Source organism: Kitasatospora sp. NPDC088783 (assembly GCF_044750705.1).
Classification (GTDB): domain Bacteria; phylum Actinomycetota; class Actinomycetes; order Streptomycetales; family Streptomycetaceae; genus Kitasatospora; species Kitasatospora fiedleri.
In genome coordinates this window covers 78315-135985 of sequence record NZ_JBIVKJ010000016.1, presented here as the reverse complement: position 1 = coordinate 135985, position 57671 = coordinate 78315, and the positions used below count along the sequence as shown (strand labels likewise).

Here is a 57671-nt window from a genome sequence, read left to right as displayed (position 1 = left end):
GTCGTCATCCAACAACGACGCAACGGCGAACGCCCCATCGGACTCCCCGCCTGACCCCAGCCCGTCCTCGACGGCCCGGCCCTCCTGCCACGGAGGGGCCGGGCCGTCGGCGTCTCCGGGCGGAGTGCGAGGCGCGCCACCCCACGATTCGGCAAACTTCCGCCGACAGCCTTTCGATATCACATGAAACATGCCAGCATGCTCGACATCGAAAGCCGCCGGATGCGGCTCAAGTGATGTCGTTTGGTTCCACGGGCTCCGGAGGAGCGGCATGGTCGGACTTCGCAAGGCATCGGCTCCCCTGCTCGTGGCCGCACTGCTGGTGCCCGCCTTGGCGGCCCAAGCCCAGGCCCAAGCCCAGGCCCGGACCCCCGCCCGCCCGGCCGGCGCCACCCCGGCGACCGGCTGCGCGGGGCTCGGGACCCAGCCGGGCCCGGCCCTGCTGGACGTGGACTACGAGAGCGGGACGCTCGACTCCGGCGTCCCGGGCCTGACCACCACCCACGCGAGCGCGCCGGACGCCTCCGCCGTCGTGCGGCCGGGCGACCGGAGTCCGTACGCGGTGGAGCACCGGGTGACCCTGGACGACCCGGCCTACGTCTCCGACGGCGCCCCGCGCAGCGAGAGCGCCACGGACCTGCTGCCGAACGGGACCTTCCGCCCCGGCGACAGCGAGCGCTACGAGTTCAGCGCCCAGCTGCGGGACTGGCAGCCGTACCGGCCGGGCGGCAGCACGACCGGCGACATCTTCTTCCAGGGCAAGTACGGCGGCGGCCAGCCGCCGGCCTTCTACCTGATGGCCAAGCGCAACGCGGTGGCGTTCCGCTCGCCGCAGCTGGACTTCCAGGAGACGGTCGTGGCCGACTTCCAGCCGTACGTCGACCGGTGGATGGACTTCCGGGTGGACGTGCGCTGGGCCGCCGACGACACCGGCTGCTTCCGGGTCTCGGTGCGGCTCCCGGGGCAGTGCGACTACCGGCAGGTGATCGCGCTCGACGGGGTGGCCACCTGGAAGCCGAGCTCGCCGGCCGACCACGGCTACCTCAAGTGGGGCCTGTACCGGCCCTCGGAGTCGACCGCGGCCGGGGACGTCCCGACCCGCACCGTCCGGCACGACGGCATCCGCATCCTCCGGCTTCCCGACGCCGACCCCCAGTAGCAGCACCACCCCCACGAGGAGCAGCAGTGACCGACAGTCCCTTCCTGAGCAGACGCCGCCTCCTGCGGGCCGGCGGAGCGTTCGGCGCGGTCCTCGCCGCCGGATCGCTGCCCGCCGCCCGGGCCGCCGCCGCGACCCCCGCGGCGGGCGTCGGGGCGCCGGGCGCCCCGACGGTGACCGACCTGGGGCCGGGTCTGGTCCAGTTCTCGCTGATGAGCGGCGTCCTGGTGGGCGACACCGTCTACATCGGCTCGCGCAACCTGAACCCGTCCCGGGTGATCGGCTTCCACCTGCCGACCCGGAAGGTGGTCTCCCGCACCGATCTCGACGCCGGTCCGGAGCCGTCCGTCCAGGCGCTCGCCGCGGACCCCACCGGCCGGTACCTGTACATCGGCGTGATCCTCAAGGCCGACCAGGGCAAGCCCAACCTGTACCGCTGGGACCTCTCCACCCCCGACCGGCCCGCCGTCCCGGTCGGCCGGACCGGGGACCGCGACATCCGCGACCTCGCGGTCGCCCCCGACGGCAAGGTCTACGCGGTCGGCGGCATGCCGAACGTCGCGCCGGTGCTGTGGGAGTACGACCCGGCCACCGGCGAGGTGTCCGACCTGGGCACGCCCGACCCGAACGCGACGCTGGCCCGGGCGGTGGCCGCCACCGACACGACCGTCTTCTTCGGGGCGGGCAGCATCCTGGCCGGCGGGGGCGGCGCGAGCAAGGCCTCGCTGTACGCCTACGACCGGGCCGCACGCACCTTCTCCTCGGTGGTGCCCAAGGAGATGGAGCAGGACCCGAGCCTGCGCGAACTCGCCGTCTTCGGCGACCGCCTGCTGGTCGGCACCTCGGGCGGGACGGACCCGGCGAAGTTCGCCGTGATGAACCTGGCGGACCTGTCCGACTACACGCTGGTGCCCACCCGGGGCAAGACGGTCAAGACCTTCGCGGCCGACGCGGAGCGGTTCTACTTCGCCTCCGAGACCGGCGTGCAGGTCTACTCGAAGGCCGACCGGACGATCACCCCGCTGGCCTTCGACGGGCCGGACCTCGGCGAGATCTGGGGCCTGGACCGGACCGGCGGGAAGCTGGCGGTGGTCTCCGGCTACGGCCTCCTGGTCGAGATCGACCCGGCCGCCGGCACCTCGGTGACCACCGACCTCGGCGAGGCGGGCGCGCCCGCCGACGCCCAGGCGGCCATGGGCGTGGCGGCCGGCGGCGGCTACCTCTACCTGGGCGGCAACGGCACCATCGCCCGGCACGGCCTGCGCAACGGCGAGGTGCTCAACCTGCGGGCGCCCGGCGAGGCCAAGGACGCCGAGGTGATCGACGGCGTCCTCCACACCGGCCAGTACGACGCCCAGGGCATCTGGTGCTACGACCCGCGCGACGGCGGGCAGCCCCGGCAGGTCGCGTCCTTCGCCTCCGAGCTGAACCGGCCGCTGGACACCTGCTGGGACCGGGACCACCGGCTGCTGCTGGTCGCCGTGCAGAACGACACCGCGGGCGGCGGCGCCCTGTGGACGTACGACCCGCGGACCCGGAAGTCGGCCTGCTTCGTCAACCCGATCGACGGCGTCCAGCACGTCCGGGCGGTGGCCGCCCACGGCGGGACCGCCTACCTGGGCGGCGACAACGCCGCCAAGACCGGGCCGCGCGGCACCGTGGTCGCCGTCGACCCGCGCACCGGCAAGGAGCAGTGGCGGACCGAGACGCAGCAGACCGGCTCGTCCGGCGGCGTGGCGGCGATGGCGGCGCAGGGCCGCCACCTGTACGTGCTGACCCGGAACGGCAGGTCGTTCGTCATCGACCTGCGCACCCGCGAGCAGCTGTTCACCGCGGACGTGAGCGCCGTCTGCCAGGGCTTCGCCGCCCTGGTGGTCAACCGGGGGGCGGTCTACGGCGTCTCGACCACCACGCTGTTCCGCTTCGACCCGAAGACGTTCGCGGTCGGCACGGTGGTCGCCGGGGTCAACGGCGCCTGGTACAGCGGGCCGCACCTGAACGCCCACGGCGGCAAGCTGTACACGCTGCGCGACCACAACCTGATCGAGGTGGACGACCACCGCTAGACCGGGCCCCGCCGGGCTCATCGGCCCCCGCCGGGTTCCGGCGGGGGCCGATTCGGTGATCCGCGCCAGGTGTAGACCTTTGATTGATATCTTTCGTCTGTCGAGTGAAGGGGAAACCGTTCGCTCGCTACCGAGGGAGGACCAGAGGTGTTGGCTGACGAACGGCGGCAGGCGATCCTGCGCGCGGTGGAGCACCGGGGCGCGATCACCGTCAAGGAACTGGCCACGGAGATGGGCGTCTCCGCCGTCACCCTGCGCCAGGACGTGCGGGAGCTGGCCGACCGGGGGCTGCTGGCCCGGGTGCACGGCGGCGCACGGGCGCTGGCCGCGCCCGAACCGGCCCCCGCCGCGGCCCGGTCCTCCGCCGCGGCCCGGTCCTCCGCCGCGGGCCGGGCCCCGACCGCGACCACGGCCCCGGCCGGGGCCGCCGCCGGGCCGGAGGGGGCGGAGCAGCGCACGGTCGGGCTGGTGGTGCCGCCGGGCGGCTACTACTACGCGGAGGTGATCCGGGGCGTCCAGGACGCGGCCCGGGCGCGCGGCGTGCGGGTGGTGCTGGCCGTCTCCGGGGAGTCGCTGGCGGACAACCAGGAGCAGGTGCGCCGGCTGCTGGCCGGCGGTGTCGACGGGCTGCTGCTGATGCTGCACCCGGGCCTGCGCCCGCTGGAGGAGACCGAGCGCTGGCTGGGCGGCATCGAGGTGCCCGCCGTCCTGGTGGAGCGCCGGGCCGGGCCGGCGGCGGGCCGGCTGGAGCAGGTGGCCTCCGACCACGCGTACGGCGCGGCGCTGGCGGTGCGCCACCTGGCCGGGCTCGGGCACGACCGGGTGGCCCTGGTGGCCCGGGCCGAGAGCCCCAACACCGCGCTGCTGAGCGCCGGTTACACCGACGCGGTGAAGTCCGCGGGGCTGGCCCCGGGGCCGGAGTACCGGATCACCACCACCGGTGACGCGGCGGCGGCCGACGCCCGCTTCGAGGAGGTGGTCCGGGCCGTGGCGGCGGGCGGGTTCCGGGCCGCGCTGGTGCACAACGACATCGACGCGATCACCCTGCTCGGCCTGCTGCGGGCCCGGGGCCTGCGGGTGCCGGAGGACCTGGCCATGATCACCTACGACGACGAGGTGGCCGAGCTGAGCGAGATCCCGCTCACCGCGGTGGCTCCCCCCAAGCAGGCGGTGGGCTCGTGGGCGCTGGAGCTGGTGCTGCGCCGGCTGGCCGACCCGGCCGCGCCGCTGGCCGAGGTGCTGCTCCGCCCGGAACTGCGGGTGCGGGCCTCCTGCGGGGCCGCCGGGCCGTCCTGAGCCCGTGCGGCCCTGGCGGGGACTTCCGATGTCGTAATGCTTTCGTTTCTAACATTCGAAAGCATATGTGTTGACGGGCTGTCGTACGTACCGAATGATGACGGTGACACCCCAGCAAACGATCGGTGGCACCCCATGTTCCGTAGACGCCTGACATTGCTGTCCTGTTCCGTGGCGATCATCGGCGCCCTCGTCACGGGCTGCGGAAGCGCGGAGAGCGGGTCGTCCGCGCCCGGGCCCGCCGCCGGACCGGCGACCGGCGCGGTCACCTTCTGGTCCTTCGTCAAGGGCTCCGACAAGGTCGCCGAGGCGTTCAACCAGTCCCACCCGGGCATCAAGGTGACCTTCGAGTCGGTGCCGTCCGGCCAGGAGTACTACTCCAAGCTCACCAACGCGGTGAAGGCCGGCACCGTCCCGGACGTCGCGGTGGTCGAGTACCCGCAGCTGCCGGAGTTCGCCGCCCAGGGCGCCCTGGAGAGCCTGGACGCCGGCCTCACCGCCACGGTCAGGGACGAGTTCCCGGAGCCGGTGCGGCAGTTGGTCGAGCTCGGCGGCAGGACCTGGGGCGTCCCCCGGGACGCGGCCCCGCTGATGATGTACTACCGCAACGACTTCTTCTCCGCCCACCGGATCGCCGTCCCCACGACCTGGGACGAGTACCGGACGATGGCGCAGCAGGTGAAGCAGGCCGACCCGGACGCCCGCGGCGGGGTGCTGTTCACCGACAACCCGGGGCTGCTGACCGCCCTCGCCTGGCAGGCCGGGGCGCACTGGTTCGGCATCCGGGGCGACTCCTGGAAGGTGTCGCTGACCGACCCGGCCTCCCGCAAGGTCGCCGACTACTGGAGCGACCTCGCCCAGCAGGACCTGGTCGGCTCGCTGAGCACGCTCGACCCGTTCTGGACCAGCGTCCAGCAGGGCCGGACCGTCGCCTACGTCTGCGCCAGCTGGTGCGCCGGCTCCCTCCAGGCGACCGTCGCCGACCAGGCCGGCAAGTGGTCGGTGGCCCCCGTCCCGACCTGGGACGGCCGACCGGCCTCCGCGATGTACGGCGGCTCGTCCTTCGTGATCCCCAAGGGCGCCAAGAACAGCCCGGCCGCCGCCGAGTTCATCAAGTGGATCACCACCGACCCCGAGGGCATGAGGGCCTGGGTCTCCTCCGGGACCAGCAGCATGTTCCCCGCCGACCCGAAGCTGGTGCCGGTCGCCAAGGCCGCCTACCCCACCACCTACTTCGGCGGCCAGGACGTGTACGCCGTCGGCGGCGCCTCCTACGACGCGGTCCTGCCCGGCTGGACCTGGGGCCCGGTGATGGGCACCACGAACACCGCGATCGTCGACCAGCTGCCCAAGGTCGCCGGCGGCGCGCGCCTGGCCGACGTCCTGAACGGCGCGCAGCAGGCCACCGTCGAGGACGTCCGGCACCGCGGCATGCAGCTCGCCCCGTAGTCCGCGCCACCCCTGGTGGGCCCGCGCCCGCCCCGCCGCCCGCCCGGCGGGCCACCGCCGGGCCCTCCCCCGCACCCCCCGAGGAAGCCGGTATGGCAAGCCCGTCAGCCCGTGCCCAGCGCCGAACCGCCGCGCTGCTCCTGGCACCGTTTCTCGTCCTGTTCAGCGCCGTCACCCTCGCCCCGCTGCTCTACGCGGGCTGGATGAGCCTGTTCACCACCCGCACCTCCGGCCTCGGCTTCGGCGGCGCCCACCGGGTCTTCGCCGGCCTGGACAACTTCACCCACGCGCTGGCGGACCCGGCGTTCCGCCACGGGTTCCTCACCATCGTCCTGTACGTCGTGGTCTACATCCCGGTGATGATCGGCGGCGCGCTCGCCCTGGCGCTGCTGCTGGACTCGGGGCTGGCCCGGGCCCGGGCCTTCTTCCAGCTGGCCCTGTTCCTGCCGCACGCGGTGCCCGGCCTGATCGCGGCGCTGATCTGGGTCTACCTGTACACCCCCGGCCTCAGCCCGGTGATCGGCCTGCTCGGGAACGTCGACTTCCTGTCGGCGGACAACGCGGTCCTCTCCACCGCCAACATCGCGGTCTGGGAGTGGACCGGCTACAACACGGTGATCTTCTACGCCGCGCTCAAGGCGGTGCCCGGCGAGGTGCTGGACGCGGCCCGGATCGACGGCGCGGGCGGCCTCCGCACCGCCCTGTCGATCAAGCTGCCGATGATCCGCCCCTCGGTCGCGCTCGCCGTCCTGTTCACGGTGATCGGGTCGATCCAGCTGTTCACCGAGCCGAAGGTCATCTACAGCGCCTCCAGCGCGATCGGCAGCAGCTGGACGCCCAACATGTACGTCCAGACCGCCGCCTTCACCCGCAACGACTTCGGCCTGGCGGCGGCCGCCTCGCTGCTCATCGCGCTGTTCGCCGCCGCCCTGTCGTTCCTCGTCACCCGTCTGTCGCGCCACAGGAGCCAGCCGTGACCAAGCCCCCGACCCTCCGGGCCCCGGCCCCCGCCGCGGCCCCGGCCCGGCCCGGCCCGAGCACCCCGGCCCGGCGTCGCCCCCGCCCGCGCCACCCGGCGCTGCTGTCCCGGGCCGGCGTGACCGCGGTGCTGGGCCTGGCCGCCCTCTACACCCTGCTGCCGATGCTCTGGCTGGTGCTGTCCTCCACCAAGAGCCGCCAGGACCTGTTCGGCACCAACGGCTTCGCCCCCGGCAGGCGGTTCGCGCTCCTCGAGAACCTCGGCCACCTGTTCAGCACCGACCACGGCATCTACCTGCGCTGGATCGGCAACACGGTGCTGTACGCCGGCGTCGGCTCGCTGCTGGCCACGGTGTTCGCGGTGGCCGCCGGGTACGCCTTCGACAAGCTGGCCTTCCCCGGCAAGGAGAAGCTCTTCGCCTTCGCCCTGCTCGGCGTGATGGTGCCGGGCACGGCGCTGGCGGTCCCGCTGTACCTGCTCGCCGCCCGGGTCGGCCTGGTGAACACCTTCTGGGGCGTCTTCCTGCCCGGCCTGGTCTTCCCGTTCGGGGTCTACCTGGCCCGGGTGTTCAGCGCCGCCTACGTGCCCGACGAGGTGCTGGAGGCCGCCCGGATGGACGGGGCGGGCGAGTTCCGGGCGTTCTGCCGGATCGCCTTCCCGATGCTGGCCCCGGCCTTCGTGACCATCTTCCTGTTCCAGTTCACCCAGATCTGGAACTCGTTCTTCCTGCCCCTGGTGATGCTGTCCGACAAGGACCTCTTCCCGGTCAACCTCGGCCTGTACGTCTGGTACTCGTCCGCGCTCTCCCAGGGGCACCCGCAGGACTACCTGCTGGCCGTGGTCGGATCGCTGGTGTCCGTGGCCCCGCTGGTGGTGCTGTTCCTGATGCTCCAGCGGTTCTGGAAGTCCGGCATGACGGCCGGCGCCGTCAAGTAGGCCATCGACATGAGGATCCCCGTGCCCACGACCCCGCCCGCCCGGCCCGTTCCGGACCGCCCGCCCGCCCAACCCGCCGCGCACCGCCCGCGCGCCCTGTTCGCCATGGGCCGCCGGCACCGCGACGCGCTCTTCCCCCCGGCCGCGGTCGAGCGGCTCGCCCGCCACGTCGACCTCGACCCGGGACTCGTCGTCGAGGCCGCCGGGGACTTCGACCGGATCGCGGACCCGGCCTCCGTCGAGCTGCTGGTCACCTCCTGGGGCTGCCCCCCGCTGGACGCCGCCGCGCTGGACCGGCTGCCCGCGCTGGCGGCCGTCGTGCACGCCGCCGGAAGCGTCAAGCACCACGTGACGGAGGCGTGCTGGGAGCGCGGGCTGCGGGTCAGCTCGGCCGCCGCGGCCAACGCCGTCCCGGTCGCCGAGTACACCCTCGCCGCCATGCTGTTCGCCAACAAGCGCGTCCTGGAGATCGGCGGCCTCTACCGCGAGCACCGGGCCGCCCTGGACTGGTCGGCGCACTTCCCCGGCTTCGGCAACTACCGGCGCACCATCGGCGTCGTCGGCGCCTCCCTGGTCGGGCGCCGGGTGCTGGAGCTGCTGCGGCCCTTCGACTTCGACGTCCTGGTGGCCGACCCCCACCTCGACCCGGCCGGGGCCCGCGCCCTCGGGGCCCGGCCCGCCGAGCTGGACGAGCTGCTCCCGCTCTGCGACGTCGTCTCGCTGCACGCCCCCGCGCTGCCCGAGACCCACCACCTGCTGGACACCCGGCGGCTGGCGCTGATGCGGGACGGGGCGACGCTCATCAACACCGGGCGCGGCTCGCTGGTCGACACCGCGGCGCTGACCGCCGAACTGCGCTCGGGCCGCCTGCACGCCGTCCTCGACGTCACCGAGCCCGAGGTGCTGCCGGCCGACTCGCCGCTGTACACGCTGCCCAACGTGCTGCTCACCCCGCACATCGCCGGCTCGCTGGGCGGCGAGCTGCTGCGGATCACCGCCGGTGCCCTGGACGAGGTCGAACGGTACTGTGCCGGACGGGAGTTCGCCCACCCGGTGAGCCGCGCGGCGCTGTCCGTCTCGGCCTGAGCGAACCGCCGAACCCGCCACCGCAACCACCACCCGGAGCACCCGCGATGCCCGCCACCGGCCGACTGACCGACGTCCTGCTGTACACCCGCACCACCGGCTACCGCCACGCCTCCCTCCCGGCCGCGACGGCGGCGCTGCGCGAACTGGGCCGGGACCACGGCTTCGCCGTCGACGCCACCGAGGACCCGGCGGTGTTCACCGACGCCTCGCTGGCCGGGCGCGGCGCGGTGGTGTTCCTGTCCACCAGCGGCGAGGTGCTCACCCCGGACGGGCGGGCGGCGCTGCGGCGCTGGGTGGAGGGCGGCGGCGGCTTCGCGGGCGTGCACTCGGCCGCCTGCACCGAGTACGACTGGCCGTACTACGGCGAGCTGCTCGGCGCCCGCTTCGCCGGGCACCCCGAGGTGCAGCCCGCCACCGTGCTGGTGGAGGACCGGGACCACCCGGCGACCGCCCACCTGCCGGCGCGCTGGCCGTGGTGCGACGAGTGGTACGACTTCCGGGACGGCCCGCGGCCGGGGGTGCGGGTGCTGGCGACCGTCGACGAGTCGGGCTACCGGGGCGGCGGCATGGGCGGCGACCACCCCCTGGTGTGGTGCCGGGAGTCCGGGGCGGGCCGCTCCTTCTTCACCGCCCTGGGCCACCGGGAGGAGGCGTACGCGGACCCGCTCTTCCGCCGCCACCTGCTGGGCGGCCTGCGCTGGGCGGCCGGCGCGGCGGACTGACGGCCGCGACCGGAGGCGCGGGCGCGCGGCGGACCCGGCCGGGCGCCCCGGCCTGGAAGCTGTGCTGCCAGGCCGGGGGCGGTGCTATGGTCGTGCTCGCCCAGGACCAGGAAGGGGAGCTCGCGCATGCTCGGTGGAGTGTTCCCGGTGGCGCAGGCCCCGCGGGGCGGCGGGCGACGGTCCGCCGTCGCGGACGGGTGCCCGGGAGCCGTCGGGGGGCTGGTCGGATGACGGTCGGACGCGGGACGCTGAGCGACCAGATCGTCCGGGAGATCATCGCGGAGATCAAGGAGCGCGACCTGCGGGCCGGTGACGAGATCCCGGCCGAGGGCGAGCTGGCCGAGCGGCACGGGGTGAACCGCCTGGTGGTCCGCGAGGCTGTCCGGACCCTGGTGGCCCGGGGCGTGCTGGTCTCCAGCCAGGGCCGGCGGGCCCGGGTCGCGGTGCCCTCCCCCACGGTGCTGGAGCAGATCCTGGAGTTCCGCCTCAGCCAGAACTCGATGGAGCTGCGCGACCTGATAGAGACCCGCCGGGTGATCGAGGGCGAGCTCGCCCGCCGCGCGGCCTCCCGGGTCGCCGCCGGACAGGGTTCGGTGGACGGGGCCGAACTCGCGCTGGCCGCCATGCGCGAGCGCACCGGCGACCGCGACGCCTTCATCGCCGCCGACCTGGCCTTCCACCAGGCGCTGGCCGACCTGGCCGACTCCAACGTGCTCTCCTTCATCCTGTCGGCCATGAACGGCGTCCTGCTGGACGCCCGCCGCACCAGCTTCCAGGGCCGGGAGGAGCGCGGCAGCAGCCACCAGGAGACCGTCGACGCGCACCGGGAGATCCTCGACGCGGTCGTCGCCGGCGACCCGGACGCCGCGGCCGGGGCGATGGCACGCCACCTCACCGAGACCGGGCACGACCTGGGGCTGTGACGGCCGGCCGCGGGGCGCGGAACCGCGGCCGCCGGCTCAGAACCGCGGTTCCAGGGCGAGTTCGGTCCAGATCGTCTTGCCGCGCTCCGCGTACCGGCAGCCCCAGCGCTCCGCCAGCTGCGCGATCAGGAACAGGCCGCGCCCGCCCTCGTCGCTGTCCAGCGCGCGGCGCAGGCGCGGCTGGGTGTTGGAGGGGTCGGAGACCTCGCAGACCAGCGTCCGGTCGCGGATCAGCCGCAGCACGGCGGGGCCGTGGGTGTAGCGGATGGCGTTGGTGACCAGCTCGCTGACGATGAGTTCGGCGGCGAAGGCGAGGTGGTCCAGGCCCCAGGCGGCGAGCTGGGCCCCGGTGTCGGCGCGGGCCCGCTGGACGTCGGCGAGGTCGGCGTACCGCCGGGTCAGGGTGGACTGCGGCAGGACGGCGCGGGTGCGGGCGAGCAGCAGCGCGGTGTCGTCCTCGGGGTGGTCGGCGCCGGGGCGGGCGGCGAGCAGGTCGGCGGCGACGTCCTGGAGGGGGCGGTCGGCGGGGGCGAGGCCGGGCAGTCGGGTGAGCAGGCCGGGCATGGCGGCGTCCGGGTCGTGGCCGGTGAGGCCGTCGGTGTACAGGGCGAGCAGGCTGCCCGGCTCCAGCACGGTGCGGTGCACCTCGTAGGCGCTGTCGCCCGCGCCGAGCGGCGGCCCGGGGTCGAGCGGCAGGTAGCGGGCGGTGCCGTCCGGGGTGAGCAGCAGCGGCGGGGGGTGTCCGGCGCTGGCGGTGTGCAGTTCCCGGCCGACGGGGTCGTAGACGGCGAACAGGCAGGTGGCGCCGACGGTGTCGGGCTCGGCGGACTCGGCGGCCATCCGCTGGACCAGGTCGTTGAGGCGGATCAGCAGGTCGTCGGGCGGCAGGTCGAGTTCGGCGAGGGTGTGGACGGCGGTACGCAGCCGGGCCATGGTGGCGGTGGCCTGGAGCCCGTGGCCGGTGACGTCGCCGATGACCAGGGCGGTGCGCAGCGAGGAGAGCGGGAAGGCGTCGTACCAGTCGCCGCCGACGCCGAGGGTGCCGTCGGCGGGCCGGTAGGCGCCGGTGCTCTCGCAGGCGGTGGTGGTGTCGGTGGTGGGCGGCGGGAGCAGGCTGTTCTGGAGGACGACGGCGGTGGCGTGCTCGCGGGTGTAGCGGAAGGCGTTGTCGAGGGCGAGTGCGGTGCGGTCGCACAGGTCCTGGACGAGTTTCACGTCGGCGTCGTCGAACGGTTCGGGGGTGGTGGTGCGCCAGACCATGACGTAGCCGAACAGCCGGCCGCGGTAGTAGAGCGGGCAGCCGATCGCGGAGCGCATGCCCGCGGGGACGTGCGCGGCGATCAGCCGCGGGTCGCCGCTGAGCGCGTAGCGGGCGCTGTCCGGGTCGAAGGCGAGGGCGCCGCCGACCGCGACGGCCGCGATCTCCGGCCGGTCGGGGACGGTGGGGACGGGTTCGCCGACCTGCACGAGCGGGGCGGGCCAGCGCCCCCCGGTGGCCTTCGCGGCGACCCGGCGCGGCGCGGACGCCTGGACGCCGGGGTAGCCGAGCTGCGGGTCGCGGCCCTGCAGGACGGCGTCGGGGAAGTCGACGGCGGCCAGGTCGCCCAGAGCCGGAACCAGCACGTCGACGAGTTCGCGGGCCCCGCCGACCACGTCGAGGGAGCCGCCGATCTCGGCGGCGCGCCGGTACGCCTCGGCCAGGCCGAGCCGGGCGCGGCCGGCGGCGGGCAGCTCGACCAGGACGACGACCACGCCGCGGGGGCGCCCGTCGGGGTCGGCGTCGGGGTCGGCGGCGGGGAAGCAGGTGAGGGAGAAGACCCGCTGCTCGTCCAGGCGGTGCTCGACCCCGATGACGGCGGTGCCGTCGAGGGCGGTCCGGTCGCAGGCGGCCCGGGCGGGCACGCCCTCGGGGGTGCGCAGGCGCTCCAGCCAGTCCTGGCCGTCCGGGCCGGTGCCGAGGCCGCTCACCAGCAGGGCGTCGAAGGCGGCGCTGAGCCGGACGGGGCGCAGGCCGCGGTCGAGGTAGGCGGTGGCGATGCGGTCCTGCTGGAGCACGGCCCGGGCCAGCGAGGCGTCCGGGAGCCCGAGGCCGGCCGGGTCGGCGGGCTGCGGGGTGATCGTCAGCAGCGCGCCGCCGCCGGGCGGGCCCGCGGGCAGCAGGCGCAGGTCGACGGTGCGCGAACCGCCGTCGGCGCGCCGCAGTCGGGCGCCCTCGACGGGGGCGGTGCCGGTGGGCAGCGGGCCGCCGAGCAGCTCGGCGGCCGGACGGCCGCGCAGGCCGTCGGCGGGGACGCCGAACAGGTCGGCGGCGCCCTGCGACCACCAGGTGACGGTGCCCGCCGGGTCGAGCAGGACCGCGGCGCTCGCGGGGACGGACTCCCGCGCCGGGTCCTGGCCGGGGGCGGGCGCGGGGGGTGCTGGAGAGTCCACGGGGCGTCTCCCCTTCCGGGCTCGGGCGCGTACCTCCTGCCAGGATGCGCCGCCGGACGACCGCGGGCACGCCGCGACCGCCGCCCACCACCCGGCTGGCGCGCCGCCGGGGGGCGTGGCTACCCCGCGAGGTCCGGCTCCAGGGCGTCGGGGAGGGCGGGGAGGTCGGTGGCACCGTCCAGGACGCGGGCGTGCGGGGGCGGTGGCGAAGTCGGCGGCGTCGGTGGGCGCGCCGGTGCGGACGGCGGAGACCCGGGCGCCGGCCCGGTGGGCGGTCGGCAGGTCGCCGGTGGCGCCGCCGACGGCGGCCATCCGGTGCAGCGTTCCGCCGGGGCCTCCCGGGCCCAGATCGCCCTGCGCGCTGCTGCCCGCCGTCACCCCCCGGCTGGCCGGGCTTGCTCCTCCCCCGGCTGGACGTCGACGTCCGCGCCTCGCTGGTCCTCTGGCCGGTCGGGGCCGTCGACCTGCTCCCGGCGGCGGTCCGCCGCCACCCGGTCCGAGCCCCGCCGCCCCGCCCGGGCCCCGCCGTCCGGTCCGGACGCCCCGACCGTCGTTACAGGTCCCCCCACTGGTCGAGCAGGGCGTCGGCGTCCGGCTCGGCGGGGCCCGGGTCCTCCGCGAGGGTCTGCTCGGCCCAGATGATCTTGCCGCGGGCCAGGTAGCGGGTGCCCCAGCGCTCGCAGAACCGGGCCACCAGGTAGAGGCCCCGGCCGCCCTCGTCGGTGTCTGCGGCGCGGCGCAGGTGCGGGGAGGTGCTGCTGCCGTCGGCGACCTCGCAGATCAGGTGCCGGTCGTCGCAGAGCAGGCGCATCCGGACCGGCTCGGTGCCGTAGCGGATGGTGTTGGTGACGAGTTCGCTGATGATCAGCTCGGTGGCGAAGACCTTGTGCTCCAGGCCCCAGCGCTCCAGGGTCGCGGTCACCTCGGCGCGGATCCGGGAGACCGCGGCGGGGTCCCGTTCGAGCCGCCACTCGGCGATCCGGTCGGGGTCGAGGCGGCGGGTGCGGGCGGCGAGCAGCGCGACGTCGTCCTCGGGGCGTTCGGGCAGCAGCGCGTCCAGGACGGCGGTGCAGGCGCCCTCGGGGGTGCCGTCGGAGCCGGCCAGGGCCCGGGCGAGCAGGCCGAACGCCTCGTCGGTGTCGCGGTGGCGCTGCTGGAGCAGGCCGTCGGTGAACAGCACCAGCAGGGTGCCCTCGTCCAGGTGCAGGTCGAGCAGCTCGGCGGGCAGCGCCGCGCCGGTGCCCAGCGGCGGGGAGAGCGGCAGCTCGGGGACGTGCACGGTGCCGTCGGGGTGCAGCAGCGCGGGCGGCGGGTGGCCGGCGGAGGCCAGCGCGCAGTGCCCGGTGGCCGGGTCGTAGACGGCGTACAGGCAGGTCGCGCCGGTGACCGCGCCGTCCGCGTTGGGGTCGAGTCGGGTGGCGAACTCGTCGAGCTGGGCGAGGAGTTCGTCCGGTTCGAGGTCGAGGGCGGCGAAGTTGTGCACCGCGGTGCGCAGCCTTCCCATGGTGGCGGCGGCGCCGACGCCGTGGCCCACCACGTCGCCGACGGCCAGCGCGACCCGGGCGCCGGAGAGCGGGATGACGTCGAACCAGTCGCCGCCGACGCCGGCCTCGGCGGGCCGGTAGCGCCAGGCGGTGTCGACGGCGCTGTGGGCGGGCAGTTCGCCGGGCAGCAGGCTGCGCTGGAGCGCGGTGGCGGTGGCGTGCTCGCGGGTGTAGCGGCGGGCGTTGTCCAGGCAGACGGCGGCGCGCAGCGCGAGCTCCTCGGCGAAGGCGAGGTCGTCGGCGGTGAACGGCTGCTGCTCGGCGCGCCAGAAGTTGGCCACCCCCAGGACCAGGCCGCCGGCCTGGAGCGGCACCGAGACCAGGCTGTGCAGGCCGAAGTCGAGCAGTTCGCGGGCGTGTTCGGGGTCGGCGCACCAGTCGTCGCGGGCGGCGAGGTCGATCAGCAGGGCCCGGCCGGCGACCAGGTCGGCGGGGATGGTGGAGACGGGCGCGGTGCCGACGGGGTGGCCGAGCGGGTACAGCGGGAAGCCGGCCCGGACGCCGACCCGGGCGGTGCGGCGCACCCGCAGGCTGCCGGGCTCGGGTTCGGCGCCCTCCAGCACGGGTTCCAGGAGTTCGACGGTGGTGTAGTCGGCGAACTCCGGGACGGCGGCGGCGGCGAGTTCCTCGGCGGTGCGGGTGACGTCGAGCGTGGTGCCGATCCGCAGTCCGGCGGCGTACAGCAGGTCGAGGCGGCGGTGCGCGGTCTCGGCGCGGCCGGCCAGCGCGCGCAGCTCGGTGGTGTCGCGCAGGGTGGCGACCGCGCCGTCGGTGCGGCCGGCCCGGCGGACGGGGCGCTGGTTGACGGCCAGCAGGCGGTCGCCGACGGGGTGCACCTCGTCGGTGGCGGTGCGGCCGGAGCCGAGCAGGTCGGCGAGGTCGGGCGGCAGGCCGAGGGCGTCGAGCCGCGGGGCGGGGTCCGTGGCGGGCAGGTCGAGCAGGCGGCGGGCCTCGTCGTTGGCGAGTTGCAGGCGGCCGTCGCCGGTGATGACGACGCCCTCGCGGACGGCGTGCAGCACGGCGTCGTGGTGTTCGTACATCCGGGTCATCTCGGCCGGTCCCAGGCCGTGGGTCTGCCGCCGCAGCCGCCGGCTGACCAGGGCCGAGCCGCCGGCGGCGAGCACCAGGGCGACGCCCGTGGCGGCGAACAGCACGGGCAGCTGCGCCTGGAGGTGCTCTTGGACGCTCTTGACCTGGATGCCGACCGAGACCAGGCCCACCGGCTTCCCGGCGGGGTCGAAGACGGCGACCGTGGTGTCCACGGCCCGGCCGAACAGGGTGCTGTCGAAGGTCTCCTGGAACGGCCGGCCGCTGAAGGCGGGGGCGAACGCGCCGGAGACGTGGCCGCCGATCAGGCTCGGGTCGGGGTGGGACCAGCGGATGCCGTTCGGGTCGAACGCCACCACGTACGCCACGCCCGCCTTCATCCGGGTCTGTTCGGCGGCGGGCTGGAGGACGGCGCTGGGGTCGGCGGACTCCATCGCGGCGCGCGTCCCGGGCGCGTTGGCGAAGGACTCGGCGACCGACATCGAGCGGTCGTACGCCTCCTGCGTGGTGCGCTGGCGGGCCTGCACCACCAGCGCCGCCAGCGCGGCACCGGCCAGCACCACGATCACCACCAGTTGCAGCAGGAACACCCGCGTCGCCAGACTGCGCGGCAACCGGGCCCACCGCGGTCTCCCGTGCTCGCTCACCCCTACATTCTGGGAGCCCGCCGGGCCGACGGCCTGTCCGGACGAGTAGCGGGCGCGGCGGCGGTCGGGGTGGCGGGCCCGTTCAGCGGGTGGCGGCGGCGGAACGGGGCAGGCCGCTCGGCTCCCACCGGCGGACCTCGGCTCGCTCCCCCGTGCCGGGCGCGCCCGCCAGCGCGGCCTGCCGCCCGGCGGCGGCGACGGCCTCCGCGGCGGTGGGCGTCCAGTGCGCCGAGACGCGCAGGCCGGTGCGTCCGTCGTCCAGGGCGGTGCGCAGGGTGACGATCCACGGCGGCCCCCAGACGTGCGGCGGGCGCGCCGACGGAGCCGGCGCGCCCGGGGACGGAGCGGCGGGAGCGGTGGAGGCGGTGGAGGCGGTGGAGAAGCAGGACACGGTGTCCTCCGGGGTGGTGCTCGGTGGGTGCGGCGGCGCCCGCCGCCCGTCAGGGCGGGGGCGGTGGGCACCGCCGCGGCTTGCGGGGCCGCCCCGGGCCGGGGTCCGGGGCGGCGGGGGGCGGGTCAGGGGGTGCGGACCCAGAACTCGATGGACAGCGGCGGGACGGTGATGGTCAGGGTCGGGCCGGTCTTGAATCCCAGGGACTGGTTGTTGGTCGAGGGGCCGTAGCGGTGGCCCTCGAAGGCGGCGGCGGTCCGGGTGTCGACGGTGTAGGTGAAGGAGTCGGTGGCGGAGCGGTTGGTGATCGCGAAGACGGGCTTGCCGGCCGGGGTCTTCCAGGCCATGATCCGCTGGTCCCGCAGGACGGCGGACTCGTCGACGCCGTAGCGGACGGAGTCCCACGGCAGGTACCGGACGAAGCCGGCCACGGCGTTCCAGTTCTGCGGGTTGAAGTCCCAGTGGCCGACCGGGATGTCCGGGAAGTGGCTGAAGTCGGTGTCGCCCGGCGGTCGCCAGAAGCCGAGCGAGTAGCCGGGCGCCTCGGCGTTGGTGGTGGGCTTGAGGGCGTGCAGCCAGAACCAGGTGGGGGCGTCCTGGAAGACCATCCAGTTCATGATCGACTGGGCGGTGTTGACCGTCCGCACGTCCGAGGTCGTGTTGTCGAGGTACTCGAACTCGTTGTTGAAGACCGTCTTGCCGGACGCTCCGACCCGGAAGTCGTGGTCGATCTGGTAGTCGGAGTCGTAGCCGATCCGGTGGTAGGTCCAGGCGTCCACGTAGGACAGCGCGGTGGCGTCCCGGGTGATCGCCTGGCCGATGGCGCCGCCCCAGCCGTCGAGGCTGTCGGCGGTGACCATGACGTTCGGGTACCTGGACTTGATCTTCGGCACGACGGCCTTGAAGGTCGCCAGGTACTGGTCGGCGGTGTAGACGCAGGAGGAGTAGCCGGTGGAGAGCCGGGGCTCGTTCTGCAGGCCCCACATCGAGACCGGGACGCCCTGGGCGGTGAGGTGGTCGAGGTCGCCGACCAGGGCGTCGCCGAAGTCGGACAGGAACTGCGGGTCGAAGGAGGAGAGGTGGCCGCCGATGTAGGAGTCGTTGGACTTCCAGCCCGGGGCGGGCGACCAGTACTCCACCGAGGTGCCCTCGATCCGGGCGCGGCTCATCATGTCGGCGAGTCCGGCGCCCTGGCCGGCGAAGCGGTCCTGGATGTGCTTGCGGGTGGGGTCCAGGCCCCGGTAGTAGAGGCCCATCGCCAGCCGGCAGTAGCGGAAGCCGCGGTCGGAGCGGCCGCCCATCAGCATCTGCTGGTAGAACCGGGTGAGTTCGGAGGCGGTGAGGTCGTGCGGGACGCCGCTGACGGTGTCCGGCAGGCCGTTGTTGCCCGAGCCGATGGAGTCGGACTGGATCTCGAAGCCCAGGCCGAGGATGGTCTGCTTGGCGGCCTGGTCGAAGCGGATCGCGTAGCTGCCCGAGGTGGCGGCGGCGGTGGCCGCCGCGGCCGGGGACAGGTGGAGCAGGGGCGAGAGCGCCGCGCCGGCGCCGACGGTCGCGGCGCCGCGCAGCATGGAGCGGCGGCTGATCCCGCTCGGCTCGGGCAGGGCCATGGTCTACCTCCGGGGGTGGGTGGGGAAGGCGACGGGGTACTGCGGGTGTCCGCGTCTCCGGCCGGGGTCAGAGACGGGCGACGGTGTAGCGGTCGACGGCGTCCTCGTCGAGGTCGAAGCCCAGGCCCGGGCCGGTGGGCACGGTCAGCACGCCGTCGGCGAACTTCGGCGGGTTGCGCAGGATGGCCTCGCGGATCGGGTTGGGCAGCCGGTTGTACTCGTAGGTGCGCAGGTTCGGGGTGGCCGCGCACAGGTGCAGGGCGGCGCACAGGCTGACGCCGGAGCCGACGCCGTGCGGGGCGATGTCGACGTGGAAGGCGGAGGCGAGCGCGGACAGCCGCATCGCCTCGGTGATGCCGCCGCACCGGGCCACGTTCGGCATGAAGACGTCGATGGCCCGGTTCAGCAGGGACTCGCGCAGGTCGAAGCGGGTGAAGTGGGTCTCGCCGTTGACCACGGTCAGGCCGGTGCGGCGGCGCAGTTCGCCCAGGTTGGCCAGGTCGTCGACCTGGAGCGGCTCCTCGTACCAGGAGATGCCGAGGTCGGCCAGGACGGCGCCGACCCGGGTGGCCCGGTCGAGGTCGTAGGCGCAGTTGGCGTCGGTGAGGATCTCGACGTCCTCGCCGACGGCGGCGCGCACCGCGCTCAGGTGGGCCCGGTCGGTGCGCTCGCCGCGCCCGATCTTGACCTTGAGCGCCTTGAAGCCGGCGTCGACGAAGCCGAGCGCCTGGCGGGCGGAGTCCTCGGGGTCGGCGTGCAGCGCGACGGGGCTGGCGTAGCAGGGCACCGTCTCCCGGATCGGGCCGCCGAGCAGGCGGTGGACGGGCTGTCCGGCGAGCTTGCCGCGCAGGTCCCACAGGGCGAGGTCGACGCCGGCCAGGGCTTCGAGGTAGAAGCCGCGGTTGTGGCCGCCGGCCGCCTGGCCCTGGTAGAGGCGCTCCCAGACCGCGCCGGTGGCCAGCGCGTCCTGGCCGATCAGCAGCGGGGCCAGCACGGTGGCGACGACGGTGGCGGTGACCTGCGGGGAGGGCAGGCCGTACGCCTCGCCGATGCCGACGCTGCCGTCCTCGGTGTGGACCTTGACCAGGGTGGCGTACTGGCCGCGGCGGGGCAGCACCAGGTGGCTGGAGGCCGGGTAGCGCAGCCAGTCCGGCACGTCTGCGGGCGAGTCGTAGAGGTCGTCGAAGCTGGCGGACAGGGCCAGGGCCTCGACCTTGGTGATGCGGAGCGGCTGGGTGCTCACGGGTCTCTCTCCTGCGGGGGTGGTGCGGGCCGCCCTCGGTCGGAGGGCGGGGCGGGTCAGGCGTGTTCGAGGATGTCGCCGCGCGAGGTCTCGCGTCCGCTGAAGACCGCGACCGCGGTGATCAGGCAGCCGGCCACCACGTAGAGGGCGACGGGGGCGATGGAGTCGGTGCCGGCGACGAGCGCCGCGCCGATGAAGGGGGTGGTGCCGCCGAAGATCGCTCCGCCGAACTCGCGGCCGACGCTGACCCCGCTGAACCGGACCCGGGCGTCGAACTGCTCGGCGACCAGGGCGGCCTGCGGGCCGAAGACCATGTCCTTGCAGACCGGGACGGCCAGCACCAGCGCCAAGAAGACCAGCGCGGTGTTGCCGGTGCCCAGCAGCCAGAAGAACGGGTAGGCGTAGACGATGGTGCAGCCCAGGCCGATGGCGACCATGGTGCGGCGGCCGATCCGGTCGGAGAGCCAGCCCCAGAACGGGATGGTGAGGATCTCCAGGGCGCCGGCCAGGGCGGCGGCCCACAGCATGGTGGACTTGGGGATGCCCAGGTCCTTGGTGGCGTAGGAGAGGCCGAACGCCTGGATCAGGTAGGCCCAGACGAAGCCGGAGGCGGTGATCCCGAGCACCCGCAGGACGGCGCCGGGCTGCTCCTTGACGACGGTCAGGAACGGGAAGCGGACGGTCTCGGCCTGGTCGGCCAGCTCGGTGAACACCGGGGTCTCCTTGATGCCCCGGCGCAGCCACACGCCGAACAGCACCAGGACGAAGCTGAGCAGGAACGGGATGCGCCAGCCCCAGGTGAGGAAGGCGTGGTCGGGCAGCAGGGCGACCAGGGCGAAGACGGCGGTGGCCAGGACGGAGCCGGCGCCGGTGCCCATCGCGGGGATGGAGCCGAACAGGCCGCGCTTGCCGTTGGGGGAGTTCTCGACGGTGAGCAGCGTCGCGCCGGCGAACTCGCCGCCGACCGCGATGCCCTGGCAGATCCGCAGCAGGACGAGCAGGACCGGGGCCCACACGCCGACGGTGGCGTGGGTGGGCAGGACGCCGACCAGGGTGGTGGCGACGCCCATGCCGAGCATGGTGACCAGCAGGACGTACTTGCGGCCGATCCGGTCGCCGAGGTGGCCGAAGAGGATGCCGCCGACGGGGCGGGCCGCGAAGCCGACGCCGAAGGTGGCGAAGGAGGCCAGGGTGGCGCCGGTCGAGCTGGAGCCGAAGAAGAGCGGGCCGAAGACCAGCGCCGAGGCGAGGCCGTAGAGGTTGAAGTCGTACCACTCCATGACGGTGCCGACGGTCGCGGCGGCCATGGTGCGCCGGGTGGGGGCGCTGGGGGTGTTGTTCACGAGGGTTCTTCCGGGGTGTGCTGTGGTGGTCACGGGGTTCTCCCACCGGCTGGGGGCGGCTTGTGCGAGTTACCGTATGCGATATACGAAATGCGGTCCATAGCTGCTGCGGCGGTGTTTCCGTTTCGTGTCCCGGCCTCCTCCCGGTAGGCCGCGGCGGGCGGCGCGGCCACCTCCGAACGACGGGCCAGCACCGCGCCCGCCAGGGCGTCCGGCTCCGGCAGCCGGTGCCGGGCGGTGGTGGCGAACATCAGCCCGCCGCCGAAGGCCACGCTGCTGACGTGCGGCGTACCGACGGCCGAGGCTCCCAGCAGCCGGCCGTCCGGGGCGTGGCAGCGCACCGTCCCCGCCCCCCAGGCCGCGACCCACAGCCGGCCCCGGGCGTCCACGGCCATGCCGTCGGGGCGGCCCTGCGCGGCGGGCAGCCGCACCAGCGTCCGGCTGCGGCCCAGCTCCCCGGTGGCCGGGTCGAGGGCGTGCGCGGTGATCTCGCCGCGGGCGCTGTCGGCGAGGTAGAGCACCGTGCCGTCCGGGGCGAAGACCGGCCCGTTGGGCACGGTCAGTCCCGCCAGCACCCGGTGCACGCCCCCGTCGGTGTCCACCCGGTACAGGCTGCCCGCGCCCTCGGCCGCGTCGGCGGCCATGCTGGTGGCCCAGAACCGGCCCGCCGGATCGCAGCCCGCGTCGTTCATCCGCCGCGGCCGGTCGGCACCGGCCTCCGGGCGGGCCAGCCAGCGCACCGGGCCGGTGGGGCCCAGCCGGACGATCCCGTCCCCGGCCGCGGCGATCCACTCCCCCGCCCGGCCCGCCACCGGGGCCACCGCGCCCAGCGGCACCCCCAGGTCGGCCGGCGTCCGCACCCGGCCCGGCCGGGCCGGGTCCCAGGCGTGCAGCGTCCCGCGCAGCAGGTCGGTGTAGTACAGCCGCCCGTCGTGCCAGCGCGCGGCCTCGGCCAGCTGGTGCCGGGCCGGGCCGACCGGCCGCCAGTGGTCCTCGCGCATCGGCGACTCCTCCGTTCGGTGCGGGTGGTACGCGGTGCGGGGCGCCGCTCAGCACGCGGCGGCGCTCAGCGCAGGGCGGTGCCGGGCGCGGCGGAGAGCAGTCCGAGCTCGGTCCGGACCGGCAGGCCCTCCCAGTCGCCCGCCGCGGCGACTGCGAACGCGCCCAGCGAGACCGCCCGTTCCAGCCGGTCGGCCACCGACAGGCCGTCCAGCCGGCCCGACAGGTAGCCGGCCGTGAACGCGTCACCGGCGCCGACCGTGTCGCGCACCGTCACCCGCACCGCCGCCCGGGCCGTGGACCCGTCCTCGGTGAACACCTCGGCACCCTCGGCGCCGCGCTTGACCACCACCTCCCGGACGCCCGCCTCCAGCAGCGCCTCCACCCGCGCCGCCTCGGTGTCCGCCGCCGCCGGGGCGGCCAGGTGCAGCTCGTCGTCCGAGGCGACCAGCACGGTGGCTCGGGCGGCCAGCGGGCGCAGCGCCTCGGCGGCGTCCGCGGCGGTCCACAGCCGGGCGCGGTGGTTGACGTCCAGGCAGAGCGCCGCGCCGGTGCGGTTCGCCCGCTCGGCCGCGTACCGCACGGCGCCCAGCGGGCCGGGGCCCAGGGCGGCGGTGACACCGGTCAGGTGGACCACGTGCGCGCCCTCGGCGAGCGCGGCGGCGGCGTGCCGCTCGGACAGCAGGCTGCCCGCCGAGTGCGTGCGGTAGTAGACGACCCGGGTCAGGTCGGTGGTGCGGGGTTCGAAGACGACCAGTCCGGTGGGCGCGTGGTCGGCCACCGGGGCGTGGGCGAGGTCGACGCCCTCGGCGCGCAGAGTGCGCAGCACCAGGCGGCCGAACTCGTCGGCGCCGACCACGCCCGCCCAGCGCACCCGGTGGCCGAGCCGGGCCAGCCCGATGGCGACGTTTGCCTCGGCGCCGGCCACCGACAGGTCGAGGGAGCCGCCCAGGTGCAGGGGGCGGTCGGCGCGCAGCGCGCCCATCGCCTCCCCGAGCGTCACGACGTCGAGCACGGCCGCTCCTCCTTCACCACGCGCAGGAACTCCTCGATCCGGCCGGGCAGTCCGGCGTCGCCGCCGGGGTGGGCGGCGGCGCCGACCAGCGGGCCGCCGACGCCGACGGCCAGCGCCCCGGCGGCCAGGAACGCGGCGGCGGCCCGGGCGTCGACGCCGCCGACGGGGACGAAGTGCGCGGCGGGGAACGGGTCGCGCAGGGCCCTCAGGTATCCGGGGCCGCCGAGGGCGGCCGGGAAGAGCTTGAGCGCGGCGGCGCCCTCGGCCAGCGCGAGCGCCACCTCGGTGGGCGTCACCACCCCGGCGAGCACCGGCAGGCCCGACTCACGGGCCCGGCCGAGCGCGGCGGTCACCCCGGGGGTGACGGCGAAGGACGCGCCGGCCGCCGCCGCGTCCCGGGCGTCGGCGGCGGTGAGGACGGTGCCCGCGCCGAGCGCCGCGTCCTCCCCCAGGACGGCGCGGGCCCGCTCGATCACGGTCAGCGCCCCGGCGGTGGTCAGCGACACCTCGACCAGCGGGACACCGCCCCGGAACAGCGCCAGGACCGTGTCGAGCGCCGCGTCCGGGTCGCTCCCGCGGACGATGGCCAGGAGCCGGTGCCTGCGCAGGCTCTCGATGAGGTCGTCCGGTTGCACGCCTGCCTCCAGGGCTCGAACAGCATTTCAGATATAGTATACGTTCCTCCTTCGCCCCCGCCCGTCCGCCCCCGCTCCGCCGTCCCGAAAGGCCCCCTCATGACCAGAACGGCCCTCCTCACCGGCGCGGCCGGCGGCATCGGCCGCGCCGTCGCCGCCCGCCTGCTCGCCGACGGCTGGCAGGTGGCCGGCCTCGACCTCGCCGGCACCGGCCCCGACGGGGTCCGGATGCACCACGCGGACGCCACCGACCCCGTCCAGGTGCGGGCCGCGGTCGCCGCCGCCCTCGACCGGCTGGGCCACCTCGACGCCCTGGTCACCTGCGCCGGACTGACCGAGGGCGCGCCGCTGCACGAGACCACCGACGCGCAGTGGCACCACGTGCTGGACGCCAACCTCACCTCGGTGTTCCTGTGCGTGCGCGAGGTGCTGCCCGCCATGCTGGCCGCCGGGACGGGCACCGTGGTGACGGTCGGCTCGGTCCTGCACCGCACCGCCGCGCCCGGCCTGCCCGCCTACGCCGCCGCCAAGGGCGCCGTCGCCGCCCTCACCCGGCAGTTGGCCGTCGACTACGGCCACCACGGGCTGACCTTCCTCACCCTCTCCCCCGGCTGGGTCCGCACCCCCGCCACCGAGTCCCGCCTCGGGGCCCGCGCCGACCAGGACCTGGCCCGGCTGCGCGAGAGCAACCCGCTGCGCACCGTCGCCGACGCCGCGCAGGTCGCCGACGCCGTCGCCCTCGCCCTCAGCCCCGCCGCCGCGCTGCTCACCGGCTCCGAACTCGTCCTGGACGCCGGCGCCCGCCTGGTCAGCCCCGCCAGCCTGCTCCGCGACACCCACCGCGAACGGCTGGGCCTGCCCCCGCTGGACGCCTGACGGCCCGTCGAGAACGCCGAAGGGCCCGCCGGTCCGGCTCCCCCGAGCGGGAGCGGACCGGCGGGCCCTTCGGCGTCCGGGCCCTTCGGCAGCCAGGCTCCTCGACCTCCGGACCGTTCAGCCTCCGGACCGTTCGACGTCCGGACCACGGGAGTCCGGCGCGGTCGGTGCCGGGTGTCAGGCGCCGACGGCGACCTCGTGGTCGGCCTGGGCGCGCATGTGCAGCCGGGCGGCGTCCGCCGCGGCCCGCGCGTCGCGCGCGTGCAGGGCGGCCAGCAGCGCCTCGTGCTCCTCGACGACCGAGCCCCACTCGCGCTCGCCCATCGGCGCGGTGATCCGGAACCGGCGCACCGTCAGCAGCAGTTGATCGGTCAGCTCGGCCAGCACCCGGTAGCCGGCCGCCTCGGCCAGCAGGCGGTGGAAGCGGGAGTTGAGCTCCGCCATCGCGGTCAGCTCCCCGCCTTCCAGCGCGGCGCGCATCTCCGCCTGGACGCCCTCGACCGCGGCGAGGGCACCGTCCGTGATCCGCTCCGCGGCCAGGCCGGCCACCAGCGTCTCGATCGCCTCGCGGGCCAGGAACACCCCGCGCATCTCGGCCACGTCCACGGCGGCCACCGTGACCCCGGCGTGCGGCCGGGACACCAGCAGCCCGTCGGACTCCAGCCGCTTGACCGCCTCCCGGATCGGGATCTTGCTCACGCCCAGCACCCGGGACAGCTCGTCCATGTTGACCCGGTCCCCCGGCCTGAGGTCGCCGCGCGCGATCGCCCCGTGCAGGCTCTCGTAGGCCAGATCGGCCTTGCTCCTGACCACCGGCAGCGGATTCGCCCAGCTGTTCTCACCCATCGGTCAATCGTATGCGATATCCTGCCTACTGTCCAAGGCTCAACAAACCCAGCGCAACGATCCGGACACGCCCCGCGGGGTCAGCCCTCCCGGGGCACCGGCTCCTGGTCGGCCTGGGAGCGGATGTGCGCCCGGGCGGCGTCGGCGGCGGCCCGGGGGTCGCGCGAGCGCACCGCGGCCAGCAGCACCTCGTGCTCGGCGACCACCGCCTCCCAGCTGCCGGTGTCCAGCGGCGCGGCCACCCGGTAGCGGCGCACCGTCAGCAGCAGCTGGTCGGTCAGCTCGGCCAGCACCCGGTAGCCCGCCGCCTCGGCGAGGACGCCGTGGAACCGGGAGTTCAGCTCTGCCATCCGCTCGGTGGTCCCGGCGTCGAGGGCGGCGGTCATCCGGGCCTGGACGTCCGCCAGTTCGGCGAGCCGGTCCTCGGTGATCCGGGCCGCCGCGAGTTCGGCGACCAGCGCCTCGATCGCCTCCCGGGCCAGGAACACCCCGCGCATCTCGGCGGCGTCCACCCCCGCGACCACCGGGCCGGCGTGCGGGCGGGTGACCAGCAGCCCGTCGGACTCCAACCGCTTGACCGCCTCCCGGATCGGGATCTTGCTGACCCCGAGCGCCCGGGACAGCTCGTCCATGTTGACCCGCTCGCCCGGCTTCAGATCGCCGTCGGCGATCGCCCGGTGCAGGCTCTCGTAGGCCAGATCGGCCTTGCTCTTGACCGGCGGCAGCGACTTCGCCCAGGTACCCATGCCCACACCGTAGGCGATCGGGCCGCCGCTCCACGCCTCCTCCCCCGTTCTCCCGCCGTCGGGCCCGACGGGCGCGGCCGGATCGGTCCGGCCGCGCCCGCCCCGTGCACCGGGCCGCACCGGCGGCCCGGTGGCCGGGTCACGCGGTGGGCAGGTTCCAGAGCTGGTTGCCGGCGGCGCTGCAGGGCCAGATGTCGAGGCGGGTACCGCTGGTGCTGGTCGCGCCCGCGACGTCCAGGCACATGCCGGACTTGGTGTTCTTCAGGGTGTGGTCGCTCTGGTAGGTCCAGGACTGGGCGGGGGTGCCGTTGCAGGTGTAGAGCTGGACGCTGGTGCCGGCGGCGGTGGCGCCGCCCCGGACGTCCATGCACTTGCCGTAGGCGCGGACGGTGCCGTCGCCCGGGATGGTCCAGTTCTGGTTGGCGCCGCCGTTGCAGCCCCACAGGTCGAGGTCGGTGCCGTCGGTGGAGACGGCGCCCTTGACGTCGGCGCACTTGCCGGCCAGGCCGGTGATCGGGCCGCTGGGCGCGACCGGGCCGCTGGGGGTGAGCTTGAGCAGCCGGGAGCCGTAGGCGGGCAGGGTGGCGCTGAAGCTTCCGGTGCCGGTGCCCAGGTCGGTGTGGGTCCACATGTCGTGGACGCCCGCCGACTGGGCGGTCCGCAGGCCGAGGTCGGCCCAGTTCGCGGTCACGGTCGCGGCGGTGGAGCCGAGGTTGAACAGCGCGACGGTGTAGCTGCCGTCCTTGTTCCGGACGTACCAGGTCTGCTGGTTGGTGGCCTGGCTGACCGGCTTGGCGGGCAGGCCCTGCTGGTTCTGGGCGATGACCTCCGGGTTGGTGAGCAGCGACAGCCCGAGGGAGTCGAGCTTGGTGAGGTCGTCACCGGTGTACATCGGGGAGTTGACGATGGACCACAGGGTGGTGGCGGTCCGGCGCTGGTCGTCGGTCAGGCCGTCCATCGCGCCGTTGCCGACGTCGAGCGAGTCCAGGTCGGGGAAGAAGCCGGGCTTGGTGTAGGGCGCCCAGCCCGGGGCGCTGGTGAAGCGGGAGACGACGTGGTTCCAGTCGACCAGGGTGCTGCAGTAGCACTCGACGTCGCCCTGGGTGCGGACGCCGGTGGCGTTCTGCTGCCAGTAGGGGGCCTCGTCCTTGCGCATCGCCCAGGACAGTTCCAGGTGGCCCTGCCAGCCGAGGGCGTCGAACGCCTTGCGCCAGCCGGCGACCTCGTAGTAGCTGCTCCTGGCCAGGTCGGCGACCGTGCCCGAGGTGCCCGAGGGGGTGACGCCGTCGAGCTTGAGGTAGTCGATGCCGTAGCCGACGAGCTTCTGGGCGACCGAGTGGATGTACTCGTAGCCGCAGGGGTTGGCGTCGGACATGTCGAGGGCGTAGGCGTTGTCCCAGGCGCTGGGCAGCACGACGGGGGCGCCGGTGGAGTCCCTGAGGACAGCGTTCTGGGTGGTGCAGCCGTGGGTGGTGCCGTAGACGGGGGCGTTGAGGTTGTACGCCTCCTTCGCCATGCCGGCGTAGTCGTAGACGCCCATCTTGAGGCCGAGGGCGTGCACCTTGTCGACCACGGTGGCCATCGGGTCGGGGAAGCGGGTGGTGTCCTGGTCGATCCGGCCGTAGGCGTCGAAGTGCGGGTTGCGGTCGATGTCGGCGTACCAGGCGGCGTCGATGTTGACGAACGTGTAGCCGGCGGACGCCAGGCCGGTGGAGACCAGCGCGTTGGCCTGCTGGAGGATGTGGTCCTCGTTGAGCCAGCTGGACCAGCTGTGCGGGTTGACGCCCGGGTAGGTGGTGGCCTGCAGGCTCCAGCTGCTCCAGCCCAGGTACGGGGTGGGGGCGATGGTGGCGGGCGAGAACACGACCGGCGCGGCGGGCGCGGCGGCGGTGGCGGTGGCCGGGACGGTGGCGCCGAGGCCGGCGGCGACGGTGGCCGTCGCCAGCAGGCCGGTGAGCAGGCGTCTTGCGGTTGTCCTCATCGTTGAGTCCTCTCGGTGGGGGTGGTCGTCCCGTCCGGGCGGTGTGCGGTGCCGCCCGGACGGGGGGTGTGTGCGGCGAGGGTGCCGCGGTCCGCTGCCGCCGCCGGCGGTGCGGACGCCGGTGGCGGGTGGGGGCGGAGTTCCAGGGGCCCGGCTCGGGGGCCGGGTCAGGGGGTGGGGCAGGGGGCGCGGAGGCTCAGGGCGTCGGCGCGGCCGGGGCGGCCGGGGCGCCGACCGGGAAGCGGCTGCGGATCGGCTCGACGGTGTGCCCGTGGCGGGCGCGCTCGGCGGCCCAGGCGACCAGGTGGCTCTCCAGGCTGGTGCGCGGGTCGGACAGGATGCGGTGGGGGTCTCCGGTGGCGAGGGCGTCCAGGAACGCGTCGACCAGCCGCTCGTCGCCGCCGCCGTGCCCGGTGCCCGCGTCGGCGCCCTCCAGGCCCAGGGTGAGCAGTTCCTTCGCGCCGGTGCGGAAGTCGGTCAGGGTGACCTGCACGCCGTCGCCCTCCAGCTGCCCGTGGGTGCCGAAGATCCGGGTCTTGCGCTGGGCGTACTCGGTGAACGCGGTCATCGTGAAGGAGGCGGTGGCGCCGCCCTCGTACTCCAGGTTGACCACCTGGTGGTCGACCACGTCGTTGTCGCAGGCGTACACGCAGCGGCCGTAGGGGCTGGTGCGCAGCGCCTCGATCACCCCGTCCTCGGTGCGGGCGGGGGTGACGACCGACAGCGGCCAGCGCTCGCGGTCCGGGTCGCCCAGGCAGCCGACGTACAGGCGCTTGGCGGAGTAGGGGCAGGACGCCTCGATCGGGCAGTCCGGGCAGCGGTCGGTGGCGCCTTCGGGGCGCTGTTCGGCGCGGAAGTGCTTCAGGCCGCCGAAGGAGGACACCCGCAGCACCGGCCGGCCGACGATGTGGGAGAGCCAGTCCAGGTCGTGCGAGGACTTGGCGAGCAGCATCGGGGTGGCGTCGGCCTCGCGGCGCCAGTTGCCGCGCACGTAGGAGTGCGCCTGGTGCCACCAGCCGACCGGTTCCAGGTGCTCGACGCTGACGACCTCGCCGAGGCGGCCGGAGTCGACGATCCGCTTGAGGGCCCGGGTGTAGGGGGTGTAGCGCAGCACGTGGCAGACGGCGAGCATGACGCCGGCCCGCTCGACGGCGTCGATGATGCGCAGGACGTCGTCCTCGGTCGTCGCCATCGGCTTCTCCAGCAGGATGTGGTAGCCGAGTCCGGCGAACGCGACGGCCGGGTCGACGTGGTCCGCGTCCTGGGTGGTGATCACGACGGCGTCGGCGAACTTCCGCCGCTGCGCCAGCGGTCGCCAGTCGGTGAGGATCTCCGCGTCCGGGTGGGCGGCGCGGGCCCGGGCGGCGCGCTCCGGGTCGGGTTCGCAGACCGCGGCGACCACGGCGCGGCCGGTGCGGGCGGCGTAGCCGGTGTAGGTGCTGCCTCGGTTGCCCGCTCCGACCAGCAGCAGGCGAAGGGGAGGGGTCATGGGCGACGGGTCCTTGGGTCGGGAGGCGGAAGGAGGGCGTGCTGCGCCCGGGACGGGCACGGCAGGGCGGCGCGGGCGCGGGAGGCGCGGGCACGGGAGGGCGGGCCGGGGTCAGCCCTTGACGGCTCCGGCGACCATGCCGGCGACGAAGTTGCGCTGGAAGAGCAGGTAGACGAGCACCACGGGACCGATCACGATCAGGGTGGCGGCGGCCAGCATCGGCACGTCGGTGGTGTGGGCGCCGACGAAGAAGGCCAGGCCGGCGGGGGCGGTGCGGTGGGCCGGGGTCTGGATGAGGATCAGCGTCAGCAGGAACTGGTTCCAGGCCCACAGGAAGTACAGCAGCCCCAGGGTGGTCAGGGCCGGGCGGACGCAGGGGACGAGCACCTTCCACAGCACGGTCCAGCTGGAGGCGCCGTCCAGGGAGGCCGCCTCCAGCAGTTCCTTGGGCAGCGCGGTGAACTGCTGGCGCATCCAGAACGCGCCGAACGGCATGTAGAGGCCGACCAGGGCCAGGATCAGCGAGACCGGGGTGTCGGTCAGGCCCAGCGAGCGCAGGTCGTAGTAGAGCGGGACGACCGCGGCCTCGTAGGGCAGGGTCAGGCCCAGCAGCAGCAGGCCGAAGATGACCTCCCGGCCGCGGAAGCGCATGGTGGCGAAGGCGTAGCCGGCCAGCGTCGCGCAGAACAGGGCGAGCGGGACGACGCCGAGGCCGACCATCGCGCTGTTGGCCAGCAGGCGGCCGAACCCGGCGGTGGACCAGGCCCGGCCGAAGGCGGCCAGGGTGGGGTGCTCGGGCAGGGAGAGGCCGGACAGCGGGGTGCCGGGCGGGTTGAGCGCGGCCAGCAGGAGCGCGGCGAACGGGATCAGGACGCCCGCGCAGAAGACGGCCAGCAGCGCGCGGCCGGTCAGGCGGTCGGTGCGGCTCATGCGCGCTCCCGGGTGAGGCGGCCGATGGCGAGGACCACCAGCGAGATCAGCAGGCTGAGGACGACGGCCAGGGCGCAGGCGGTGCCCACCTCGCCGCCGGTGAAGGCGAGCCGGTAGATGAGCAGGCCGGGCACGGTGGTGGTGTCACCGGGGCCGCCGCCGGTGGTCACGTAGACGACGTCGAAGCTGGCCAGCGCCGAGATGACGGTGACGGTGACCGCGACGCCGATCTCCGCCCGCAGGCCGGGCAGGGTGACCGAGAGGAACTCCCGGACGGGCCCGGCGCCGTCGATCCGGGCGGCCTCGTAGAGGCTGGTGTCGATCTTCTGGATGCCGGCCTGGAAGAGCACCAGGCACAGGCCCAGCATCACCCAGCTGCCGACCAGGCCGACCGCGACGTAGGCCCAGGTGAAGTCGCCGAGCCAGGCCCGGGTCCAGGAGTGCAGGCCGACCGCGTCCAGCAGCTGGTTGACGGTGCCGTCCTGGGCGTACATCCAGCGCCAGATGACGCCGACGGCGACCAGCGGGACGATCTGCGGCAGGAACAGCACGGTGCGGGAGACGGCGAAGTTGCGGCCCTGCCGGGCCCGGCCGATGACGGCCGCCAGCACCAGGCCGGCGGCGATCGGCAGCACGGTGTAGAAGCCGATGAAGCCCAGGGCGTGCCACAGCGAGCCGATCAGCTGCGGGTCGGTGAGCACCTGCCGGTAGTTGTCCAGCCCGGTCCAGACGCCGGCGGTGACGCCGTCCCAGCGGTAGAAGGACAGCTCCAGGGTGTGCAGCCACGGCGCGATCACGAACGCCGTGTACAGCAGCAGCGCGGGCAGCAGGTAGAGGTAGGCGACCCGCTGGCGGCGGGGGCCGCGCCCGGCGCGGCTCCGGGCGGCACCGGCGGAGCGCCCCCGGCGGGCCGCCGCCCGTCCGCCCGCGGCGGGGGCCGCCCCGGCCCGCTGCGTGCGGGCTGGGGCCGGGGCGGCGGTCCTGGGTGCCGGCTGGTGCGCGGCGGTCACTTGTGGCCCTTCTGCCAGTCGTCCTGGAGCGCCTTCAGGTAGTCGGCGGGCGAGGTCCGGCCCGCGACGAGCTGCTGGCCCTGGGAGGTCAGGGTGTCGTTCATGGTCGGGGTGCTGTTGTTGAAGTACGGCACCAGGCCGTTGCTCTTGGCGACCCCGGCCCAGGCGGCCGCGTAGTCCTTCAGGATGCTGTTGTCGGGGGTCTTGACGGTGTCGGCCTGGGCGACGGGCATGTAGCCGCTGGCGAACTCGATGGCCGCGGCCTCGGGGGTGGTCATGAAGTCGAGGAACGCGGCGGCCAGGTCGGGGTGCTCGGCCTTGGTGGGGATGGCGTAGGCGAGCGAGGTGCCGACGCCGGTCGCCGGGGCGCCGGCGCTCTCGCCGGGCAGGGTGAAGAAGCCGGCCTTGCCGGGCAGCGCCTTGTCGACCGCGGTCGCGTCCCAGTTGCCGTCGAACATGAACAGGCCCTGGCCCTTGGTGAAGGCGGTCATCGCCGCGGCCCCGTCGGTGCCGTTGGCGCCGCTCGGCAGGTAGCCCTGCTTGGCCCAGTCGGCCACCTTCTGGGCGGCCCGGGTGGCGGGGTCGTTCTCCAGGCTGCTGCCGGAGCTGCCGAACGCCCACGCGGTGCTCTTGTCCGGCCCCTGGAAGTTGTCGGTCAGGGCCTGGAAGAGGTAGGACGACTGGCCCTGCATGTTGGGCATCTGGATCGGCAGCTCGCCGGCGGCCTTGGCCTTGGCCAGGTCCTGCTCGAACTCGGCGAGCGTGGTGGGCGGTTCGATGCCCAGCTTCGCCGCGATGTCCTTGTTGTAGTAGACGCCGACCAGGGAGAAGCCGGCCGGCGCGGCCCACAGCTTGCCCACCCCCAGCGTCTTGCCCTGGCTGTCGGCGCGCCACTGGTCCAGCTCGCTGGCCGACACGGACTTGTCCCAGCCGTAGGCGTCGACGTACGGGTCCAGGGGGCGGATCAGACCGGCCTTGGCGGTGTTGCCGAGCTTGTTGAGCAGCGCCAGGTCGGGCGCGCTGTCGGAGCCGAGGGTGAGGTCCAGGCTGGTGTCGTAGCTGTCGACGCCGGTGAAGCGGAAGTCGACCGTGACGTTCGGGTACTTCTTCTGGAACGCCGCGCTCAGCGCCTTGGTGGTCTCGGAGGTGTCCGAGCTGAGCACCGACAGGGTGACCTTGTCGGTGGTGATCGCGGTGGAGACGGCCGAGGGGGCGGTCGAGGAGGCCGGGGCGGTGCCGGGGGTGCCGCAGGCACTCGCCAGGCCCGCCACGAGCAGGGCGGCACAGGCGGCCAGGGCCGGGCGGCGGGGGCCTCTGCGGCCGGAGGTGGGGGTGGACGACGGCATGGCCGGCTCCTCGGTGGGGGGTGCGACCCTTATGAAGGGTTCTTGCTTAAGGGGTTGGCAGGATCGTAGGAAGCCGCGAAGCGCCACGTCAACAGTTCGGTCGGGTTCTTTCGTAACTATCCTGCATATGTCGCCGGAGGTGTCCTATGATGGCTCCCGGGCCGCGCCAGGGCGGCCGGGGGAAGGGAGGTCCGGTGAAGGGTCAAGCGCTCGTCGGCGGCGATCCGGCCGTGCTGCGCCGGCTCAATCTGGAGGCCGTCCTGCGCGCCCTGCGCGGGCGCGAACCGATGACCACCAGTCAGATCAGCAAGGCCGCCTCGCTCTCCCGCCAGACCGTCGACCAGGTCCTGGACGACCTGGCCCGGCTGGGCTGGGTCGAGGAGGTCGCCCCCGGCAAGAGCATCGGACGGCCCGCCCGGCGCCACCGCTTCCGGGCCGACGCCGGGCACGTGCTCGGCATCGACGTCGGCGCGCACTCCGTGCTGCTGCTCCTGGCCGACCTCGACGGCCGGCTGATCGACACCCGGCGGGCCGCCCTGGCCGCCGGACCGACCCGCGAGGAACGGCTCGCCGCCATCCGGGACGCCGCGGCCGGCCTGCTCGCCGAGCACCCCGCGGCCCGGCTGCGCGCCCTGTGCGTCGGCGTGCCGGGCATCGTCGACGGCACCGGCCGGGTCCGGCTGTCCACGCCCCTGCCGGAGTGGGACGACCTGCACCTGGCCGAGGAGGCGTCCGGCTGGTTCGACTGCCCCGCCTTCGCCGAGAACGACGCCAACCTCGCCGCGCTCGCCGAGCACTGGCGCGGCGCCGCCCAGGGCACCGACGACTTCATCCAGCTGCTCACCGGCCACCGCACCGGCGCCGCCCTCGTCCTGGGCGGCCGGCTGCACCGCGGCCGGACCGGCGCGGCCGGCGAGATCGCCGGACTGGCCATCCTCGGCTGGGACGGCAGCGACCTCGCCGACCTGCGCGGCGAGGCCGACACCGCGCAGGTCTTCGCCGCCGCCGCCGACGGCGACCCGGCCGCCCTCGACCGGGTCGAACGCTTCGCCCGCACCTACGCCCAGGGCACCGCGGCCATGGTGCTGACCGTCAACCCGGACCTGGTGGTGATCAGCGGCGGCATCTCCGTCGCGGGCGAGATCCTGGCCGTCCCCATGCGCCGCCACCTGGGCCGGCTCTGCCTCGACGCGCCCGAGGTGCGCGCCTCCCAGCTCGGCGCCGAGACGGTCGCCCTCGGAGCGGTCCGGCTCGCCCTCGACCACGTCGACCGGAACCTCTTCGACTTCCGCAGCGCGCCCGAACCCCGGCCCGCGGCCGCCCCGGCACCCGCCCCGGCACCCGTCCCGGCCGTCGAACGCCCGCTGAACCAGGACGTCTTCGAGCTGCGCACCACCGCCACCACCTGACCGGGGGCCGGGTCGGCCGGCGCCGACTTTTCGTGGCAAACTCCGCCTACCGCACCGGAGTTCGGGTCAGTACGCGGGAAAACCTTTTCATCCGAACGGACATGACAGATGATCACACCCCTACGATGACGACCGATCACGAGGGGGAACGCGTGTCCAGGAACACGGGGCGAGGGAACGGCGACGGCCGGGAGCGGGCCGACGGGGCGGCGGGGCGGCCCGGGCGGCGGGCGGTGCTGGCCGGGTTCACCGGGGCCGGGGCGCTGGCCGGGGGCCTGGTGCTGGGCGGCGGCAGCGCCGCGGCGGCCGGTGCGGCGACCGGGGTGGACGGCTACGTGGTGGACGTCCTGGCGAAGGGGGCCGACCCGACCGGGCGGACGGCCAGTGACGCGGCGTTCCGGGCGGCGGCGGCCGAGCTGCTGGCCACCGAGCAGGTCAACCCGGTGGGCGGCCCGACGCCGACCAAGGTGCTGCTCGTCCCGCCGGGCAACTACCTGCTGAACCAGCCGGACTCGCTGCTGCCGAACGTCAGCGGCGAGGTGGCCAAGAAGGTCGTGGACGGCATCGCGATCGTCGGCTACGGCAAGCGGCTGTCCCGGATCACGTACGCGCCGGCCGCGCGGGACACCGTGCTGTGGACCAACGACCAGCGGTACCGCAACATCCGGATCAGCGGGCTGACCTTCGAGAGCCTGGACCCGACCGCGACGTTCAACCTCGCCCGGTCCTCGGCCGCGTACGGCGTGCAGGACACCTGGTACACCGACGTCGAGTGGCGCGGCAGCTGGAAGGTCGGCATCGGCCTGGACGGCCCCGCCACCGCCAACCTGAACAGCGAGATGGGCTGGGACCACTGCCAGATCGGCGGGTCCTACGCCGACGCCTTCCTGGTGATCGGCATGACCCCGGCCGTCTCGCAGCAGGACCAGTTCCTGAACTACTGGTTCCGGGACTGCAAGGCCGAGTTCAAGTCCGGCGTGTTCGTGCGCAACGAGCGCGGCGGGTCGATGAACTTCATCGGCGGCTCGTACATCATCACCGACGCCGCCTCCACCGGCACCGTCTTCCAGCTCGGCGCGCAGGCCGCCACCCGGGCCGACTCGGTCATGCGGCTGCTGGTCCAGGGCATCCGGTTCGAACTGCGCGGCGCCGGGCACAAGTTGATCGACTCCGCCTGGTACAAGGGCACCATCACCTTCGTCTCCTGCGACGACACCGCCAACTCCTTCCAGAGCTGGGCCCCGTCCGCCGTCACCCACGTGTACCGCTTCGACACCGTCAACCCCTCGCGCGGGCCGATGGTCCGCTACCAGGACTGCACCCTGATGGGCTCGCACCAGGTGGTCGCGCCGACCGCGACCACCGCGGGCAAGCTGCTCTACGACGGCTGCCGCTTCATCAACGCGACGGCCGGCACCGGCGACACCGGCTTCCTCCGCTGGACCGGCACCGCGCCCTGGTACGAGTTCCGGGACTGCCTGCTCAAGAGCGGCCGGCAGTCGGACGTCAAGGCACCGTAGCCCCGCTCGCGGGCGGCCCGGGGGCCGGCGGGCGGCGAGACCCGCGCCGGCACCCGGGGCAGCGGCGCCGAGGACGGCACCCCGGGCGAGGTCCGCCCCCCACACGTCGGCGGCAACCGGGCGACGATGGCCGAATACGGTTCCCGGGCCGCCGACACCCCCGCCCGTCCGGATTCGCCCGATTCACCGATATCGGGGGTAGAAATGAGCATCTGCCTTTCATGTGCAGGTATTTCCGTCCTGCGCACGGGGCGCGCGCCTCCCCGCGGGCGGAGCCGCCACCGCGCCCGAACGGAGCCCCCCATGGCCGCAGATCCGTCCCACGCCCGAACCCGGCGGCTGACCTGGCCGTGGTTCCTCGCCGTGGTCGTCGTCTACCTCGCGATCATCCAGGGCCTCGGCCTGCTCATCGGGGTCGACCGGGGCGGTGCGAAGAGCGAGTTCCCCACCACCGAGGCGCTGGTCCGCAACGGGCTGGTCCCGATCGGCCTGTCGGTGGTGTTCGGCGCGGTGCTGGTGAGCCGGCTCGGCTGGTGGGGCGACGTGCTGCGCTGCCGGGTGCCGGTGCGGCGCTGGGTGCGGTTCGTGCCGGTCTCGATGCTGGTCGTCGCCGTCCTGGCGGTGAACTACCCGAACCTCGCCGACCAGCCGCCGTCCATGGTGGCGGCGCTGCTCGCCGTGACGGTGTGCGTGGGCGTCGGCGAGGAACTGATGTTCCGGGGCGTCGGCGTGCAGGTCTTCCGGAAGGCCGGGTTCAGCGAGGGCCGGGTCGCGCTCTGGACCTCGGTGGTCTTCGGCCTCGTCCACCTCAGCAACGCCATCGGCTCGGGCGCGCAGGCGGTCCTGCAGGCCGTCGTCGTCTCCACCTCCGGCTACTTCTTCTACCTGTGCCTGCGCGTCGGCTCCACCCTGCTGCTGCCGATGCTGGTCCACGGCCTGTGGGACTTCAGCCTGCTGTCCAACGGCGTCGGCGCCGACCCCGCGGCGTACCCCGGCGCGGTGCTGCCGATCGTGCTCCAGGTCGTCCTGATCGTCGTCCTGCTCGTCAGGCGCCGCTCCGTCGAACCGGCCGCCGCCGGCGCCGCCCCCACCCGCCTCCCGCCCGCCGACGGGGGCCCCGACGGCCCGGATTCGGCCGTTGTCTGACAAGTGGGTGGCCAGTCGGCAAACACCATTGACATGTCCTGCCGGTCGCCTGCCATGATGCAGCCGCCGCAGGCGTCCGGCCCCGCCCGGCTGCCGCGCCCCACACCCTCCCGCGCCGAGCGCTCCGCCGCGAGCGTCCGTCCTCAGTAAGGACGACCACAATGATCAGGAAGCCGGTGATCGCCTCCCTCCTCGCGGGAGCGCTCGCCCTCGTCGGCTCGGTCCTGGCCGTGGACACCGGGTTCTCCGGCACCACGACCGCTGCCGCCGCCGCAGCCGTGCCCCGCCCGGACCACGTCGTGATCGTGCTGTTCGAGAACAAGGACTACTCGACGATCATCGGCAGCGCCAACGCGCCGTACGTCAACTCCCTGGCCGCGCAGGGCGCGAGCTTCACCCAGTCCTACGGGGTCACCCACCCCAGCCAGCCGAACTACCTCGCCCTGTTCTCCGGCTCCCAGCAGGGCGTCACCGACGACTCCTGCCCGAAGAACTTCACCGGGACGGCCAACCTGGGCAGCCAACTGCTCTCCGCCGGGTACACGTTCAAGGGCTACTCCGAGGCGCTCCCCTCGACCGGCTACACCGGCTGCTCCAGCGGCACCTACCAGCGCAAGCACGCGCCGTGGGCCGACTTCGACAACGTGCCCGCCGCCAGCAGCGTCCCGTTCGGCACCTTCCCGACCGACTACAGCAAGCTGCCCACCGTCTCCTTCGTGACCCCCGACATGTGCAACGACATGCACGACTGCGCCGTCGGCACCGGGGACACCTGGCTGAAGAACAACCTCGACGGCTACGCGCAGTGGGCCAAGACCCACAACAGCCTGCTGATCGCCACCTTCGACGAGGACAACTTCAGCTCGATCAACCAGATCGCCACCGTCATGGTCGGCGAGAAGGTCCGGCCCGGCACCTACGCCGAGCAGATCAACCACTACAGCGTGCTGCGGACGCTGGAGGACGCCTACGGGCTCGCCCCGCTGGGCTCCGCCGCCGGCGCGACCCCGATCACCGACGTGTGGACCACCTCGCCGCCGCCCACCGCCACGCCCTCCCCCACCGGCCCGGCCTCGCCCGGCCCCTCGCCCACCCCGGTCCCGGGCCTGGTCAACGGCGGCTTCGAGTACGGCACGTTCACCGGCTGGACCCGCACCGGCACCACCGCGATCGCCGCCGCCCCGCACTCCGGCGCCTACGCCGCCGCGGTGGGCTCCGCCTCGCCCACCAACGGCGACTCCGTCCTCACCCAGACCTTCACCGCGCCGCCCGGCGTCACCAAGCTCACCCTCTGGTGGAAGGGCGACTGCAAGGACACCGTGGCGTACGCCTGGGCGACCGTCGTCGTCAAGCACAACACCAGCGGCAGCACCAGCACCCCGCTGCCCAAGACCTGCACGGCGAACGGCTCTTGGCAGCAGGTCACCGACAAGCTCACCCCCGGCCACTCGTACACCGTGCAGCTGGTCAACCACGACGACAACCACCCGAGCGACCCCAGCATCACCTGGTTCGACGACCTCACGCTCAGCTGATGTACCTCACCGACACCCGCCCCGGGGCCTCCCTCAAGGGGGCCCCGGCCCGCCGCGTGCTGACCGGGAACGTCCTGGCGCTCGGCCTGGTCAGCCTGGCCACCGACGTCTCCTCCGAGATGGTCACCGCCGTCCTCCCCGCCTACCTGGTCCTCGGCCTGCACCTCGGCGTCGCCCAGTACGGCGCCTTCGACGGCCTCTACACCGGCGCCACCGCGCTCACCCGCCTCGCCGGCGGCTACCTGGCCGACCGGCTCCGCCGGCGCAAACTCGTCGCCGCCGTCGGCTACGGCCTGTCCGCGCTCGCCAAGGTCGGGCTGCTGCTGACGCCCGCCGCGCCCGCGGCGGTCGGCGCCGTACTGGCCGCCGACCGCACCGGCAAGGGCCTGCGCACCGCCCCGCGCGACGCGCTCATCACCCTCTCCGCGCCCCGCGAGCAGCTCGGCCGGGCCTTCGGCGCGCACCGCGCCCTCGACAGCCTCGGCGCGTTCGCCGGGCCGGTCGTGGCCCTCGGCGTGCTCGCGCTGGCCGGCGGGGCGGGGCGCTCCTGGGACGCCGTCTTCGTCACCAGCCTGTGCTTCGCCCTGCTCGGCGTGCTGCTGCTCGCCCTGTTCGTCCGCGACCGCGAGCAGCCGCTGCCGCCCGGCGCCGTCTCCCCGCGCGCCGCCCTCGCCCTGCTGAAGGCCGGGCCGCTGCGGGCGGTCTGCGCGGGCGCCGCGCTGCTCGGCCTGGCCACCGTCGGCGACGGCTTCGTCTACCTGCTGCTCCAGCACCGCGACGACCTGCCGCTGACCACCTTCCCGCTGCTGGCCGTCGGCACCGCCAGCGCCTACCTGGTGCTCGCCCCGCCGCTGGGCCGGCTCGCCGACCGGATCGGCCGCCGCCCGGTCGCCCTCGGCGGCTACGGCGCGCTGCTCGCCGTCTACCTGCTGCTGGCCACCGGGCGCGGCCCGCTCTGGGCCGTCCTGCTGCTGTACGGCGCCTTCTACGCCGCCACCGACGGCGTCCTGATGGCGCTGGCCGGCCCGCTCACCGCCCCCGAGCTGCGCACCACCGGCCTGGCCCTCGTCCAGACCTGCCAGGCCCTGGCCTACCTGGTCTCCTCCCTGCTGTTCGGCCTGGCCTGGCAGCACCTGGGCAGCACCACCGCCTGCCTGGCCGCCGCCGCGGCCGCCGTCGCGGCCACGGCCGCCGCCGCTCCCCTGCTCAAAGGAACCACCCGATGAAGTGGCGCGTCCTGACCGCCCTCGCCGCCACCGTGCTGCTCGCCGCCGTCGCCGTCGGCTACACCCTGCTGCGCGCCCACCCGGCCCCGGCCGGGGACCGCCGCGCAGTGACCCTCGACGCACCCGGCCTGCTGCTGCGCGACACCGCCGGCGGCACCCTCGCCCTCCAGCACCCCGACGGCACCCGCTCCGGCACCGACCTGCACTGCGCCCGGGTGTACGCCGCGTCCGGCACCGGCGTGTGCCTGCGGGAGAGCCCCGGCTCCTACCAACTCACCGTCCTGGACCGGAACCTGAACCAGCTGCGCAGCATCCCGCTGAACGGCACGCCCAGCCGGGCCCGGGTCTCGCCCTCGGGCCGGATGGTCGCCTGGACGGTCTTCGTCGCGGGCGACTCCTACAACGGCGGGCGCTTCTCCACCCGCTCCGGCATCCTCGACACCCGCACCGGCACCCTGGTCGGCACCCTGGAGAGCTTCACCGAGGAGGGCCGCCCGCTGCCCGCCGACGCCAACGTCTGGGGCGTCACCTTCACCACCGACGACAACACCTTCTACGCCACCCTGTCCACCGGCGGCCACCGCTCGCTGGTGCGCGGCGACTTCGCCCGGCGCGACCTCCAGGTCCTCAAGGACAACGTCGAGTGCCCGTCCCTCTCCCCGGACGGCACCCGGATCGCCTACAAGAAGATGCTCCCCGACCAGACCTGGCGGCTGACCGTCCTGCTCCTCGCCGACGGCACCGAGACCCCGCTCGCCGAGACCCGCAGCGTCGACGACCAGGCGGCCTGGCTCGACGACGCCACCGTGGCCTACGGCCTCCCGCACGACCACGGCACCGGCGCCGACACCTGGACCGTCCCCGCCGACGGCGGCGGCACCCCCCGGCTGCTCGCCCGGGACGCCGAGTCCCCCGCCCAGCTGCGCTGACCGCCGCGCGCCCCGGACGCCGACCCGGCCCCCACCCGCGGCTACAGGCCACGGGCCACTGGCCACGGGCGGGCGAGGGGGGTTCACTGGAAGGTGCCGAGACCGTGCTCCGGGAGGCCCCATGGACACGCCAGCACGCACCCGGTTCGACCCGACCCGGGTACCGCACCTGCTCGGGGCGTTCGCGCCGGTCACCGAGGAGGTGGACGCCGCCGACCTGGAGGTGACCGGCGAGATCCCCGACGACCTCGACGGCCTGTACCTGCGCAACGGCCCCAATCCCCGGTTCACCCCGGTCGGCTCCTACCTCTACCCGATCGACGGCGACGGCATGCTGCACGGCGTCCGGCTCTCCGGCGGCCGGGCCCGCTACCGCAACCGCTTCGTGCGCACCCCCGCCCTGGCGGCCGAGGAGCGCGCGGGCCGCGCCCTGTGGGGCGGGCTGGAGTCGATGGTCCTGCCGTCCGCCGAGCAGGTCGGCCCCGAACTCGCCGGCACCTTCCGCGACCTGCCCGACGTCAACGTGGTGCGGCACGGCGGGCGGCTGCTCGCCCTCGCCGAGTCCGCCCGCCCGTTCCGGATCGGCCCGGGCCTGGCCACCCTCGGGCCGGAGGACTTCGACGGCGCGCTGCCCGCCGGGATCACCGCCCACCCCAAGACCGACCCGCTCACCGGCGAGATGGTCGTCTTCTGCTACGCCCTCGAACCGCCGTACCTGACCTGGGCGACGATCGGCCGGGACGGCACCGTCACCAACGGGCCGACGCCGATCGACGGCGTGGACCGGCCCGTGATGATCCACGACATGGCACTCACCGGCCGCTACGCCGTCCTCGTGCTGGCCCCCGCCTTCTTCGACCTCGACGCGGCGATGGCCGGCGGCTCGTTCCTGGCCTGGCGGCCCGAGCACGGCACCCGGGTGGTCCTGGTCCCGCGCGACGGCGGCCCGCCGCGCTGGGCCGCCGACGAGGCGTTCTGGATGTGGCACACCGTCAACGCCTACGACGACGGCCCGGAGGCCGACGCCCCGGTCGTCCTCGACTACGTCCAGTGGAGCCGCCTCGCCCTCGGCGGCCCCCGCCCCGGCGAGCCGCCCGTCACCGGCGCCCTGGTCCGGGCCCGGATCGACCCCGGTACGGGCACCCTGTCCCGCACCGTGCTGGACGACGCCCGGGTCGAGTTCCCCCGCATCGACGACCGCCTCCTCGGCCGCCGCCACCGGTACGCCGCGCTGGCCGCCACCACCGGCCGCGCCGACCTGCTGTCCGGCGAGTACGACGCGATCCGCTGGTACGACCTGGCCGACGGCACCACCCGGCACTGGGACGCGGGCGACCTCTCGGTCGGCGAGCCGGTCCACGCCCCCGGCGGCAGCGGCGGGGACGGCTACTGGCTCACCTTCGCCACCGACCGCACCGACGGCACCAGCTGGTTCCTGGTGCTCCCCGCCGCGGACCCCGCCGCCGGGCCGATCGCCCGCGCCCGCGTCCCGGTCCGCGTCCCGCTCGGCCTGCACGGCTGCTGGCTGCCCACCGAGGACGGGCCGCCGCCGCTCTGACGGGCGGGGGCCGGCCGGGGGCACCGGCCGGAAGCGTCGGCGGCGGCCCGTCCTCGGTGCTCGGCGTGCGGCGTTCGGCGTGCGGCGCGCGGCGCGGTCAGGAGGGGCAGGGGTGGCCGGTGGCGCGGTGGCCCGTCCACACCACGACGTCGCACACCCGCAGCGCGCTCACCGCCGCCGGCAGGTCGGCGGCGGCGTGCAGCTGCGCCAGCCGGTGCGCCAGCGCGCCGCCGTCCGCGCGCAGGGCGGTGTGCAGCGGCGACCAGAACCGGTCGGGCCGGTCCAGCGCGCAGCGCACCACCCGGTCGTAGACCGGCAGCAGCCGGGGGCGCTTGCGGGCCAGCAGCTTCCCGGCGAGGACCCAGCCGACGCCGGGCTCGGCGACCAGCAGGTGCCAGGCCCGGGCGGCGGGCGAGTCGTCGGCGACGTGTCCGGGGTCGGCGTCGGCCAGGTCGAGACCGACCGGCACGGCGCGCAGCAGGGCGTGCAGGTCCTCCCCCAGTCGGCCTTCCAGCAGGTCCAGGGCGACGCGGGCGGGCACGGTCACCGACAGGGTCTGCACGGCGATCAGGTCGTCCGCGGTGAACCGGTCGGCGCTGCCCGGGCGCTCCCCGCCACCGGCCAGCCGCTCGAACCGGCCGCCGGTGTACGGCGCGGCACCGGGCGGCAGCCCGATCCCGTAGTAGCGGCGCAGGTCGGCCACGGCACCGTCACGGGCGAGCAAGGCGTGCAACCGCGCGGCCAGCGGCGGGCCCTGCGGCCCGGTCCGGGCGGTCCGGGCGGTCACGGGTGCGCGGTCTCCGTCCTTCCGGTGAACCGGCTCCGGCCTCGGTGCGGTGGCCGGCGGGCGGCTCGGCCCCTCCGGGGCCGGGACGCGACAGCCCCCGGCCGCCCCACCGTACCTGACGTTCGGTCAACTCCCGCTGCCGGTCCGCCTATCCGGCGGAGGCGCGCCAGGCGGCGGTGACGGCGAGGGCGGTGTCGTTGGCCTCGGGGGTGCCGATGGTGAGGCGGACGCCTTCGCCGGGGAAGGCTTTGACGGTGACTCCGGCGGCGGTGCAGGCCGCCGCGAACGCGGTGGTGCGGTCGTCCAGCCGGAGCCAGACGAAGTTGGCGTGCGAGTCGGGCGGGGACCAGCCCTGGGCCCGCAACCGGGCCTGGACCCGGGTGCGTTCGGCCACCAGGGCGTCGACCCGCCGGCGCAGGTGGGGGCCGGCGGCGAGGGATTCGACGGCGGCGTCCTGGGCGATCCGGCTGACGCCGAACGGGAGGGCGACGGCCCGGGCCGCGGCGGCGACGGTCTCGTGGGCGACGGCGTAGCCGACCCGGAGCCCGGCCAGGCCGTACGCCTTGGAGAAGGTGCGGAGCACGACCAGGTTCGGGCGGGTGCGGTGGAGGTCGACGCCGTCGGGGGTGCCGTCGGGGGCGAACTCGCGGTAGGCCTCGTCCAGCACGACCAGGGTGTCGGCGGGGACGGCGTCCAGGAACTTCACCAGGTCGGCGGGCGGGACGGCGGTGCCGGTCGGGTTGTTCGGGTTGCAGAGCAGGACGACCCTGGTGCGCGGGGTGACGGCGGCGGCCATCGCGGCGAGGTCGTGGACCTCGCCCGCGGCCAGCGGGACGGCGACCGGGGTGGCCCCGGCGAGTGCGGTCGCCTCCGGGTACGCCTCGAACGAACGCCAGGCGTACAGGACTTCGTCGCCGGGCCCGGCGGCGGAGCGGACCAGTTGGAACAGCACGCCGACCGAGCCGGGGCCGATCACCAGGTGCGCGGGCGGGACGCGCAGGTGCGCGGCGAGGGCGGCGGTCAGGCGGGCGGCGGTCGGGTCCGGGTAGTGGTTGAGGGTCCGCAGGGCGGCGGTGGCCCGTTCCAGGACGCCGGGCAGCGGCGGGTAGGGGTTCTCGTTCGCGTGCAGCCGGTGGGCGGTGTCCGGCCGGTGGGCGGCGGGCGCCGGCGGGACGGCGGCGGGGGTGTCGGTCATGTCGGCTCCGTGGCGGCTCAGCCGCCGGTGAGGCCGGTCGCCAGGGTGGCGGCGGCGAGGACGAGGAAGACGCCGGCGACGATGTACCGCTCCGCGCGGAGGAAGCCGCGGCTCTGCCGGGCGCGTTGGCGCAGGAGTGAACTGAGCAGCGCCCAACCGGCGTTGGTGCAGACGCCGACCAGGACGAAGACCAGTCCGAAGACCAGGGTCTGGGACCAGACCGCCCCGTGTCCGCTGTGGATGAAGGACGGGAGGAAGGCGAGGAAGAACAGGGTGCTCTTCGGGTTGAGCGCGTTGACGACCAGGCCGTCGGAGAAGATCCGCGGCGAGCGGGCGGGCGCCTCCGCGGGCCGCTCCTCGGACGGGTCCGGGTCGGGCGTGCGCAGGCGCTTGACGCCGAGCCAGACCAGGTAGCCGGCGCCCGCGTACTTGACCACGTCGAAGGCCGTCTCGGAGGAGGCCACCAGGGCGGACAGGCCGACCACGGCGGCGACCACCTGGACGAGGTCCCCGCAGGCCAGGCCCAGGGTGGACAGCAGGCCGGCCCGGCGCCCCTGGTCGAGCGTGCGGCCGGTGACGTACAGCACCGACGGCCCGGGGATCAGCAGGAGCACCAGGGAGGCCGTGAAGAACCACCAGAGGCTGGACAGGTCAGGCATGCGGTCCGGTTCCTTTCGTCCGCGTTCTCGTCAGGCGGAACGGATGGGCGTCGTCCGGCGGGCCCGGTCCTGCGTCAAGGTCCAGCGGTGCGCCGGCGCGCAGGGCTCGAAAGCCGCGACGGTCGCACAATATCCTTTGTCCAGTGGGAGGTTGCTCAGTTTCCACCGACCGACGGTGATCGTCGTCGGATCCTGTGCGCCGGTGCTGAGCCGGCGCGGGACGGGCACGTCGGCGGCCTTGGCGTACGCCTCCCGCCAGGTCCAGCGGGTGAAGAAGGCGTGCCGTCCGGCGGCCGGCGGCAGCGCGGCGATCAGCCGGGCGTCGGCCGGGTCGAGGAAGCGGGCGGCCATCGCCCGGTGGTCGAGGTCGGTGCGGACCAGCTCCAGGTCGACGCCGACGGTGCCGGTGCGGGTGACGGCGATCAGCGCGAGGCCGCCGGAGTGCGAGAGGTTGAAGTCGAGCCCCGCCGCGCCGGGAGCCGCGCCGGCGTCCGTGCCGGGGGCCGGGGCGAGGCGGGGGCGGCCGCGGGCGGTGCGGTGCAGCCGGAGGTCGGCGGGGGCCTGTCCGGTGTAGCGGGCCAGGACGGTGCGCAGCGCGCCGTGCGCGGCGACGTGGCGGGCGCGTTCGAGCGGCAGTCGGCAGCCGGCGGCCCGGGCCCGCTCCCCGGCGTCGAGGAGGTCCGCGTACCGGCGCGCGGCGGGCGCGGGCAGGTCGAGGCGGGCCCGCCAGACGTGCACCTCGCCGGGGGCGAGGACGGGCGCGGCGGGGCCCGGCGGCCAGCGCCCGGGCGGCCGGTGGTCGGGGCGGGGCGCGGTCACGGGGTGAGCGCTCCGGCACCGCGGTCGGCCGGGCGGCGCAGCAGCCGGGAGAGTTCGGCCAGGACCTCCGCCTGGGCGGTGTGCAGGAAGAAGTGCCCGCCGTCGAACATCCGCAGGGTGAAGGCGCCGGTGCTCTGCCGGGCCCAGGCGGCCAGGCCCGCGGGGTCGACGTCCGGGTCGGCCCGGCCGCCGAAGGCGGTGATCGGGACGGGCAGCGGCTCCTGCGGGCGGTGGGTGTAGGAGTCGTTGAGCTGGAAGTCGGCCCGCAGTCCGGGCAGGACCAGGCGCATCACCCGGGCGTCGGCGAGCAGGGCGTCGGGGGTGCCGCCGAGTTCGCGCAGCCGGGCCAGGAACTGGTCCTCCGGCAGGTGGTGGATCAGCGGCCGGTTGTGGGCGAGCTGCGGGGCGCGGCGGCCGGAGACCACCAGGTGGTCGGGGGCGGGCGCGCCGAGGGCGCGCAGCCGGCGGGTGAGGGCGAACGCGATCAGCGCGCCCATGCTGTGCCCGAACAGGGCGAACGGGGGCCGGCAGTGCTCGGCCAGCGCCTCGGTGAGGTCGGGCAGCAGGTCCTCGACGTCGGTGTGGGCCCGCTGGAAGATCCGCGACTCGCGGCCGGGCAGCCGGACGGCGCACACCTCGACGTCGTCCGGCAGGCCGCGCGGCCACTCGGCGAACGCCGAGCTGCCGCCCCCGGCGTAGGCGAAGCAGACCAGCCGGAGCCGGGCGCCGGGGTTGGGGGCGGTCCTGACCACCCACGGCCCGCCGGACGCGCTCACTGCGGGCCCTCCCCGGACGGCGGCTCCCCGGGCGAATCCTCCCCGGACGGCGGCTCCCCGGGCGAATCCTCCCCGGACGGCGGCTCGGCGGACGGCGGTTGGAGGGACGGCGCCTGCACGGTCAGGTACTGCGGGTCACCGGGGACGTCGGTCAGGTCGGCCTCGAACAGCGCCAGCCCGTCGTCGCCGGTGAGCTGCCGGAACCCGGTGAACTTGTAGGTGATCAGCATCATCCGGTTGCGCCCGTTGGGCAGGTACTCGGCCAGCAGCCGGACGCCCGCCGCCCGGGCGCGGCGGCGCAGCAGGTTGATGATCACGCCGCCGACGCCCCGGGACATCACCCGGCAGGACATCAGCAGCAGCTTGACCGTCCAGGCGCCCGGGTCCTCGGCCAGCAGCACCAGGCCGATGGTGCCGTACGGGCCGTGCCGGTCCTCCAGCCGGGCGACCAGCAGTTCGTGGGTGTCGGAGCGGCGGAAGGCGTCGAGCTCCTCGTACGAGTAGGTGTAGCCGGTGGTGTTGAGCTGGTGGGTCCGGACGGTCAGCTCCTCGGCGCGGCGCAGGTCCTCCTCCTGGGCGGGCAGGACGGTGAGCGTCATGCCGAGGGTGGCGAGGAAGGCCTCCTGGGGGCCGGTGAACTCCTGCTCGACCCGGGTGCGTTCTTGGTCGGCGAGGTACATCGCGCGGCGGCGGGCGGAGTCCTCGGTGACGAACCGGGGCGAGAACTCCGGCCGGTCGGCGAGGCCGGCCGCGTCCGCCGCGTCGACGCACAGCAGTTCGGGGAGCTCGAAGGCGACCTCGCCGCGCTCGAAGGCGTCGTCGTCGACGAAGGCGAAGGCGTCCAGGCCGAGGTTGAGCGAGGCGGCGACGGAGCGGATCGACGAGGACTTCGCGTTCCAGTTGATCTGCGGGTAGAGGAAGTAGTCGAGCAGGCCGTGCCGGCGCAGCGCGGCGGTGGCGGCGTCGTGGTCGTTGCGGCTGGCGACGGAGTGCAGGATGCCGCGGCGGTCGAGCTCGACGATGACCTCGCGCAGTCCGGGGCGCAGCGGCGCCTCGCCGTCCTCCAGCAGGATGCCGTCCCAGAGGGTGTGGTCGAGGTCCCAGACCACGCACTTGACGGTCTTGGCGGGCCGCTCGCCGGCGGTGCCTTCCTGCGGGTCGGCGGTGCCCTGGGTGGTCATGCCGTCACCCTTTCGGTGTCAGTGGGGCCGGAGGTGGCAGTGGGGGCGGAGGTGGCAGTGGGGGCGGTGCGGGGGCGGGAGTGGTAGGCGGACTCGGCGATGGTGGTCTGCTGGAGTTCGGTGCTGCCCTCGATGATCTCCATCACCTTGGCGTCCCGCAGGTAGCGCTGCACCGGGTAGGCGTCGCCGCAGCCGTGCGCGCCGTGCACCTGGACGGCGTCGGAGGCGGACCGGAACGCGGTGCGGGAGGCGTGGTACTTGGCGAGCCAGGTGGCGTGCAGGCTGTCGGTGGAGCGGTCCTGGCGCAGCCAGCCGGCCTGCTGGCAGAGCAGCCGGGCGGCGGCGGCGCCGGTGGCCATGTCGGCGAGCATCCGCTGCACCAGCTGGTGGTCGCGGAGCCGGACGCCGAAGGTCTCGCGCCGGTCGGCGTAGTCCAGGGAGGCGTCCAGGCACGCCTGGGTGAGGCCGACGCAGCCCCAGGCGACGCTGTAGCGGCCGAGTTCGAGGGCGCTGGCGGCGACGGCGCTCAGCCCGAAGCCGGGGCGGCCGAGCAGCGCGCCGTCCGGCACCCGGCAGTCCGCCAGGCTGAGTTCGGCGAGCATCGAGGCCCTGGTGCCGAGCACGCCGGTGAGCGGCCGGACGGTCAGCCCGGGGGCGTCGCGGGGCACCAGGAAGGCCGCCTCCCGGCCGTCCAGCCGGGCGAACAGCAGGTACACGTCGGCGCGGGCGCCGAAGGTGGTCCAGCGCTTCTCGCCGGTCAGCAGGTAGCCGTCGGCGGTGCGCCGGGCGGCCGTCCGCAGGCCCTTGACGTCGCTGCCGGCGCCCGGCTCGGTGAGCGCGAACGCGCCGATCGCCTCGCCGGTGGCGAACTTCGGCAGCCAGTGCGCGCGTTGGTCCCGGCTGCCCCAGCGGGCGACCGCGTACGAGGCCATGCCGTGCACGGTGACCAGGCTGCGCACGGACGAGCAGCCGCGGCCGAGTTCCTCGTTGAGCAGCCCGAAGGTGATCGGGTCGAGTCCGGTGCCGCCGTAGTCGGCCGGGACGGCGGCGCCCAGCAGGCCGCGGGCCGCGAAGTCCTTCAGAAACTCCTCGGGGAGCCGCTCGGCGCGGTCCCAGTCGTCCGCGCGGGGGGCCACGGCCTCCCGGACGAAGGACTCGTACTCCTCCCGCGCCGTGACCTGGCCCGGGGTCAGTTGCACTCGGATGGCCATCTGTCCCTCTCCTGCCTCCTCTCCGGTCCGGCGGGTCAGGCGCGCGGCGCGGCGGCGCCCACGGCGGCCCGCTTGCGGGTGACGAGCGCGTCGAGGGCTTCCACCGTGCGGAAGTTGGCCAGTTCCAGGTCCTCGTCCTCCACGGTGATGCCGAACTCGCCCTCGACGAACAGCACCAGCTGCATGATGAAGAGCGAGTTCACGAACCCGGAGGCGAAGATGTCCTCGTCGTCGGCGAGCCGGTGCTCGCCGAAGAACTGGGCGAGGAAGGCGAGGATCTGCGGCTTGTGGTCGGCCGTCGTCATGGTGTGCGGTTCCTTCTTCTCGGTCGGGCTTCTCGGTTCGGGCTTCTCGGTCGGGCCGGTGGCGGCTCGGGGCGCGCGGGCCGGTACGGCGGGGGCGGGGGCAGTGGCCCGGGTTGCGGTGCGGCGGGGGCTCAGAGCAGCGCGGTGGCGTAGCTGTAGAAGCCCTGGCCGCTCTTGCGGCCGAGCAGTCCGGCGTCGACCATCCGCACCAGCAGCGGGCACGGCCGGTACTTGCTGTCGCTGAACGCGGCGTACAGGCCCTCGACGGACTGCAGGATGGTGTCCAGGCCGATCAGGTCGGCGGTCTCCAGCGGACCCATGGTGTGGCCGAAGCAGGTCTTGAAGATCCGGTCGACCTCCTCGGCGGCGGCCACCCCCTCGTGGACCAGGTAGACGGCCTCGTTCACGGTGAGCATCAGGACCCGGTTGCTGACGAAGCCCGGCGAGTCCTCCACCAGGATTCCCTCCTTGCCGAGTTGGGCGAGCAGGGTGCGGGCGGCGTCCAGCGTCGCGGCGGAGGTGTGGTGGCCGCGGATCACCTCCACCGTGGGCTTGAGCGGCACCGGGTTCATGAAGTGCATGCCCAGGACGTTGGCCGGGCGGGAGGTGGCCGCGCCGATCCGGGTGATCGGGATGACCGAGGTGTTGGCGGCGAACACGGTGCGCTCCGGGCAGATCGCGTCCAGCCGCTGGTAGACGCCCTTCTTCAGGCCCCAGTCCTCGGTGATGTTCTCGATCACGAAGTCGGCGTCGTCGAAGCCCTCGTAGTCGGTGCTGGAGGTGATCCGCTCCAGGACGGTCCGCTGGTCCTCCCGCGGGCCCCGGTCGCCCAGCAGCCTGGCGAAGCGCAGGCCCTGACGGACCGTCCGCTCGGCAGCGGCCAGGATCTCCGGCGTCCGGTCGACCAGCAGGACCCGGTGGCCGGACTGGGCGAGCGCCTGCGCCAGGCCGGTGCCCATGACGCCGGCGCCGACCACGCCGACCGTGTGGATGTCAGACATGTGCTGTGCTCCGCTTCTGTGTGCCGTCGGTCGTCGGGGTGCCGGTCGTCGGGGGGTGGGCCGGGGCGTCGGTGCCGAGGCGGCGGCGGAGGGCGGCGGCCTGCTCCGCCACCGTGAGCGCCTCGAACAGGGTGTTCAGCGGCAGGTCGACGCCGAACCGGCGGCGGATCCGGGCCGCCAGTTGCAGGCCGAGCAGCGAGTGGCCGCCGAGCTCGAAGAACTCGTCGTGCACGCCGACCCGTTCCAGGCCGAGCAGGTCCGCCCACAGTTCGGCGAGCCCGGTCTCGGTGTCGTCCCGGGGCTCGGCGTACGCGGTGAGCAGGCCGGGGCGCGGGTGGAGCGCGCCGTCCGGCCGCCCGGGGTCCGGGGCGTCCTGCGGCCCGGGGGCGCCGATCCGGTGGGCGCGGATGTCGGCGAACACCGCGTCCAGGTTCTTGGCGACCACCGCGACCTGCGGGCCGAGACCGGCGGTGAGCAGCCGCAGCAGCGCCTCGACGCCCTCGGCGGGCCGGATGCCCTGGTCCAGGTGGTCGCGGAGCGGTCCGGCGTCGCCGGGGCGGGCGGCCGGGGCGGCGGCGGGCGGGAAGCGGTAGGCGGCGGTCTCCCGGGAGGTGCCGTCGCGCAGCGCGCCGAGCCGGGTCTCCAGGTCGGCGACCCGCTTGAGGACGAAGTCCTCGACCCGGACGGTCTCCAGGCCGGTCTCGTCGAGCAGCGTGAAGTCGGCGGTGAAGGTCTCCTTGCCGCGGCGGTCCGCCTCGTGGAAGCGGTGGTGGCTGTAGATCCGGCGCGGCAGCGGGGCGAGCAGGGTGAGGCGGCCGTAGCGGAGCGGGATGCGGAACTCCTCGGCGAGGTTCATGCCGTGGAAGCCCGCGCCCAGGTCGAGCAGCGAGGGGTGCAGCGCGATCCGGTCCAGGTCGGCGGCGAACTGCGCGGGCAGTTCGAGTTCGGCGAGCGCCTCCTTCTCGCCCAGGTGCACCCGGCGCAGGCAGTGCGAGCGCGGGCCGAAGCCCATCGGCCCGGTGTGGGTGAGGGCGCCGAGGTCGCGCATGCCGGCCCGGGCGACCAGCTCGGCCGGGTCGTACCGGCAGGGCGGGGCGGTGTCGTCGCCGACCGGGCCGACGGCACCGGTCACGTGCACCTGCCAGCCGTCGCCGTCGCCGCCGTCCGGCCCTGCACCGCCCGACGCCGCACCGCCCGCGCCGTCCGCGCCGTCCGGTCCGGCCGCGCCGTCCGCACCGCCCGCGCCGTCCGCGCCGTCCGGTCCGGCCGCGCCGTCCGCACCGCCCGCGCCGTCCGCCGGCCCGCCGCCGGGCGCGCCCTCGCGGCTGACCACGGCGAACCGCGCCGGGGCGTGCCGCTTGTCGAGCACCACCCGCAGTTCGCGCTGCCGGTCCTCGCCGACCACCACCGGGGAGAGGAAGGTGACGTCCTCCAGCACCGCCCGGGGGTCGCCGCTCTGGTGCTCGTGGGCGGCCCGGACGAGTTCGAGGTGGCCGGTGCCGGGGACGACGGCGTTGCCGGCCATCCGGTGCTCGTCGATCAGCCAGGACCCGGCCACGCTGAGTGCCACCGCGTACACCGCGACGGCGTCGTCGTCGCGCAGGCAGGCGTCCAGCAGCGGGTGGTCGACGGGGCCGGTGCGGGCGGCCGGGGCGGCGGCGTCCGGGTGGCCGCCCGGGCCGAGGGTGCGGAAGGCCATGCCGACCTCCTGCCAGCCGTCCCAGTTGACCGAGACGGTGCGCGGGCCGCCGGTGGCGTCGCTGTGCTGCGCCAGGGCGTCCAGGAAGGCGTTGGCGGCGACGTAGTCGACCTGTCCGACGCCGCCGGTCAGCGCCAGGCTGGAGGAGCAGTGCACGGTGAAGTCGGGCGCCAGCCGGCGGGCCAGCGCGTCGACCGCCAGGCCGCCGCGGACCTTGGGGTCGAGCACCCGGTCGGCGGCCTCGGCGGTCTTGAGCTGGGCGAGGCCGGCGGCGGGCACCCCGGCGGCGTGCACGATGCCGTGGACGGCGCCGAACCGCTCCACCGCCCGGTCGGCGACCCGCTGGAGGGCGGCGGCGTCGGCCACGTCGGCGGCGGCGGTCATCACCTGCGCGCCGAGCCCCTCGAGCTCCAGCACGGCCCGGACCCGCTCGGCCGCCGCGCCGTCCGCCCGGCCGTCGGCGAGCAGCGCCGCCCACTCCTCGCGGGGCGGCAGCGGGGTGCGGCCGACCAGGACCAGCCGGGCCGCGACGGCGGTGGCGAGGTGCCGGGCGAGGGTGAGTCCGACGCCGCCGAAGCCGCCGGTGATCAGGTAGACGCCGTGCTCGCGCAGCGGGGTGCGGCCGTCCGCGGCGGCCTCCACCCGGACCGGCCGGTGGGTGCGCTCCCAGCGGCGGCGCCCGCGCAGCGCGGTGAGCGGGCGGGTGGTCGGGTCGAGCAGTTCCGCGTACAGCAGGTCGGTGTCGGCGGCGCTCCAGCGGCGGCCGGGCGGCAGCGAGACGTCGACGGCGCGGCAGGTGGTGCCGGGCTGTTCCAGCGGCAGGACGAGGGCGGGCCCCGTGACGGTGGCCTTCTCCGGGGCGAGGGGTTCGGTGCCGAGGACGGCGTGGGCGTCGCTGGAGACGACGGTGAGGTGCGGCGGGGTGCCGGGGGCGGCGGCGGTGAGGGCCTGGTCGAGCCGGAGCAGGCTGTGGAAGCCGCGTTGCAGGGTCTCGTCGACGGGGCGGCGCGGGCCGACGGTCCACAGGTGGACCGTCCGGTCGGGCGGGCCGCCGTCGGCGGTGAGCCGGTCGACCAGGCGGCGGTGGTCGGCGGCGCTGGCGGGGTCGATCCGGTAGGCGCCGTCGCCGAGTTCGCCCCAGCCGCGGCCGGCCCGGACGGTGCTGACCCGGTGGCCGTCGCGGCGCAGGCGGGCGGCGAGCGCGTCGCCGACGCCCACCTCGTCGGTGAACAGCAGCCAGGAGGACGGCGCGCCGGGGGCGGCCTGCGGGCGGGCGGGCAGCGACTCCCACACGGGTGTGTGGAACCAGTCCGCCAGGTCGGCCCGGCGGGCGAGCCCGGGCCGGGGGGCGGTCCGGCGGGGGGCCGGGTCGATCCAGTGCCGGCTCTCCTCGAACGGGTAGGGCGGGAGGGAGACCCGGGCGGCGCCGTCGCCGCCGCCGACGGCGGACCAGTCGAGGTCGACGCCGGCCGCCCACAGGGCGCCGGCGGTGTTCAGCAGGAACCGCTCCTCGCCCTGCCGGTCGAACCGGCCGGGCATCGAGGCGAGGGCGACGCCGGGGGCGGCGCCGGCCGGGCGCAGCTGCAGGGCCAGGCTGGTCAGCGACTGGCCGGGGCCGGTCTCCAGCAGCACCCGGCCGGGCCGCTCCCACAGCCGGCGGACGCCGTCGGCGAACCGGACCGGGCGGCGCAGGTGCCGCACCCAGTAGCCGGGGTCGGTGACCAGGTCGGCGTCGGCCCAGTCGCCGGTGACGTTGGAGACGTACGGGACGGTCGGCGGGTGCAGGGCGACCCCGGCGGCGAGGTCGGCGAACTCCTCGGTGATCGGGTCCATCAGGTGCGAGTGGAAGGCGTGCGTGGTCTGCAGCCGCCGGGCGGCGACGCCGTCGGCGGCCAGCCGGGCCTCCAGGGCGGCGACCGCCTCGTCGGTGCCGGCGACCACGCACAGCTCGGGCCCGTTGACGGCGGCCGGCGACAGGTCGTCGCCGAGCAGGCCGAGGACGGTGCGTTCGGGCAGCGGCACGGCCAGCATGGCGCCGGCGGGCAGGCCGTCGATCAGCCGGGCCCGGTGGGCGACCAGCTTGAGGGCGTCGTCCAGCGACAGCACCCCGGCCAGGTGCGCGGCGGTGTACTCGCCGATGCTGTAGCCGATCAGCGCGGCCGGGCGGACGCCCCAGGACTCCCAGAGCCGGGCCAGCGCGTACTCGACGGCGAAGGTGGCGGGCTGCGCGTAGCGGGTGCGGTCGAGTTCGGTGCGGTCGGCGGCGGCGGGGCCGCGCAGCATCCGGCGCAGGTCGGGCCCGGCGGCGGCGGTGTCGGCGGCGCCGGCGGGGTGGAGCAGTTCGCGCAGGTCGAGGCCGAGGTGGGGGCGGAAGCCTTCGGCGCAGCGGTCGAGGGCGGCCCGGTAGACCGGTTCGGCCTCGTACAGTTCGCGCCCCATGCCGGGGCGCTGCTCGCCGAGGCCGGGCAGCACCAGGGCGACCTCGCGGGGGGTGCCGTCGTGGTGGCCGGTGCGGACGGTGCCGGGGGTGCGCTCGCGCAGCGCGCGGGCGGCCCGGGCGGTGTCCTCGGCGACCAGGAAGCGGCGGTGGCCGAAGTGGCGGCGGCCGGTCTGTAGGGTGCGGGCGGTGCCGGCCAGGTCGGGCGGGGCGGCGCCGTCGAGGCGGTCGGCGAGGCGGTCGGTGGCGGCCTCCAGCGCGGTGGCGGTGCGGGCGGCGAGCGGCAGCAGGACGCGGCGGCGGCCGGGGGCGCGGCGGGCGGCGGGCGCGGGGGCCTCCTCCAGGACGACGTGGGCGTTGGTGCCGCCCATGCCGAAGGAGCTGACGCCGGCCCGGCGCGGTCCGCGGTCGGCGGGCCAGTCGGTGAGGCGGGTGTTGACCCGGAACGGCACGGCGGTGAAGTCGACGGCCGGGTTGGGGACGTCGAAGTGCAGGCTGGGCGGGATCTGCCGGTGCTGGAGCGCCAGCACGGTCTTGATCAGCCCGGCGACGCCGGAGGCGGCGTGGGTGTGGCCGATGTTGCCCTTGACGGCGCCGATCGCGCAGCTGCCGGGCGGCAGGCCACCGAAGGCCCGGCCGAGCGCCTCGATCTCGATCGGGTCGCCGAGCGGGGTGCCGCTGCCGTGGGTCTCGACGTAGCCGATGGTGGCGGGGTCGACCTCGGCGGCCTCCAGGGCGGCGCGGATCACCCGGGCCTGGCCGGCCACGCCGGGGGCGGTGAAGCCGATCCGCTCGGCGCCGTCGTTGCCGACCGCGGAGCCCTTGATGACGGCCCGGACCGGGTCGCCGTCGGCCAGCGCGTCCTCCAGCCGTTTGAGCACGACCACGCCGACGCCGTTGGCGGCGACGGTGCCCTGGGCGGCGGCGTCGAACGGGCGGCAGTGGCCGTCGGCGGAGAAGATCCCGCCGGGCTGGAACAGGTAGCCCTGGTGCTGGTGGGCGCGGACGGTGGCGCCGCCGGCCAGCGCGGTGTCGCAGGCGCCGCTGAGCAGGGCCTGGCAGGCCAGGTGGACGGCGACCAGGGAGGTGGAGCAGGCGGACTGGACGGTGAGGGCGGGGCCGGACAGGTCGAGCTTGTAGGCGATCCGGGTCGCCAGGAAGTCCCGTTCGTTGGCGAGGTTGCGGGCGAAGACCTCGCCGGGGTCGTCGGGGTCGATCAGGCCGTCGACGTGGTCGACGTAGCTGTTGTAGTAGGTGCCGGCGTAGACGCCGACCTGGCCGGGCACGGCGCGCGGGTCGTGGCCGGAGTCCTCCAGGGCCTCCCAGGCGCACCGGAGCAGGACCCGGTGCTGGGGGTCCGTCAGGTCGGCCTCCTTCGGGCTCATCCCGAAGAAGTCCGCGTCGAAGCGGTCGGCACCGGCCAGCACGCCCTGGGCGGCGACGTAGTCGGGGTCGGTGCGCAGCGCCTCGGGGACGCCCCGGGCGGCGAGTTCCCCGGGGGTGAAGAAGGTGATCGACTCGGTGCCGGTGCGCAGGTTCTCCCAGTACTGCTCGGGGCCGTCCGCGCCGGGGAAGCGGCAGGCGAGCCCGATGACGGCGATCTCCAGGCCGGTGGTGTCGTCGGCGTGCTCCATCAGCTGTTCTCCTTCGGTGCGCCGGTGCGCCGCCGGTCGAGCTGCCGGCGCAGCCGGTCGCGGCCGCGGTCGAGGCGTTCCCGGGTCGCGGGGTCGGGGCCCGCGGGCGCTGCGGGCGCTGCGGACCCGGCGGGCCCGGCGGGCCGGTCGGCGAGGTGCCGGGCGAGGGTGTCGACGGTGGGGCACATGGTCAGCGCCAGCAGCGGGACGTCCCGGCCGAGCCGCTCGCCCAGGGCGGCGGCGACGCGCTTGAGCAGCAGCGAGTTGCCGCCGAGGTCGAAGAAGTTGTCGTCGGCGCCGAAGTCCTCGGTGCCGAGCACCTCGGCCCAGACGGCGGCGACCTGCCGGGCGAGCGGGTCGCCGGGGGCGTCCCGGTGGGCGGGGGCGGCGGCCCCGGCGGCGGCGAGGAGTTCGGCGAGCCGCAGCCGCTGGACCTTGCCGGTGGGGCTGCGCGGGACGTCCTCGACCAGGTGGACCCGGCTGGGGACCTTGAAGTCGGCGAGCCGTTCCCGGGCGTACTCGCGGATGTCCCGCTCGACCACGACGGCGCCGGGCCGCGGGACGACGGCCACCGCGACGTCCTCGCCGAGGGTCGGGTGCGGGACGCCGAAGGCGACGGCCAGCTTGACCGCCGGGTGGCCGGCCAGCACCTCGTCGATCTCGACCGGGGCGACCTTGGAGCCGCCCCGGTTGATGATCTCCTTGCTGCGGCCGACGACGTACAGGTAGCTGTCCTCGTCGAGCCGCCCCTCGTCGCCGGTGCGCAGCCAACCTCCGGTGAAAGCACGGGCGTTGGCCTCGGGGTTGGCCTCGTAGCCGGCGGTGACGTTGGCGCCGCGGATGGCGATCTCGCCGGACTCGCCGACCGGCACCGGGCGGCCGGCCTTGTCGAGGACGGCCACCGCCTCGCCGACCGGCAGGCCGACCGAGCGGGGCTTGCGCGTCCCGGGCGGCAGCGGGTTGGTGGTGACCAGGGAGCCGGCCTCGGTCATGCCGTACGCCTCGATCACCGGGGCGCGGAAGGCTTCCTCCAGAGCGGTGAGGACGGCGCCGGGCAGCGGCGCGGAGGCCGAGCGGACGAACCGGAGCCGGGTCGCGGCGAGGACCTCGCGGTGCCGGTCGGCGACGGACAGCAGGGCCTGGTGCATGGCGGGCACGGCGGTGTACCAGGTCGGGCGGAACTCGCCCAGCCAGCGGTAGAAGCCGGTGTCGCTGAAACCGGGGGTGCAGACGATGCCCGCGCCGCGCACCAGGGTGGCGAGCAGGGTGCTGGTCAGGCCGTGGGCGTGGAACAGCGGCATCGGGTTGAGGCAGAGGTCGTGCTCGTCGAGGGCGAAGGCGGCGCCGGTGTTGCGGGCGGCGACGTGCAGGTTGGCGTGGGTGAGCGGGACGAGCTTGGGGCGGTCGGTGGTCCCGGAGGTGTGCAGGATCAGCGCGGTGTCGTCCGGGCCGCCGGGGCCGCCGTCCGCGACCGGGACGGCGGTGGCCGGGCCGGTGCTGCGCAGCTCGAACTCACCGGCGGGGCTGCCGGGCCGGGAGGTGAGTTCGATGATCCGGAGGCCGCGCTCGCGGGCCACCTCGACCGCGGGCGAGTCGTCGCCCGCCTCGACCAGCAGGGCGTCGGCCCGCATGTCCGCGAGGTAGAACGCGAACTCCTGCCGCCGGTACGCCGGGTTGAGCGGGGCGCTCTGGGCGTACGCGGCGGTGCCGAGGAACGCGACGGCCAGGTCGGGGCCGTTGGGCAGCACCAGGGCGACCCGGTGCGGACGGCCCAGGCCGAGGCCGTTCAGGGTCCGCCCGACCTCCTCGACCCGCCGGGCGAGCGCCCGGTAGCTGAGCGGGGCCCGGTCGGGGGCGAGGAGGGCGACGGCCTCCGGCCGGTCGGCGGCCCGGTCGG

Annotated in this window: 44 protein-coding genes; 17 read left to right on the top strand and 27 right to left on the bottom strand. The window is 75.1% G+C overall.

The features are described from left to right. Window positions 1-271 precede the first annotated feature (271 nt). The 9 genes from ACIP60_RS31790 (at window position 272) to ACIP60_RS31750 (ending at window position 10619) form a co-directional block, all read left to right on the top strand. A complete protein-coding gene (locus tag ACIP60_RS31790; RefSeq protein WP_400691081.1) occupies window positions 272-1159 on the top strand; it encodes a heparin lyase I family protein in 888 nt (295 codons plus the stop codon). Between the two features lie 26 nt (window positions 1160-1185). Next, window positions 1186-3225 (top strand): PQQ-binding-like beta-propeller repeat protein, encoded by a 2040-nt coding sequence (locus ACIP60_RS31785; protein WP_400691078.1) that lies wholly within the window; start codon window positions 1186-1188, stop codon window positions 3223-3225. Between the two features lie 147 nt (window positions 3226-3372). Continuing rightward, window positions 3373-4521, top strand: coding sequence for a substrate-binding domain-containing protein (locus ACIP60_RS31780; protein ID WP_400691075.1), 1149 nt, complete (start codon window positions 3373-3375; stop codon window positions 4519-4521). 171 nt (window positions 4522-4692) lie between these two features. After that, window positions 4693-5970 carry an ABC transporter substrate-binding protein gene (locus ACIP60_RS31775; RefSeq protein WP_400691072.1) on the top strand — a complete coding sequence of 426 codons (1278 nt, stop codon included), beginning with the start codon at window positions 4693-4695 and terminating at the stop codon, window positions 5968-5970. Between the two features lie 92 nt (window positions 5971-6062). Continuing rightward, the gene (locus ACIP60_RS31770; RefSeq protein WP_400691069.1) at window positions 6063-6947 is read left to right on the top strand and encodes a carbohydrate ABC transporter permease; all 885 of its coding nucleotides are present in this window, start codon (window positions 6063-6065) and stop codon (window positions 6945-6947) included. Beyond that, complete coding sequence (locus ACIP60_RS31765) at window positions 6944-7885, top strand: carbohydrate ABC transporter permease (RefSeq protein WP_400691066.1); 942 nt, start codon at window positions 6944-6946, stop codon at window positions 7883-7885. Before ACIP60_RS31770 ends, ACIP60_RS31765 begins: the two co-directional genes overlap by 4 nt. Before the next feature lie 105 nt (window positions 7886-7990). Next, window positions 7991-8971 carry a hydroxyacid dehydrogenase gene (locus ACIP60_RS31760; protein ID WP_400691089.1) on the top strand — a complete coding sequence of 327 codons (981 nt, stop codon included), beginning with the start codon at window positions 7991-7993 and terminating at the stop codon, window positions 8969-8971. Window positions 8972-9018: 47 nt separating this feature from the next. Then, window positions 9019-9696 carry a ThuA domain-containing protein gene (locus tag ACIP60_RS31755; protein WP_400691063.1) on the top strand — a complete coding sequence of 226 codons (678 nt, stop codon included), beginning with the start codon at window positions 9019-9021 and terminating at the stop codon, window positions 9694-9696. Window positions 9697-9923: 227 nt separating this feature from the next. Further along, on the top strand, window positions 9924-10619 hold the full coding sequence (locus ACIP60_RS31750; protein WP_400691060.1) for a FadR/GntR family transcriptional regulator: 696 nt from the start codon (window positions 9924-9926) through the stop codon (window positions 10617-10619). Between the two features lie 36 nt (window positions 10620-10655). Here ACIP60_RS31750 and ACIP60_RS31745 read toward each other — a convergent pair whose 3' ends face one another. The 9 genes from ACIP60_RS31745 to ACIP60_RS31705 form a co-directional block, all read right to left on the bottom strand. Then, window positions 10656-13049 (bottom strand): SpoIIE family protein phosphatase, encoded by a 2394-nt coding sequence (locus ACIP60_RS31745; protein WP_400691057.1) that lies wholly within the window; start codon window positions 13047-13049, stop codon window positions 10656-10658. Window positions 13050-13602: 553 nt separating this feature from the next. Continuing rightward, window positions 13603-16287 carry a SpoIIE family protein phosphatase gene (locus ACIP60_RS31740; protein ID WP_400691054.1) on the bottom strand — a complete coding sequence of 895 codons (2685 nt, stop codon included), beginning with the start codon at window positions 16285-16287 and terminating at the stop codon, window positions 13603-13605. A gap of 82 nt (window positions 16288-16369) precedes the next feature. After that, window positions 16370-16678, bottom strand: a complete 309-nt coding sequence (locus ACIP60_RS31735) for a hypothetical protein (protein WP_400691051.1) — start codon at window positions 16676-16678, stop codon at window positions 16370-16372. A gap of 125 nt (window positions 16679-16803) precedes the next feature. Continuing rightward, a complete protein-coding gene (locus tag ACIP60_RS31730; protein WP_400691048.1) occupies window positions 16804-18288 on the bottom strand; it encodes a hypothetical protein in 1485 nt (494 codons plus the stop codon). Window positions 18289-18355: 67 nt separating this feature from the next. Then, complete coding sequence (locus ACIP60_RS31725; RefSeq protein ID WP_400691045.1) at window positions 18356-19531, bottom strand: mandelate racemase/muconate lactonizing enzyme family protein; 1176 nt, start codon at window positions 19529-19531, stop codon at window positions 18356-18358. A 56-nt stretch (window positions 19532-19587) separates the two neighbouring features. After that, window positions 19588-20874, bottom strand: coding sequence for an MFS transporter (locus tag ACIP60_RS31720; protein WP_400691042.1), 1287 nt, complete (start codon window positions 20872-20874; stop codon window positions 19588-19590). Window positions 20875-20903: 29 nt separating this feature from the next. Continuing rightward, entirely contained in the window at window positions 20904-21875 is a 972-nt protein-coding gene (locus ACIP60_RS31715) for an SMP-30/gluconolactonase/LRE family protein (protein WP_400691039.1), read from the bottom strand. Window positions 21876-21940: 65 nt separating this feature from the next. Then, entirely contained in the window at window positions 21941-22858 is a 918-nt protein-coding gene (locus tag ACIP60_RS31710) for a sugar kinase (protein ID WP_400691086.1), read from the bottom strand. A 14-nt stretch (window positions 22859-22872) separates the two neighbouring features. Next, on the bottom strand, window positions 22873-23523 hold the full coding sequence (locus tag ACIP60_RS31705) for a bifunctional 4-hydroxy-2-oxoglutarate aldolase/2-dehydro-3-deoxy-phosphogluconate aldolase (RefSeq protein ID WP_400691036.1): 651 nt from the start codon (window positions 23521-23523) through the stop codon (window positions 22873-22875). A 99-nt stretch (window positions 23524-23622) separates the two neighbouring features. On the opposite strand from ACIP60_RS31705, the gene ACIP60_RS31700 reads away from it, so the two are divergent. After that, the gene (locus ACIP60_RS31700) at window positions 23623-24399 is read left to right on the top strand and encodes an SDR family NAD(P)-dependent oxidoreductase (RefSeq protein WP_400691033.1); all 777 of its coding nucleotides are present in this window, start codon (window positions 23623-23625) and stop codon (window positions 24397-24399) included. 177 nt (window positions 24400-24576) lie between these two features. On the opposite strand, the gene ACIP60_RS31695 is transcribed toward ACIP60_RS31700, so the two are convergent. The 7 genes from ACIP60_RS31695 to ACIP60_RS31665 form a co-directional block, all read right to left on the bottom strand. Continuing rightward, entirely contained in the window at window positions 24577-25245 is a 669-nt protein-coding gene (locus ACIP60_RS31695) for a GntR family transcriptional regulator (protein ID WP_400691030.1), read from the bottom strand. Between the two features lie 80 nt (window positions 25246-25325). Continuing rightward, window positions 25326-25991 (bottom strand): GntR family transcriptional regulator, encoded by a 666-nt coding sequence (locus ACIP60_RS31690; protein ID WP_400691027.1) that lies wholly within the window; start codon window positions 25989-25991, stop codon window positions 25326-25328. Window positions 25992-26130: 139 nt separating this feature from the next. Continuing rightward, window positions 26131-27972, bottom strand: a complete 1842-nt coding sequence (locus tag ACIP60_RS31685) for a ricin-type beta-trefoil lectin domain protein (RefSeq protein ID WP_400691024.1) — start codon at window positions 27970-27972, stop codon at window positions 26131-26133. Between the two features lie 196 nt (window positions 27973-28168). Next, window positions 28169-29461, bottom strand: coding sequence for a Gfo/Idh/MocA family protein (locus tag ACIP60_RS31680; RefSeq protein WP_400691021.1), 1293 nt, complete (start codon window positions 29459-29461; stop codon window positions 28169-28171). A gap of 111 nt (window positions 29462-29572) precedes the next feature. Further along, window positions 29573-30391: a carbohydrate ABC transporter permease gene (locus ACIP60_RS31675; RefSeq protein WP_400691018.1), complete on the bottom strand. Its 819-nt coding sequence runs from the start codon at window positions 30389-30391 to the stop codon at window positions 29573-29575. Next, window positions 30388-31401, bottom strand: a complete 1014-nt coding sequence (locus ACIP60_RS31670; protein ID WP_400691015.1) for a carbohydrate ABC transporter permease — start codon at window positions 31399-31401, stop codon at window positions 30388-30390. Before ACIP60_RS31670 ends, ACIP60_RS31675 begins: the two co-directional genes overlap by 4 nt. Further along, window positions 31398-32747, bottom strand: a complete 1350-nt coding sequence (locus ACIP60_RS31665; protein ID WP_400691012.1) for an ABC transporter substrate-binding protein — start codon at window positions 32745-32747, stop codon at window positions 31398-31400. Before ACIP60_RS31665 ends, ACIP60_RS31670 begins: the two co-directional genes overlap by 4 nt. A 194-nt stretch (window positions 32748-32941) precedes the next feature. On the opposite strand from ACIP60_RS31665, the gene ACIP60_RS31660 reads away from it, so the two are divergent. From ACIP60_RS31660 to ACIP60_RS31630, 7 genes are all read left to right on the top strand, one after another. Then, a complete protein-coding gene (locus ACIP60_RS31660) occupies window positions 32942-34156 on the top strand; it encodes an ROK family protein (protein ID WP_400691010.1) in 1215 nt (404 codons plus the stop codon). Between the two features lie 152 nt (window positions 34157-34308). Continuing rightward, the gene (locus tag ACIP60_RS31655) at window positions 34309-35676 is read left to right on the top strand and encodes a hypothetical protein (RefSeq protein WP_400691007.1); all 1368 of its coding nucleotides are present in this window, start codon (window positions 34309-34311) and stop codon (window positions 35674-35676) included. A gap of 303 nt (window positions 35677-35979) precedes the next feature. Continuing rightward, window positions 35980-36822 carry a lysostaphin resistance A-like protein gene (locus ACIP60_RS31650; protein ID WP_400691004.1) on the top strand — a complete coding sequence of 281 codons (843 nt, stop codon included), beginning with the start codon at window positions 35980-35982 and terminating at the stop codon, window positions 36820-36822. A gap of 161 nt (window positions 36823-36983) precedes the next feature. Continuing rightward, a complete protein-coding gene (locus ACIP60_RS31645) occupies window positions 36984-38357 on the top strand; it encodes an alkaline phosphatase family protein (protein WP_400691001.1) in 1374 nt (457 codons plus the stop codon). Further along, window positions 38357-39583, top strand: coding sequence for an MFS transporter (locus ACIP60_RS31640; protein WP_400690998.1), 1227 nt, complete (start codon window positions 38357-38359; stop codon window positions 39581-39583). Before ACIP60_RS31645 ends, ACIP60_RS31640 begins: the two co-directional genes overlap by 1 nt. Further along, window positions 39580-40512 carry a hypothetical protein gene (locus ACIP60_RS31635; protein WP_400690996.1) on the top strand — a complete coding sequence of 311 codons (933 nt, stop codon included), beginning with the start codon at window positions 39580-39582 and terminating at the stop codon, window positions 40510-40512. The genes ACIP60_RS31640 and ACIP60_RS31635 overlap by 4 nt, the downstream gene beginning before the upstream one ends. Window positions 40513-40633: 121 nt before the next feature. After that, window positions 40634-42070, top strand: coding sequence for a carotenoid oxygenase family protein (locus ACIP60_RS31630; RefSeq protein WP_400690993.1), 1437 nt, complete (start codon window positions 40634-40636; stop codon window positions 42068-42070). Between the two features lie 97 nt (window positions 42071-42167). On the opposite strand, the gene ACIP60_RS31625 is transcribed toward ACIP60_RS31630, so the two are convergent. The 11 genes from ACIP60_RS31625 to ACIP60_RS31575 form a co-directional block, all read right to left on the bottom strand. After that, complete coding sequence (locus tag ACIP60_RS31625) at window positions 42168-42857, bottom strand: DUF6308 family protein (RefSeq protein WP_400690990.1); 690 nt, start codon at window positions 42855-42857, stop codon at window positions 42168-42170. 148 nt (window positions 42858-43005) lie between these two features. Next, window positions 43006-44052: a histidinol-phosphate transaminase gene (locus tag ACIP60_RS31620; protein ID WP_400690987.1), complete on the bottom strand. Its 1047-nt coding sequence runs from the start codon at window positions 44050-44052 to the stop codon at window positions 43006-43008. Window positions 44053-44069: 17 nt separating this feature from the next. After that, entirely contained in the window at window positions 44070-44711 is a 642-nt protein-coding gene (locus tag ACIP60_RS31615) for a LysE family translocator (protein ID WP_111555270.1), read from the bottom strand. A gap of 30 nt (window positions 44712-44741) precedes the next feature. Beyond that, window positions 44742-45530, bottom strand: a complete 789-nt coding sequence (locus tag ACIP60_RS31610) for a 4'-phosphopantetheinyl transferase family protein (protein WP_400690983.1) — start codon at window positions 45528-45530, stop codon at window positions 44742-44744. Next, window positions 45527-46306, bottom strand: a complete 780-nt coding sequence (locus ACIP60_RS31605) for a thioesterase II family protein (RefSeq protein ID WP_400690980.1) — start codon at window positions 46304-46306, stop codon at window positions 45527-45529. The genes ACIP60_RS31610 and ACIP60_RS31605 overlap by 4 nt, the downstream gene beginning before the upstream one ends. Continuing rightward, window positions 46303-47487: an HAD-IIIC family phosphatase gene (locus ACIP60_RS31600; RefSeq protein WP_400690977.1), complete on the bottom strand. Its 1185-nt coding sequence runs from the start codon at window positions 47485-47487 to the stop codon at window positions 46303-46305. Before ACIP60_RS31600 ends, ACIP60_RS31605 begins: the two co-directional genes overlap by 4 nt. Beyond that, window positions 47484-48698: an acyl-CoA dehydrogenase family protein gene (locus ACIP60_RS31595; RefSeq protein WP_400690974.1), complete on the bottom strand. Its 1215-nt coding sequence runs from the start codon at window positions 48696-48698 to the stop codon at window positions 47484-47486. The genes ACIP60_RS31600 and ACIP60_RS31595 overlap by 4 nt, the downstream gene beginning before the upstream one ends. Before the next feature lie 35 nt (window positions 48699-48733). Further along, window positions 48734-49003 (bottom strand): acyl carrier protein, encoded by a 270-nt coding sequence (locus ACIP60_RS31590; RefSeq protein WP_400690971.1) that lies wholly within the window; start codon window positions 49001-49003, stop codon window positions 48734-48736. Window positions 49004-49134: 131 nt separating this feature from the next. After that, complete coding sequence (locus ACIP60_RS31585) at window positions 49135-50004, bottom strand: 3-hydroxyacyl-CoA dehydrogenase family protein (protein ID WP_400690967.1); 870 nt, start codon at window positions 50002-50004, stop codon at window positions 49135-49137. Beyond that, entirely contained in the window at window positions 49997-55774 is a 5778-nt protein-coding gene (locus ACIP60_RS31580; RefSeq protein WP_400690964.1) for an SDR family NAD(P)-dependent oxidoreductase, read from the bottom strand. The genes ACIP60_RS31585 and ACIP60_RS31580 overlap by 8 nt, the downstream gene beginning before the upstream one ends. Continuing rightward, a partial coding sequence (locus tag ACIP60_RS31575) for an AMP-binding protein (RefSeq protein WP_400690961.1) occupies window positions 55774-57671 on the bottom strand: 1898 nt, incomplete at its 5' end. The genes ACIP60_RS31580 and ACIP60_RS31575, both read right to left, overlap by 1 nt.

What these genes read in the sequence shown, in the direction of transcription:
- ACIP60_RS31790 (WP_400691081.1), top strand. Translation starts at nt 272, where the DNA reads ATGGTCGGACTTCGCAAGGCATCGGCTCCCCTGCTCGTGGCCGCACTG.
- ACIP60_RS31770 (WP_400691069.1), top strand. Translation starts at nt 6,063, where the DNA reads ATGGCAAGCCCGTCAGCCCGTGCCCAGCGCCGAACCGCCGCGCTGCTC.
- ACIP60_RS31760 (WP_400691089.1), top strand. Translation starts at nt 7,991, where the DNA reads ATGGGCCGCCGGCACCGCGACGCGCTCTTCCCCCCGGCCGCGGTCGAG.
- ACIP60_RS31755 (WP_400691063.1), top strand. Translation starts at nt 9,019, where the DNA reads ATGCCCGCCACCGGCCGACTGACCGACGTCCTGCTGTACACCCGCACC.
- ACIP60_RS31750 (WP_400691060.1), top strand. Translation starts at nt 9,924, where the DNA reads ATGACGGTCGGACGCGGGACGCTGAGCGACCAGATCGTCCGGGAGATC.
- ACIP60_RS31730 (WP_400691048.1), bottom strand. Translation starts at nt 18,288, where the DNA reads ATGGCCCTGCCCGAGCCGAGCGGGATCAGCCGCCGCTCCATGCTGCGC.
- ACIP60_RS31715 (WP_400691039.1), bottom strand. Translation starts at nt 21,875, where the DNA reads ATGCGCGAGGACCACTGGCGGCCGGTCGGCCCGGCCCGGCACCAGCTG.
- ACIP60_RS31710 (WP_400691086.1), bottom strand. Translation starts at nt 22,858, where the DNA reads ATGGGCGCGCTGCGCGCCGACCGCCCCCTGCACCTGGGCGGCTCCCTC.
- ACIP60_RS31700 (WP_400691033.1), top strand. Translation starts at nt 23,623, where the DNA reads ATGACCAGAACGGCCCTCCTCACCGGCGCGGCCGGCGGCATCGGCCGC.
- ACIP60_RS31695 (WP_400691030.1), bottom strand. Translation starts at nt 25,245, where the DNA reads ATGGGTGAGAACAGCTGGGCGAATCCGCTGCCGGTGGTCAGGAGCAAG.
- ACIP60_RS31690 (WP_400691027.1), bottom strand. Translation starts at nt 25,991, where the DNA reads ATGGGTACCTGGGCGAAGTCGCTGCCGCCGGTCAAGAGCAAGGCCGAT.
- ACIP60_RS31685 (WP_400691024.1), bottom strand. Translation starts at nt 27,972, where the DNA reads ATGAGGACAACCGCAAGACGCCTGCTCACCGGCCTGCTGGCGACGGCC.
- ACIP60_RS31680 (WP_400691021.1), bottom strand. Translation starts at nt 29,461, where the DNA reads ATGACCCCTCCCCTTCGCCTGCTGCTGGTCGGAGCGGGCAACCGAGGC.
- ACIP60_RS31675 (WP_400691018.1), bottom strand. Translation starts at nt 30,391, where the DNA reads ATGAGCCGCACCGACCGCCTGACCGGCCGCGCGCTGCTGGCCGTCTTC.
- ACIP60_RS31665 (WP_400691012.1), bottom strand. Translation starts at nt 32,747, where the DNA reads ATGCCGTCGTCCACCCCCACCTCCGGCCGCAGAGGCCCCCGCCGCCCG.
- ACIP60_RS31650 (WP_400691004.1), top strand. Translation starts at nt 35,980, where the DNA reads ATGGCCGCAGATCCGTCCCACGCCCGAACCCGGCGGCTGACCTGGCCG.
- ACIP60_RS31645 (WP_400691001.1), top strand. Translation starts at nt 36,984, where the DNA reads ATGATCAGGAAGCCGGTGATCGCCTCCCTCCTCGCGGGAGCGCTCGCC.
- ACIP60_RS31640 (WP_400690998.1), top strand. Translation starts at nt 38,357, where the DNA reads ATGTACCTCACCGACACCCGCCCCGGGGCCTCCCTCAAGGGGGCCCCG.
- ACIP60_RS31635 (WP_400690996.1), top strand. Translation starts at nt 39,580, where the DNA reads ATGAAGTGGCGCGTCCTGACCGCCCTCGCCGCCACCGTGCTGCTCGCC.
- ACIP60_RS31630 (WP_400690993.1), top strand. Translation starts at nt 40,634, where the DNA reads ATGGACACGCCAGCACGCACCCGGTTCGACCCGACCCGGGTACCGCAC.
- ACIP60_RS31620 (WP_400690987.1), bottom strand. Translation starts at nt 44,052, where the DNA reads ATGACCGACACCCCCGCCGCCGTCCCGCCGGCGCCCGCCGCCCACCGG.
- ACIP60_RS31615 (WP_111555270.1), bottom strand. Translation starts at nt 44,711, where the DNA reads ATGCCTGACCTGTCCAGCCTCTGGTGGTTCTTCACGGCCTCCCTGGTG.
- ACIP60_RS31600 (WP_400690977.1), bottom strand. Translation starts at nt 47,487, where the DNA reads ATGACCACCCAGGGCACCGCCGACCCGCAGGAAGGCACCGCCGGCGAG.
- ACIP60_RS31595 (WP_400690974.1), bottom strand. Translation starts at nt 48,698, where the DNA reads ATGGCCATCCGAGTGCAACTGACCCCGGGCCAGGTCACGGCGCGGGAG.
- ACIP60_RS31590 (WP_400690971.1), bottom strand. Translation starts at nt 49,003, where the DNA reads ATGACGACGGCCGACCACAAGCCGCAGATCCTCGCCTTCCTCGCCCAG.
- ACIP60_RS31585 (WP_400690967.1), bottom strand. Translation starts at nt 50,004, where the DNA reads ATGTCTGACATCCACACGGTCGGCGTGGTCGGCGCCGGCGTCATGGGC.
- ACIP60_RS31580 (WP_400690964.1), bottom strand. Translation starts at nt 55,774, where the DNA reads ATGGAGCACGCCGACGACACCACCGGCCTGGAGATCGCCGTCATCGGG.